The sequence below is a fragment of the Streptomyces sp. NPDC001508 genome (assembly GCF_040298665.1).
In the GTDB taxonomy this organism is placed as follows: Bacteria; Actinomycetota; Actinomycetes; order Streptomycetales; family Streptomycetaceae; genus Streptomyces.
The window spans coordinates 1-40,537 of record NZ_JBEPAP010000079.1; the positions used below are offsets into that span (position 1 = coordinate 1).

General features: G+C 71.3%; 36 protein-coding genes and 2 pseudogenes. 18 read left to right on the forward strand and 20 right to left on the reverse strand.

Going from position 1 to position 40,537, the window contains the following annotated elements; translation table 11 throughout:
- The 3 genes from ABT245_RS40615 to glgB all read left to right on the forward strand — a co-directional run.
- The coding region (locus ABT245_RS40615; protein WP_351744554.1) for an alpha-glucosidase C-terminal domain-containing protein at positions 1-240 on the forward strand (240 nt) is incomplete at its 5' end.
- 123 nt (positions 241-363) lie between these two features.
- Positions 364-1,761, forward strand: a complete 1,398-nt coding sequence (locus tag ABT245_RS40620; protein ID WP_351744557.1) for a maltokinase N-terminal cap-like domain-containing protein — start codon at positions 364-366, stop codon at positions 1,759-1,761.
- A 127-nt stretch (positions 1,762-1,888) separates the two neighbouring features.
- Complete coding sequence (gene glgB / locus ABT245_RS40625; protein WP_351744645.1) at positions 1,889-4,069, forward strand: 1,4-alpha-glucan branching enzyme; 2,181 nt, start codon at positions 1,889-1,891, stop codon at positions 4,067-4,069.
- Here glgB and ABT245_RS40630 read toward each other — a convergent pair.
- From ABT245_RS40630 to ABT245_RS40650, 5 genes and pseudogenes are all read right to left on the reverse strand, one after another.
- On the reverse strand, positions 4,044-6,314 hold the full coding sequence (locus ABT245_RS40630) for a HelD family protein (protein WP_351744560.1): 2,271 nt from the start codon (positions 6,312-6,314) through the stop codon (positions 4,044-4,046). The genes glgB and ABT245_RS40630 overlap by 26 nt on opposite strands.
- A gap of 137 nt (positions 6,315-6,451) precedes the next feature.
- On the reverse strand, positions 6,452-6,784 hold the full coding sequence (locus tag ABT245_RS40635) for a thioredoxin family protein (RefSeq protein WP_351744563.1): 333 nt from the start codon (positions 6,782-6,784) through the stop codon (positions 6,452-6,454).
- A 2-nt stretch (positions 6,785-6,786) separates the two neighbouring features.
- Positions 6,787-7,209, reverse strand: coding sequence for a MerR family transcriptional regulator (locus tag ABT245_RS40640; protein ID WP_351744565.1), 423 nt, complete (start codon positions 7,207-7,209; stop codon positions 6,787-6,789).
- Between the two features lie 46 nt (positions 7,210-7,255).
- A complete protein-coding gene (locus ABT245_RS40645; RefSeq protein ID WP_351744568.1) occupies positions 7,256-8,020 on the reverse strand; it encodes a DUF2127 domain-containing protein in 765 nt (254 codons plus the stop codon).
- A 110-nt stretch (positions 8,021-8,130) separates the two neighbouring features.
- Positions 8,131-8,337 (reverse strand): annotated as a pseudogene (locus ABT245_RS40650) (MFS transporter); the annotation flags it as partial.
- Positions 8,338-8,364: 27 nt separating this feature from the next.
- On the opposite strand from ABT245_RS40650, the pseudogene ABT245_RS40655 reads away from it, so the two are divergent.
- A pseudogene (locus ABT245_RS40655) lies at positions 8,365-8,682 on the forward strand (nucleosidase); the annotation flags it as partial.
- A gap of 414 nt (positions 8,683-9,096) precedes the next feature.
- Here ABT245_RS40655 and ABT245_RS40660 read toward each other — a convergent pair.
- Positions 9,097-10,122, reverse strand: coding sequence for an ATP-dependent 6-phosphofructokinase (locus tag ABT245_RS40660; protein WP_351744571.1), 1,026 nt, complete (start codon positions 10,120-10,122; stop codon positions 9,097-9,099).
- Positions 10,123-10,313: 191 nt separating this feature from the next.
- On the opposite strand from ABT245_RS40660, the gene pta reads away from it, so the two are divergent.
- From pta to pyk, 3 genes are all read left to right on the forward strand, one after another.
- On the forward strand, positions 10,314-12,416 hold the full coding sequence (gene pta / locus ABT245_RS40665) for a phosphate acetyltransferase (RefSeq protein ID WP_351744574.1): 2,103 nt from the start codon (positions 10,314-10,316) through the stop codon (positions 12,414-12,416).
- Positions 12,416-13,675, forward strand: coding sequence for an acetate kinase (locus ABT245_RS40670; protein ID WP_351744647.1), 1,260 nt, complete (start codon positions 12,416-12,418; stop codon positions 13,673-13,675). Before pta ends, ABT245_RS40670 begins: the two co-directional genes overlap by 1 nt.
- Positions 13,676-13,783: 108 nt before the next feature.
- The gene (gene pyk / locus ABT245_RS40675) at positions 13,784-15,214 is read left to right on the forward strand and encodes a pyruvate kinase (RefSeq protein WP_351744577.1); all 1,431 of its coding nucleotides are present in this window, start codon (positions 13,784-13,786) and stop codon (positions 15,212-15,214) included.
- A gap of 308 nt (positions 15,215-15,522) precedes the next feature.
- On the opposite strand, the gene ABT245_RS40680 is transcribed toward pyk, so the two are convergent.
- The 4 genes from ABT245_RS40680 to ABT245_RS40695 all read right to left on the reverse strand — a co-directional run bounded on the left by ABT245_RS40680 (position 15,523) and on the right by ABT245_RS40695 (position 19,842).
- The gene (locus ABT245_RS40680) at positions 15,523-16,905 is read right to left on the reverse strand and encodes a hypothetical protein (protein WP_351744580.1); all 1,383 of its coding nucleotides are present in this window, start codon (positions 16,903-16,905) and stop codon (positions 15,523-15,525) included.
- Complete coding sequence (locus ABT245_RS40685; RefSeq protein WP_351744583.1) at positions 16,895-17,443, reverse strand: DUF6114 domain-containing protein; 549 nt, start codon at positions 17,441-17,443, stop codon at positions 16,895-16,897. The genes ABT245_RS40680 and ABT245_RS40685 overlap by 11 nt, the downstream gene beginning before the upstream one ends.
- Before the next feature lie 118 nt (positions 17,444-17,561).
- A complete protein-coding gene (locus ABT245_RS40690; RefSeq protein WP_351744586.1) occupies positions 17,562-18,194 on the reverse strand; it encodes a DUF6230 family protein in 633 nt (210 codons plus the stop codon).
- A gap of 658 nt (positions 18,195-18,852) precedes the next feature.
- Positions 18,853-19,842, reverse strand: coding sequence for a tetratricopeptide repeat protein (locus ABT245_RS40695; RefSeq protein ID WP_351744589.1), 990 nt, complete (start codon positions 19,840-19,842; stop codon positions 18,853-18,855).
- 225 nt (positions 19,843-20,067) lie between these two features.
- On the opposite strand from ABT245_RS40695, the gene ABT245_RS40700 reads away from it, so the two are divergent.
- Positions 20,068-20,727, forward strand: coding sequence for a TetR/AcrR family transcriptional regulator (locus ABT245_RS40700; RefSeq protein WP_351744592.1), 660 nt, complete (start codon positions 20,068-20,070; stop codon positions 20,725-20,727).
- On the opposite strand, the gene icmA is transcribed toward ABT245_RS40700, so the two are convergent.
- From icmA to ABT245_RS40740, 8 genes are all read right to left on the reverse strand, one after another.
- On the reverse strand, positions 20,724-22,424 hold the full coding sequence (gene icmA / locus ABT245_RS40705) for a coenzyme B12-dependent isobutyryl-CoA mutase large subunit (RefSeq protein ID WP_351744595.1): 1,701 nt from the start codon (positions 22,422-22,424) through the stop codon (positions 20,724-20,726). The genes ABT245_RS40700 and icmA overlap by 4 nt on opposite strands.
- Positions 22,425-22,499: 75 nt before the next feature.
- Positions 22,500-22,838: a DUF3817 domain-containing protein gene (locus tag ABT245_RS40710; RefSeq protein ID WP_351744598.1), complete on the reverse strand. Its 339-nt coding sequence runs from the start codon at positions 22,836-22,838 to the stop codon at positions 22,500-22,502.
- A gap of 43 nt (positions 22,839-22,881) precedes the next feature.
- Complete coding sequence (locus ABT245_RS40715; RefSeq protein ID WP_351744601.1) at positions 22,882-23,388, reverse strand: MarR family winged helix-turn-helix transcriptional regulator; 507 nt, start codon at positions 23,386-23,388, stop codon at positions 22,882-22,884.
- A 10-nt stretch (positions 23,389-23,398) separates the two neighbouring features.
- Positions 23,399-23,800, reverse strand: coding sequence for a hypothetical protein (locus ABT245_RS40720; protein WP_351744604.1), 402 nt, complete (start codon positions 23,798-23,800; stop codon positions 23,399-23,401).
- Positions 23,801-23,929: 129 nt separating this feature from the next.
- Positions 23,930-24,607: a TetR/AcrR family transcriptional regulator gene (locus ABT245_RS40725; protein ID WP_351744607.1), complete on the reverse strand. Its 678-nt coding sequence runs from the start codon at positions 24,605-24,607 to the stop codon at positions 23,930-23,932.
- Entirely contained in the window at positions 24,604-25,356 is a 753-nt protein-coding gene (locus ABT245_RS40730) for an SRPBCC family protein (protein WP_351744610.1), read from the reverse strand. The genes ABT245_RS40725 and ABT245_RS40730 overlap by 4 nt, the downstream gene beginning before the upstream one ends.
- A 189-nt stretch (positions 25,357-25,545) precedes the next feature.
- Complete coding sequence (locus tag ABT245_RS40735) at positions 25,546-25,839, reverse strand: MTH1187 family thiamine-binding protein (protein ID WP_351744613.1); 294 nt, start codon at positions 25,837-25,839, stop codon at positions 25,546-25,548.
- Positions 25,836-26,180, reverse strand: coding sequence for a DUF3817 domain-containing protein (locus tag ABT245_RS40740; RefSeq protein WP_351744616.1), 345 nt, complete (start codon positions 26,178-26,180; stop codon positions 25,836-25,838). The genes ABT245_RS40735 and ABT245_RS40740 overlap by 4 nt, the downstream gene beginning before the upstream one ends.
- Positions 26,181-26,334: 154 nt before the next feature.
- Here ABT245_RS40740 and ABT245_RS40745 point away from each other — a divergent pair, with 154 nt between their 5' ends.
- The 4 genes from ABT245_RS40745 to ABT245_RS40760 all read left to right on the forward strand — a co-directional run bounded on the left by ABT245_RS40745 (position 26,335) and on the right by ABT245_RS40760 (position 28,987).
- Positions 26,335-26,967, forward strand: coding sequence for an AIM24 family protein (locus ABT245_RS40745; RefSeq protein ID WP_351744650.1), 633 nt, complete (start codon positions 26,335-26,337; stop codon positions 26,965-26,967).
- A gap of 1 nt (position 26,968) precedes the next feature.
- The gene (locus ABT245_RS40750; protein ID WP_351744652.1) at positions 26,969-27,619 is read left to right on the forward strand and encodes an AIM24 family protein; all 651 of its coding nucleotides are present in this window, start codon (positions 26,969-26,971) and stop codon (positions 27,617-27,619) included.
- A complete protein-coding gene (locus tag ABT245_RS40755; protein ID WP_351744619.1) occupies positions 27,616-28,416 on the forward strand; it encodes an AIM24 family protein in 801 nt (266 codons plus the stop codon). The genes ABT245_RS40750 and ABT245_RS40755 overlap by 4 nt, the downstream gene beginning before the upstream one ends.
- Before the next feature lie 94 nt (positions 28,417-28,510).
- Positions 28,511-28,987 (forward strand): MarR family winged helix-turn-helix transcriptional regulator, encoded by a 477-nt coding sequence (locus tag ABT245_RS40760; RefSeq protein ID WP_351744622.1) that lies wholly within the window; start codon positions 28,511-28,513, stop codon positions 28,985-28,987.
- 511 nt (positions 28,988-29,498) lie between these two features.
- Here ABT245_RS40760 and meaB read toward each other — a convergent pair.
- Both meaB and ABT245_RS40770 read right to left on the reverse strand, forming a co-directional pair.
- On the reverse strand, positions 29,499-30,455 hold the full coding sequence (meaB, locus tag ABT245_RS40765) for a methylmalonyl Co-A mutase-associated GTPase MeaB (protein WP_351744625.1): 957 nt from the start codon (positions 30,453-30,455) through the stop codon (positions 29,499-29,501).
- 65 nt (positions 30,456-30,520) lie between these two features.
- A complete protein-coding gene (locus tag ABT245_RS40770) occupies positions 30,521-31,723 on the reverse strand; it encodes an acetyl-CoA C-acetyltransferase (protein WP_351744627.1) in 1,203 nt (400 codons plus the stop codon).
- 150 nt (positions 31,724-31,873) lie between these two features.
- On the opposite strand from ABT245_RS40770, the gene mce reads away from it, so the two are divergent.
- The 6 genes from mce to ABT245_RS40800 all read left to right on the forward strand — a co-directional run.
- Positions 31,874-32,314, forward strand: coding sequence for a methylmalonyl-CoA epimerase (gene mce, locus ABT245_RS40775; RefSeq protein WP_351744630.1), 441 nt, complete (start codon positions 31,874-31,876; stop codon positions 32,312-32,314).
- Positions 32,315-32,527: 213 nt separating this feature from the next.
- Positions 32,528-36,475, forward strand: a complete 3,948-nt coding sequence (gene scy / locus ABT245_RS40780; RefSeq protein WP_351744632.1) for a polarized growth protein Scy — start codon at positions 32,528-32,530, stop codon at positions 36,473-36,475.
- A gap of 183 nt (positions 36,476-36,658) precedes the next feature.
- Positions 36,659-37,594: a coiled-coil domain-containing protein gene (locus tag ABT245_RS40785; RefSeq protein WP_351744635.1), complete on the forward strand. Its 936-nt coding sequence runs from the start codon at positions 36,659-36,661 to the stop codon at positions 37,592-37,594.
- Between the two features lie 94 nt (positions 37,595-37,688).
- The gene (locus ABT245_RS40790; RefSeq protein WP_351744637.1) at positions 37,689-38,642 is read left to right on the forward strand and encodes a DUF8746 domain-containing protein; all 954 of its coding nucleotides are present in this window, start codon (positions 37,689-37,691) and stop codon (positions 38,640-38,642) included.
- Between the two features lie 3 nt (positions 38,643-38,645).
- The gene (locus tag ABT245_RS40795) at positions 38,646-39,416 is read left to right on the forward strand and encodes an ABC transporter permease (protein ID WP_351744640.1); all 771 of its coding nucleotides are present in this window, start codon (positions 38,646-38,648) and stop codon (positions 39,414-39,416) included.
- A gap of 127 nt (positions 39,417-39,543) precedes the next feature.
- A partial coding sequence (locus tag ABT245_RS40800) for an ABC transporter ATP-binding protein (RefSeq protein WP_351744642.1) occupies positions 39,544-40,537 on the forward strand: 994 nt, incomplete at its 3' end.

Sequence of the window (40,537 nt, forward strand, 5' to 3'; positions counted from 1 at the left end):
TCCACCAACCCCGCGGTCATCGCCTTCCTGCGCGAACACGAGGACGACCTCGTCCTGTGCGTCCACAACTTCTCCCGCTTCGCCCAGCCCACCGAGCTGGATCTGGGGCGGTTCGGCGGCCGGCATCCGGTCGAGCTGTTCGGCGGGGTGCGCTTCCCGGCGATCGGCAAGCTGCCGTATCTGCTGACCCTCGCGGGCCACGGCTTCTACTGGTTCCGACTGCGCGGGGACACCGTGTAGCGGCCCCGTGGAAGACGCCGGCGGGACGGTTTCCACCGCCCCGCCCGGGGCACGCATCAGTAACACCCCACCGGCTCGGGCGCCCAGGAGGCGTACCGAAGAATGGGGAAAGGACATGACGCCATGGCGGAAACGGTCACCCCGTCCGGCACGACGAGTCCGGCTCATATCCTCGCGTCCCTCGATCCCCTGCTGCGCGAGTGGCTGCCCAGGCAGCGCTGGTTCGCGGGGAAGGGCCGCCCGGTCACCGGGTTCTCACCGGTGGCGGTCACCGAGTTGCTGCCCGTCGGCCGCCTCGGCCTGTACCACCTGCTGGTCCGCGCCCACCAGCCGCCCGCACCGGGCGCCCGGCCGCAGCCCGGCGACTGCTACCAGCTGCTCGTGGGCGCGCGCGAGGCGCTGCCGCCCCGGCTGGCGCCCGCGCTGATCGGACACGTGGACCAGGGGCCGCTCACCGGACGCACGGTGTACGACGCCCTGTACGACCCCCGGCCCGCCGAGGTGCTGCTGGAGGCGCTGCGCACCCGGGCCCGTATCGGGGTGCTGCGCTTCGAGGGGGACCCGGGGCAGAAGATACGCGACGGGCTGGTGGCCCGGCTGCTGACCGCCGAGCAGTCCAACTCCTCGGTCGTCTACGGAGACACGTTCATTCTGAAGCTGTTGCGCCGGGTCGTGCCCGGCGTCAACCCCGATCTGGAGATACCGCTGGCGCTGGCCGGCGAGGGCTGCGCCCGGGTGCCCGCGCCGACCGCCTGGCTGCGGGCGGAGATCACGGAGGCGGCCGGCGAGCCCGCTGTGCTGGCCGTGCTCCAGCCCTTTGTGCGGGGCGCCACGGACGGCTGGGAGCTGGCGCTGCGCCAGCTGGCCAAGGGCGAGGACTTCGGCGCGGAGGCGCGGGCGCTGGGCCGGGCCACCGCCGAGGTGCACACCGCGCTCGCGCACGCGCTGCCCACGGTCACCCTGGGCCGCGGCCGGCTGGAGCCGCTGGTCGACGGCATGATCGAGCGACTGGAGGCGGCCGTCCTCGCGGTGCCGGCCCTGCGCCCCTACGCGCCCGGACTGCGGTCCGCCTTCACCGCGCTGGCCGACCTGGCCGGCGAGGGGCGCACCTGGACCGCGCAGCGCATCCATGGCGATCTGCACCTCGGGCAGTGCCTGCGCGCGCCGTCCGGGCCGTGGTCGCTGATCGACTTCGAGGGCGAGCCGGCCCGGCCGCTGGCCGAGCGGCGCATGCCGCAGCCCGCGCTGCGGGACATCGCGGGCATGCTGCGCTCCTTCGACTACGCGGCGCGGTCGGCGAGCCCGCCGGCGCCCGGCTGGGCCGCGGTGTGCCGGGCGGCGTACTGCACCGGGTACGCCGAGGTCACCGGGTGTGATCCGCGCACCGATCCCGTGCTGCTGCGGGCGTACGAGACGGACAAGGCGGTCTACGAGGTCCTCTACGAGGCCCGCCACCGCCCCGACTGGCTGCCCGTGCCCCTGGCGGCGGTCCACCGCCTCGCCTCGTCCGACCACACCTGACCCGCCCCGCGCCGAGGAGGCCCCACCCGTGACCCCGCGCCCCCCGTCCAGCGCCCCGGACCCTGACGACCGGCACCCGCACGCTCCCACCGCCGGAGACCCGCCGAGGGCCGGGGAGGTCGAGGGCATGGCCGTCCTGGCTCTCGGCGCGGGGGATCGGGAGCGGTTGCTGGCGGGGACGCACCATGATCCGCACTCCGTGCTCGGGGCGCATCCGGTGGCCGGCGGTGTGGTGTTCCGGGCCTTCAGGCCGTACGCCCTGTCGGTCGCCGTCGTCACCGACGGTCTGCGGGCCGAACTGCACGACGACGGCGGTGGCTTCTTCTCGGCCCTGTTGCCCCTGCGGGACGTCCCCGCGTACCGGCTGCGTGTGACGTACGAGGGCGCCGTCCACGAGACCGAGGACGCCTACCGGTTCCTGCCCACGCTCGGCGAGCTGGATCTGCATCTGATCGGCGAGGGCCGGCACGAGCGGCTGTGGCGGGCGCTGGGCGCCGAGCCCATGACGCACCAGGGCGTGGCGGGCACCCGCTTCTCGGTGTGGGCGCCGAACGCCCGGGGCGTGCGGCTGGCCGGCGGGTTCAACTTCTGGGACGGCACCGGGTATCCGCTGCGTTCGCTCGGCTCCTCGGGCGTCTGGGAACTGTTCGTGCCCGGCATCGGCGAGGGCGAGCTGTACAAGTTCGAGATCACCCGGCCCGACGGCTCCCGCAGCCTGCGCGCCGACCCGCTGGCCCGGCGCACCGAGGTTCCGCCCGCCACCTCCTCGATCGTGCACGCCTCGCACCATGTGTGGGGCGACGACGCGTGGCTGGCGCACCGCGCGGACATCCCGGTGCACCAGGCGCCGTTCTCCGTGTACGAGGTGCATCTGCCGTCCTGGCGACCAGGGCTGACCTATCGTCAGCTTGCCGATGAACTTCCCGCGTACGTGAACGAGTTGGGCTTCACCCATGTGGAGCTGATGCCGGTCGCCGAGCACCCCTTCGGCGGCTCCTGGGGCTACCAGGTCACCGGCTTCTACGCACCGACCGCCCGCCTCGGCACCCCCGACGACTTCAAGTACCTGGTCGACGCCCTGCACCGGGCGGGCATCGGCGTCCTCATGGACTGGGTACCAGCCCACTTCCCGCGCGACGACTGGGCGTTGGCCCGGTTCGACGGCCGCCCGCTGTACGAGCACGCGGACCCGCTGCGGGCCGCGCACCCCGACTGGGGCACCCTGGAGTTCGACCTCGGGCGCCGCGAGGTGCGCAACTTCCTGGTCGCCAACGCCGTGTACTGGTGCGAGGAGTTCCACATCGACGGCCTGCGCGTGGACGCCGTCGCCTCCATGCTCTACCTCGACTACTCACGCGAGCCGGGCCAGTGGACACCGAATGTGTTCGGCGGACGCGAGGACCTGGACGCGGTGGCGTTCCTGCAGGAGATGAACGCCACCGTCTACCGCCGCTGCCCGGGCGTGGTCACCATCGCCGAGGAGTCGACCGCCTGGGACGGGGTGACCCGGCCCACGGACAGCGGCGGCCTCGGCTTCGGCCTGAAGTGGAACATGGGCTGGATGCACGACTCGCTCCAGTACATGCGGCACGAGCCGGTGCACCGCACGTACCACCACCACGAGATGACCTTCTCCATGGTGTACGCCTACAGCGAGAACTACATCCTGCCGATCTCCCACGACGAGGTCGTGCACGGCAAGCGCTCACTGGTCTCGAAGATGCCCGGCGACTGGTGGCGGCAACGCGCCGACCACCGCGCCTACCTCGCCTTCATGTGGGCCCACCCCGGCAAACAACTCCTCTTCATGGGCCAGGAGTTCGCCCAGGGCGCCGAATGGTCCGAAACACACGGCCCCGACTGGCGGCTGCTCGACCCCGGCTACCCGGCCGAACCCGACCACCGCGGCGTCCGCGACCTCGTACGCGACCTCAACACCGTCTACCGCGCCACCCCCGCCCTGTGGCAACGCGACACCGACCCCACCGGCTTCCAGTGGATCACCGCCGACAGCGCCGACGCCGCCGACGACAACGTGTTCGCGTTCCTGAGGTACGACGCCGACGGGACACCCCTGCTGTCGGTGTCCCACTTCTCCCCCGTCGTCCGCCACGACTACCGGCTCGGCGTACCGGACGACGTGCCCGCGTGGCGGGAGGCCGTCAACACGGACGCGGCCCGCTACGGCGGCGGCGACGTGGTGCACCCGCACCCGGTCAAGCCGGAGCCGCGGGGCCGGCACGGGCGCCCCGCGAGCATCCGGCTGACCCTGCCCCCGCTGGCTACGGTGTGGCTGCGGCCTGCCTGAGCCCGTCGGGCAGGGCGCCCGTGTACAGCACGCCCAGCCGCTGGGTGGCCCGGGTCAGGGCCACATACAGGTCGCTGGTGCCGTACCGGCCCGGCTCCACCACCAGTACCGAGTCGAACTCGAGCCCCTTGGCCTGGCGCGGATCCAGCAGGACGACGGTCCGCGTCAGATCGGGCTCGGTACCGGCCGTCACCCCGTCAAGACGGGCGGCGAGCGCCCGGTGCAGGCTGCGCGGCGCGATCACCGCGAGGCGGCCCTCGCCGGGGGTCAGTTCGGCGACCGCCTTCGCCACCGCGCCCGGCAGATCGTCGGCCGCCTGCGCCGCCCAGGGCCGTACCCCCGTCGAGCGGACCGAACTGGGCGGTTCGAAGCCGGGCTGTTCGGCGCGGACCACGGCCGCGGCCAGGTCCATGATCTCCGACGGGGTGCGGTAGTTGACGCCGAGGCGTGTGTGCTCCCAGCGGTCCTCGACGTACGGGGCGAGGATCCGGGACCAGGAGCCCACGCCCGCCGGCTCCGCGGTCTGGGCCGGGTCGCCGACCAGGGTCATCGAACGGGTCGGGCTGCGCCGCATCAGCAGCCGCCAGGCCATCGGCGACAGCTCCTGCGCCTCGTCCACGATGATGTGCCCGAACGCCCAGGTCCGGTCGGCTGCGGCCCGCTCGGCGGCGCTGCGGAAGTCGTCCTCCTCGTGCCGCTCGGCGAACCGTTCGGCGTCGATGATGTCGTGCGCGGACAGCACCTCGGAGCCGTCGGGATCGCTGTCCTCCTTGTCCTCGAACTCGTAGGTGCGGGACGCGTACGACACATCGAGGACGCCCTGCGCGAAGGCGATCTGCGTCTCGCGTTCCCGTTCGGCGAGCGTCCGCCTGACGCGGTCGTCCTCGCCGAGCAGTTCGGCCGCCTCGTCGAGCAGCGGCACATCCGCCACGGTCCACGCCCGGGTCACCGGACGGCGGATCGCGGCGGCGTCCTCGTCGCTCAGATACCCGTCGGGGTCGGCGAGGAAGTCCGCGAGCAGCCGCCGCGGGGTCAGCCTCGGCCACAGCTGGTCGATGGCGGACCAGACGTCCGGGTTCTCGGCGAGTTCGTCGCGGATCTGGGTGAGGTCGGCGGCGTCCAGCAGATTGCCGCCGTCGTACGGGTCGGTCCCGATGCGCTCGGCCACCATGTCGGTGAGCGTGTTGAGGATGTGGCCCTCGAAGTGCTCGCGGGCCACGTTGTGCGGCAGCCCGGCGGCGCGGGTGCGCTCGCGGGCGACCTTCACCAGGCCGTCGTCGAGCATCAGGACCTCGCGGTCGTGCTCGATCGCGATCACCGGGTCGGGCAGCGCCTGCCGGTCGCGTACGACGGCGGCCAGCACATCGGCCATGTCGGCGCGGCCCTTCACGGCCGCGGCCCGCGGGGTGTCCTCGGCGGTGGCCCGCACCCCGGGGAACAGCTCACCGACCGTGGCGAGCAGCACCCCTGTCTCACCCAGGGACGGCAGCACCTCGCCGATGTAGCCGAGGAAGGCCGGGTTCGGGCCGACGATCAGGACGGCCCGCCGGGCCAGCAGGTCCCGGTGCTCGTACAGCAGATAGGCCGCCCGGTGCAGCGCCACCGCGGTCTTGCCGGTGCCGGGGCCGCCCTCGACCACCAGCACCCCGCGGTGGGGCGCCCGGATGATCTCGTCCTGTTCGGCCTGGATGGTCTGCACGATGTCGCTCATGCGTCCGGTGCGCGCGGAGTTGAGCGCGGCCAGGAGCACGGCGTCCCCGGTCGGGTCCTCGTGGCCGGTGCGGGTGGCGTCGCCGAGGTCGAGGATCTCGTCGTGCAGCGAGGTGACCCTGCGGCCGTCGGTGGAGATGTGCCGGCGCCGGCGCAGACCCATCGGGGTGTGGCCGGTGGCCAGATAGAAGGGGCGGGCGACGTCGGCGCGCCAGTCGATAAGAATCGGGCTGCGCTCGGCGTCGTCGGCGCGCAGCCCGATACGGCCGATGTGGTGGCTGGTGCCCGAGGTCAGATCGATGCGGCCGAAGCAGAGCGAGCCGTCCACGGCGTTCAGCGCGGCGAGCAGCCCGGACCGTTCGGCGACCAGGATGTCCCGCTCCAGGCGGGCCTGCATGGGCTTGTCGCCCTGCGCGAGGGCGTCCGCGACGGAGGTCTCGGTGTCGCCGCGCAGCGCGTCCACCCGCACGTACAGTCCGTCGATGAATTCCTGCTCGCGACGCAATTCATCGTCCGGAAATTCGGTGTTTGACAATTCCGCTCCCGCCCGGATATACTGTGCTCACTGAACTTCTTTGCGACCGCATTTCTTGAAGTCGCGAATCACCGAATATACGCAGGGAAATCCCCCGAGCGCAATTGCTCGGGGGATTTTTTTGCCGGTTCACCGTCCTACAGCACGTCGGACAGCTCCTCCAGGAGCCTGCGCCGGGGCCGCGCCCCGACCATCGCCTTCACCGGCTCACCGTCCCGGAACACCATGAACGTCGGCATCGACAGCACCTTGTACGCGTTGGTGGTCAGCGGATTGGCGTCCACGTCCAGCTGCACGACCTTGAGCCGGTCACTCGTCTCGGCGGCGAGCGCGCCGAGCACCGGCACCATCTGCCGGCACGGCGGACACCAGTCGGCGGTGAACTCCACCAGCACCGGCAGATCGGATTCGAGCACCTGCGCCGTGAAGTCCCCGTCCGTCACCTCGGCCACGCCGACCGTCCTGGTCATCCTCAGTGTCCTCCCAGTTCGCACTCCGGCTCCGGACCGCCCGGAACCAGCGCCTCGGCGGCCAGCGCGTCCCTGGCCCGCTCCGCCCGCCCCAGCTGCCCGGCGACCTGTGCCCGCACCGCCCGCAGCTCCCCGATGAGCGCGTCCAGCTCGTCCAGCTTGCGCCGGTAGATCGCGAGCGAGGCGGGGCAGGAGTCGCCCTCCGGGTGCCCGGCCCGCAGACACTCCACGAACGGCCGGGTCTCCTCCAGGTCGAACCCGAAGTCCCGCAGCGTCCGGATCTGGGTGAGCAGCCGCAGATCCCGCTCGTCGTAGACGCGGTGGCCCTTGCCGTCGCGACGCGCGGACAGCAGCCCCCGCGCCTCGTAGTACCGCAGTGTCCGCGTGGTGGTCCCGGCCCGTGCGGCCAGCTCGCCGATACGCATGTCCTCGACGGTAGGCGTTGACGTCGGCGTCAGGGCAACCCGCCGGTCAGCCGGGCGTCCCCGCGGACCGGGTCACCTCCAGCAGGGAGGCGCTGTGCCGCTCCGCGTCATAAGCCCGGCGTCCGCCGCGCAGGCCGAACAGACGCTTGGCGAGCGCGATGTAGAGAACGGCGAGGATGTTGACGACGAGAGTGGCGATCTTCACCCAGCTGATGTGTTCGCCGAGTTCGTAGATCTCCAGCGGCAGGAAGACCGATGTGGAAACGACCGTCAGGTACTCGGCCCAGCGTTTGGCGTACCACAGGCCGACGGCCTCCACCAGCTCGATCAGCGCGTACGCCAGCAGCAGCGCCGCCACCAGCAGCAGCGTGGAGTGCCGGTAGCCGAAGGCCCGCTGGAGGGAGCCCACCACCGGGGAGTGGTCGAGGTCGTAGTGGAAGTGCCTGAAGACCGGGCGGAAGACGTCGAGGTACTCGTCGAACAGCCGCCGTACCGCGTTCTCGCTGTTGCTGAACCTCCACACGGCCACCGCGACCAGCACGACGAACACCCCGCGCGCGGCCCGCTCGACGGCCAGGCAGCGCAGGATGAACAGGTCCCGCAGCACCTTGCCGCGCGGCACCAGCGGGGCGTCGGCGGCGGGCCCCGAGCCGTGCGGCTCGCCGAGCACGAAGTCGCCGCAGCGCAGGCACCGCCAGACCTCGCCGAGCGCGGTCCCGGCGTGCAGCCGAACCCGCAGCCGGGGATCGTCCGGGGCGTAGGTCACATGGCCCTTGCGCGCACATGTGCGCCGGTTCCAGTCGATCGCCATCCCCCGTGTCCTCCGTAGGTGCCCGCGGCCGTGCCGCGCCGGTCGTCCGGCACGGCACGCTAGTTCATCCGGGTAAGAACGGTGAGAAAGGCGGCGCCGGCCGGGGCCGTTCAGTCGGACCTGCTGCCCGTCAGCTCCCGCTCCTCCCAGGCCGGCTCCGGTGCGGCGGCCGGGCGGCCCGGCAGCAGCAGCGCCACCAGGACCGTGCCGGCTCCCAGGATCACCGCGCCGACCAGGCTGGTGCGGGCCACCGCGTCCGCGAAGGAGGATCCGACGGCATCGGTCATCTGTCGGGCGCCCTCGGCGAGCCGGCCGCCCGGGGCGGTGCCCGGACGTCCGGCCCGGGGCCGGGAGCGGTGCACGCGGCCCATCTGAGCGGGCGGGTCGACGCGTTGGTGATCCGTGGCATCAGCGACCGCGCCGACGCGGACAAGCAGCGGGCCGACGCCGCCGGTTCCCAGGAGCGGGCCGCGGCGCGGGCGGCGGCCGTCGCCGTGGCGGTGCTGCGCACCCACGCCCCGGACGGCGACGCTCCCGCCGTGCCCGAGGAGGACGCCCAAGTCACCTACGGCGGCGACCACATCGACTTCCGGGGCGGCACCTTCCACGCCCCCGTCACCGGCAAGACGGCGGACACCGACCGTACCGACGACCGCCACTGACGGCTCCCCCGGTTCACCCGAAGGCGCCGCTGCCCGATCCGCCGCAACTGCATCGACCTGACGGGCCCACTCCCCCTACCGTCCCGGAACCATCAGGCCACACCGCCGCGCACCCGCACAAGGTCATGCCTCTGCGCCCCGGCACCGCGCTCACCGCGTGCGGCAACGCATCCGGCGGCAGTCCCGACACCTCCACCATCGACTCCGGCACACCCGCGAGGGCGCGCAGGCACGGCCTTCACCTCGCCCTGACGGCGGGCTGGATCGCGCACGCCTGGAGGAGAACGGCGAACCCCCGCGCCGTCGGCGACAACGCCCTCACCACGCCCCGGCCACCCCGCGGTACCTCGACGTCGAACGCCCGCGCCGTCGGCGGCTATCCGTACCACCCGGACGCTCACCAGGCCAGGGGGATCAGAAGACCGACTCGGCCTCGTCCATCCGGTCCTTCGGTACCGTCTTCAACTCGGTGACCGCCTCCGCGAGCGGCACCATCACGATGTCGGTGCCGCGCAGCGCGGTCATCCTGCCGAACTCGCCCCGGTGCGCGGCCTCCACCGCGTGCCAGCCGAAGCGGGTGGCGAGCACCCTGTCGTACGCGGTCGGCGTGCCGCCGCGCTGGACATGGCCCAGGATGACCGGCTTGGCCTCCTTGCCGAGCCGCCGCTCCAGCTCGTACGCGAGGGCCGTGCCGATGCCCTGGAAGCGCTCGTGCCCGTACTGGTCGATCGCGCCCTTGCCGTAGTCCATGGTGCCCTCGGCGGGGTGCGCGCCCTCGGCGACGCAGATGACGGCGAACTTCTTGCCGCGGTCGAACCGTTCTTCGACCATCTTGGCCAGGTCGCCCGGGTCGAACGGCCGCTCGGGCAGGCAAATGCCGTGGGCGCCGCCGGCCATGCCGGACTCCAGGGCGATCCAGCCGGCGTGCCGGCCCATGACCTCGACGACCATCACGCGCTGGTGGGACTCCGCGGTGGTCTTGAGGCGGTCCATCGCGTCGGTGGCGACGCCGACCGCGGTGTCGAAGCCGAAGGTGCGGTCCGTGGAGGAGATGTCGTTGTCGATCGTCTTCGGGACGCCCACGACCGGCAGGCCCGCGTCGAAAAGCATCCGGGCCGCGGTCAGTGTGCCCTCGCCGCCGATCGGGATCAGCGCGTCGATCCCGAACTCGTCGACCATGTCGGTGGCCCGCTCACAGGCCTCGCGCAGCCGGTCGCGTTCCAGGCGCGAGGAGCCGAGGATGGTCCCGCCGAGGGAGAGGATGCCGCTGACCGCGTCGAGATCGAGGGCGCGGTAGTGGCCGTCGAGCAGCCCCCGGTAGCCGTCCTCGAAGCCGATCATCTCGTCGCCGTAGTGCGTGACCGCCCGGTGCACGATCGACCGGATCACGGCGTTCAGGCCGGGACAGTCGCCGCCTGCGGTGAGGACTCCGATGCGCATCCTGCTGTGTCTCCTGCTCGCTGTCGACGCGGGTGAGCCAGTCCGATTGTTTCATGTCCGGGAGGCGGACCAGGCCCCCGGTCCTGACGGGCGCTTTATCCGCGGGCGAAGGTATTGTCAAGAGGGCTCCGCTCACCCCGGCGGGCGTTTTTTGTACGTGCCGGAACATTCCGACGAAACGGAGAGCACGCGTGACCCGCAGTGTGTACGTCACCGGGATCGACCGCGGCGACGGCCGCCAGGTCGTCGAGCTGGGAGTCATGGAACTCCTGACCCGGCAGGTCGACCGGGTGGGTGTGTTCAGTCCGCTCGCGCACCACCACCCCGACCGCCTCTTCGAACTGCTGCGGGCCCGCTACCGGCTCTCCCAGGACCCGGCCACCGTCTACGGCATGGACTACCACGAGGCGTCCACGCTCCAGGCCGAGCAGGGCACCGATGAACTGGTGTCCACGCTCGTCGACCGCTTCCACCTGGTGGCCCGCGACTACGACGTCGTCCTGGTGCTCGGCACCGACTTCGCCGACACCCAGCTCCCCGACGAACTCGCCCTCAACGCCCGGCTCGCCAACGAGTTCGGCGCCTCCGTCATCCCGGTGGTGGGCGGCCGCAGGCAGAGCACCGAGTCCGTGCTCGCCGAGACCCGCAACGCCTTTCGGGCCTACCAGGGCCTGGGCTGCGACGTGCTGGCGATGGTCGCCAACCGGGTGGCCCGCGACGACCGTGAGAAGCTGGCCGAGCAACTCGTGGACCGGCTGCCGGTGCCCTGTTACGTGCTGCCCGACGAGCCGGCCCTGGCGGCGCCGACCGTCGCGCAGATCGGCCGGGCCCTGGGCGCCGAGGTGCTGCTCGGCGACGACTCGGGGCTCGCCCGGGACGCGCTCGACCTCGTCTTCGGCGGCGCCATGCTGCCCAATCTGCTGGCCGCGCTGACCCCGGGCTGCCTCGTGGTGACCCCGGGCGACCGCGCCGACCTGGTCGTCGGCTCGCTGGCCGCGCACAGCGCCGGCACCCCGCCGATAGCGGGCGTCCTGCTGACCCTGAACGAGCGCCCAAGCGACGAGGTCCTCACCCTGGCCGCCCGGCTCGCCCCCGGCACCCCGGTGCTGTCCGTGGCAGGCAACAGCTTCCCCACCGCCGAGCGGCTGTTCGCCCTGGAGGGCAAGCTGAACGCGGCCACCCCGCGCAAGGCGGAGACCGCGCTCGGCCTGTTCGAGCGGTACGTCGACACCGGTGACCTGCTGGGCCGGGTCTCCGCGCCGAGCAGCGATCGCGTCACCCCGATGATGTTCGAGCACAAGCTGCTGGAGCAGGCCCGCGCCGACCGGCGCCGGGTGGTGCTGCCGGAGGGCGCCGAGGAACGTGTGCTGCGCGCCGCCGAGGTGCTGCTGCGCCGGGACGTGTGCGATCTGACCCTGCTCGGGCCGGTCGGCCGGATCCGCAAGCAGGCCGCCGACCTCGGCATCGACCTCGGCGAGGCACAGCTGATCGACCCGGCCGTCTCCGAGCTGCGCGAGGCGTTCGCCGAGCGGTACGCCCGGCTGCGCGCCCACAAGGGCGTCACGGCGGAGCTGGCCCACGATGTCGTCGCCGATGTGAACTACTTCGGCACCCTGATGGTCGAGGAGGGCCTGGCGGACGGCATGGTCTCCGGTTCCGTGCACTCCACCGCGGCCACCATCCGGCCCGCGTTCGAGATCATCAAGACCCGGCCGGAGTCCTCGATCGTCTCGTCGGTCTTCTTCATGTGTCTCGCCGACAAGGTGCTGGTCTACGGTGACTGCGCGGTCAACCCGGACCCGGACGCCGCGCAGCTCGCCGACATCGCCGTCCAGTCGGCGGCCACCGCGCGGCAGTTCGGCGTGCAGCCGCGGATCGCGATGCTGTCGTACTCCACCGGTACGTCCGGTTCGGGCGCCGATGTCGACAAGGTGCGCGAGGCCACGAAGCTGGCCCGCGCGCGGCGGCCCGATCTGAAGATCGAGGGCCCGATCCAGTACGACGCCGCGGTGGAACCCACGGTCGCCGCGACCAAGCTGCCGGACTCCGAGGTGGCGGGGCAGGCCAGCGTGCTGATCTTCCCCGATCTGAACACCGGCAACAACACCTACAAGGCCGTGCAGCGCTCGGCCGGCGCGATCGCCGTCGGACCGGTGCTGCAGGGCCTGCGCAAGCCGGTCAACGACCTGTCACGGGGCGCGCTCGTCCAGGACATCGTCAACACCGTCGCCATCACGGCCGTCCAGGCGCAGAGCCCCGCCCCGGCCCCGTACGAGAAGGCAGCCGCCCAGTGATCTCCCGCCCGTCGCCCGCCACGACGCCGTCCGGCGAGCCGCGCCGGGCCGCCGTCGCGTCGCGTGTCCTCGTCCTGAACTCCGGCTCGTCGTCGCTGAAGTACCAGCTGCTGGACATGCGCGACGGCGGCCGGCTCGCCGTCGGTCTGGTGGAGCGGATCGGCGAGCAGACGTCCCGGCTCAGGCACACCTGCCGCGCCACGGGCGACAGTCGTGAGCAGAACGGGCCGATCGCGGATCACGACGCCGCCCTGAAGGCCGTCGCCGGGGAGCTGTCCCGGGACGGCATCGGCCTGGACTCGCCGGAGCTGGCCGCGATCGGGCATCGCGTGGTGCACGGCGGCATGTTCTTCACGGAACCCACCGTCATCGACGACGCCGTGCTCACCGAGATCGAGCGGCTGATCCCGGTCGCGCCGCTGCACAACCCGGCGAATCTGACCGGCATCCGCACGGCCCGGGCGCTGCGCCCGGACCTGCCGCAGGTCGCGGTCTTCGACACCGCGTTCCACACGACGATGCCGGAGTACGCGGCCCGCTACGCGATCGACACCAAGCTGGCGGACCGCTACCGGGTGCGGCGCTACGGCTTCCACGGCACCTCGCACGCGTATGTCTCCCGGGCGACCGCGCGGCTGCTCGGCAGGGCGCCGCAGGAGGTGAACGTGATCGTGCTGCACCTGGGCAACGGGGCGTCGGCCTCGGCGGTCCGCGGCGGCCGGTGCGTGGACACCTCGATGGGGCTGACGCCCTTGGAGGGGCTGGTGATGGGAACCCGCTCCGGTGACCTGGATCCCGCCGTCATCTTCCATTTGCGGCGCGTTGGCGGAATGTCCATGGACGAGATCGACACTCTCCTCAACAAGGGGAGCGGTCTGTTCGGCCTGTGCGGCGACAATGACATGCGGGAGATTCAGCGCAGGATCGAGGAGGGCGACGCCGGGGCGCGGCTCGCCTTCGACATTTACGTGCACCGACTGAAGAAGTACATCGGCGCCTACTACGCGGTACTCGGCACGGTGGACGCGGTCGTCTTCACCGCCGGGGTCGGCGAGAACGCCGCCGCGGTGCGGGCGGCGGCGATCGAGGGCCTGGCGGGGCTGGGCCTCGCCGTCGACCCGGAGCTGAACGCCGCGCGGGGCGACGGGGCCCGGCTGATCTCGCCGCCTCACGCGCGGGCCGCCGTGGCCGTGGTTCCGACGGACGAGGAATGGGAGATCGCCGAACAGACCTACGCACTGGTCGGAAAGGGCGTCTGAGGAATTCGACCGGCACCCTCCTGGCACTCGCCTGAGCGTGAACCCGCCCATTTGTGTCTTCCATCAGACGGAATATTCCGTAGCGAAACAAACCGATAGGATCGCCCCATGCGCCGTTCGAAAATCGTCTGTACTCTCGGCCCCGCGGTCGACTCCCACGAGATGCTCGTCGCCATGATCGAGGCGGGCATGAACGTGGCCCGGTTCAACTTCAGCCACGGCAGCCACGCCGAGCACCAGGGGCGGTACGACCGCGTCCGCGCCGCGTCCAAGGAGACCAACCGCGCCGTCGGCGTGCTCGCCGACCTCCAGGGACCCAAGATCCGCCTGGAGACCTTCGCCGAGGGTCCGGTGGAACTGGAGCGCGGCGACGAGTTCGTCATCACCACCGAGGACGTCCCCGGCGACAAGAGCATCTGCGGCACGACGTACAAGGGCCTGCCGGCCGATGTCTCGCGCGGCGACCAGATCCTGATCAACGACGGCAATGTCGAGTTGAAGGTCCTGGACGTCGAGGGCCCCCGGGTGCGGACGATCGTCATCGAGGGCGGCGTCGTGTCCGACCACAAGGGCATCAATCTGCCCGGCGCGGCCGTCAACGTGCCCGCGCTCAGCGAGAAGGACATCGAGGACCTGCGGTTCGCGCTGCGCATGGGCTGCGACCTGGTCGCGCTGTCCTTCGTCCGGGACGCCCGGGACGTGGCCGACGTCCACAAGGTGATGGACGAGGAGGGCCGCCGCGTCCCGGTGATCGCCAAGGTGGAGAAGCCGCAGGCGGTCGAGAACATGGAGGACGTCGTGATGGCGTTCGACGGCGTGATGGTCGCCCGTGGCGACCTGGCCGTCGAATACCCGCTGGAGAAGGTCCCCATGGTGCAGAAGCGCCTGATCGAACTGTGCCGGCGCAACGCCAAGCCGGTGATCGTGGCGACCCAGATGATGGAGTCGATGATCACCAACTCCCGTCCGACCCGCGCCGAGGCGTCCGACGTCGCCAACGCGATCCTGGACGGCGCCGACGCGGTCATGCTGTCCGCCGAGTCGAGCGTGGGCGCCTACCCGGTCGAGACCGTCAAGACGATGTCGAAGATCGTCCGGGCGGCCGAGCAGGAACTGCTCTCCAAGGGCCTGCAACCGCTGGTGCCGGGCAAGAAGCCGCGCACGCAGGGCGGTTCGGTCGCCCGGGCCGCGTGCGAGATCGCGGACTTCCTCGGCGGCAAGGGCCTGATCGCCTTCACCAAGTCCGGTGACACCGCCCGCCGGCTGTGCCGCTATCGCGCCGCCCAGCCGATCATCGCCTTCACCACGGACGAGTCCACCCGCAACCAACTGACGCTCAGCTGGGGCGTGGAATCCCACATCGTGCCGTTCGTGAACAGCACCGACGAGATGGTCGACCTGGTCGACCTGGAGATCACCAAGCTGGGCCGCTTCGACGCGGGCGACACCGTGATCATCACGGCCGGCTCACCCCCCGGCGTGGCCGGCACCACCAACATGGTCCGCGTCCACCACTTGGGCGGCGGCGAAAGGGACTGAGCGCTCCGCTGGATGCGCCGCGATGTGCCGTCGGTCGTGTGCGGCACCGTCGTAGCTGGTCGCTCCCCCAAGTTCTCGGCTTCGCTCGAACAGGGGGCACCCCCATCGCGGCGGAGCCGCATGTCGATACAGCCCCGCGCCCCTTCGGGGCGCTGTCGAACCGCCGCGTACTTCACCAGACCTGCTTGGCCGCTCCCCGAGGTCGGGGCCATCGGCCCACCAAGCCCGCACGACACCGAGGGCGCCCCCTGCGAACGAGCAGGGGGCGCCCTCGCTTCTGCGGCTCCCGAACGGGCTTGTGGGGGTTGTCAGTCAGTGGTGTATACGTGCATGCCCGGTATGTGCAGGGTGCCGCCGAACTGGGCGGCCTGGGTCACCTTCACATGGGTGAAGTAGATCAGCGGGATGTTCAGCGGCGGCGGGCTGTCGGGGCTGAAGGTCACGGGGATCAGGCCGAAGAGGTTCCCGGAGATGCTCTCCGTGTACATCACCGTGTCGCCGTCGCGGATCGTGGACGTCGAGCCGGCCGCCGCCTGCACATGGTAGGTCTTGCCTGCCTGCTTGTCCTTGACCGTCTGGTGCAGATCACCGATGTCGGTGCCGCCGGAGATGACGTACTTCAGCACCTTCTTGGTGGTCCCGTTGGCGCGCTTCACCTCGACGATGCCCTGGTAGTCGGCGTTCTTGAGGAGCAGTGAGCTGGCGTTCAGGTACCAGGGGTCGTCCGCCACCGGCACCGCGTTGTCGACGCCGCCCGTCTCGTCCGTGGCGACCGGGCAGTCGTCGGCGGAGACGGAGGCGCTCGCCGAGGGACTGGGCGAGGAGGTCGCCGACTCGGCCACCTGCTGCGCGGCGTCGGTGGTGTCCCCGGCCGCCTCGGACACCTTGCCGGTGGTGTCCCCGACGGTGTCCTCCACCGTCTTGGTGACCTTGCCTGCGGTGTCCTTGACGGTGTCGGCGGCGCTGCCGCCCGCGTCCTCGCCGTCTTCGGAGTCCTTCCCGTCGGAGTCCTTGCTCCCGGAGTCCGCCGCGGACGCCGACGCGGAGGGCGTGGGGCTCGCGCTCGCCGAGGAGCCGGAGCCCGCGCCGCCGGTGAGGATGCCGGTGATCGCGTCGCCGATGGTGTCGAGCAGGTTCCCGCCGCCGGTGGACGCCGACGGGCTGGGCGTGGCCTTGTCGTCAGAGGCGGAGCCGGAGCCGGAGGCGTCCGAACCGCCCGCCGAGGACGCCGACTTGGACGCGGACGGGCTCGGTGTGGCCTTGTCGTCGGAACCTGAATCCGACGAAGAGGTCTTGCCCGACGTGTCGTTGGCGCCGTCGGCCGTGCCGTCCGTCGCCGACGGGGTCGGCGACGCCTGGTCCGCGGACTCGCTCGCGCTCGGCGAACCGGAGGGCGACGGCGAGGCCGAGGCGTTCTTCGAGTCGTCCAGCGCGGTGAGACAGCCCTTGTACTCGTCGGCCGTCAGGCTCTTCGACGGCGCCGGTGTGTCGTTGTTGTCGGCGAGGGCGAGCGTGGACGTGAACCCCATGCCCATGAGGACCGCCGTCGGCATCGCCACGGTGGCGATGGCTTTGCCGGCCGGCATGTGGAACCTGGTGAACAGCGGCTTCTTGGGTGCCGCGTGGCGCGGCCCGGTTCTCACACGGGACGTCTCCACATGAGTCCCGTGGGTCACCTCGTCAGCCGGCACTGTGCCTCCCGTTCGCCCCGTTGCCCGGGCTCGTTCCTGACAGGTCGTTCGCCTCGTACCCCGGGCCCGTGGCACTGCCGGGCGCGGCCTGCGGGGAGTCCCCCGCGCCCGCGCCGTTGGCCTGTGCCGGCTGCGGCACCGGCGGCACCCCCGGAGCCCATGCCACGGCCATCGCCCCGCCGATCAACGCGAACAGGAAGCCGATGACGAAGCCGCCGAAGTTGGACACGGGGATGGACACCAGCGCCAGCAGGATCGCGGCGACGCCCGCGAAGGTCCGCACATGCTGCTGGAACCAGAGGCTGATGCCGAGGACGACGAGCAGCACACCGATGATCAGGGACCCGGCCCCCGCGGTGGTGGCCATCGCGATCGTCAGATGACCGAACTGGAGATGCGCGTACGGGAAATACATGATCGGAAAGCCGGCGAGCAGGACGAACAGGCCGGCCCAGAACGGACGGGTGCCCCGCCAGGCGCGGAACTGCAGCCTCCTGCGGGTGAACTGACCCGGTGCGGCAGGAGTCTCGGCGCTCATGGAATACAGCTCCCTGGTACGGCATTGCTGTGGTGGTGATGTGTGCCGCGCGTGAAGACGCGGCCGGTAAGGGGACGGGCGGGGGCGCCCTTCGGCTCCCCCGCCCGTCATCGAGTGCTTAGTAGCACTCCTTGGCATCCGTCGACAGCGACATCTTCAGGCCGCTGAGCTTGAAGGTTCCGGCGGTGGTGGCCCACGCCGTCTGCTTCACGCCGACCAGCGTGGCCTTGTCCGACTGCTGGGAGAACCCGAAGGGGTTCGTGGTGTCGCCCTGCTTGATGCCCGGACCCTTGTCGGCGTCCTTGGCGGCCACACCGATGTCGATGTTCTTGAACGTCGCGTCGGCCTGGAGGTCGGCAATGTCGATGTAGATGTTGTCGGCCCGGACGGGGGTGTCGCCGCCGCCCGCCTTCAGGATCAGGCTGACCGAACCGAACACCGGGACGTTCGGGGTGACCACGGACTGGCACAGGTTCGTGATCTTTGCGGTCCTGAACGCCGAAACAGCGACGGGGTGAACCGTCTTCTTGCCGTCGAGCGTGTAACCCTCGTCGATGGCCCCGTACTGCTCGAAGCCGGTGCCCACCAGTTTGTCGGCCGTCACCTTGAACGACTGGCCGGAGACGCTGAACGACGCCGCGAGGGCGCCCTGCGCGAGTGCGACGCCTATACAAGCCGTGGCGGCGACGCTGGGCACCATGACCACAGCGAACCGCTTCCATCTGGTCCCGCCACGCACCTGGGACTCCATATTTCCTCCTTCTCGGACGTACATCTCCTGGCCCGGACTCGCACCAGTCGGCAGCTCAACCGGGCAGGGATGGGAGAAGTGCTACGTCCTCGGGAAGGAGAACGCCCGCGCCCGGGGACACGAACCGCGCCCGAAATCACCGGCGATCACCCCCGAGCGACAACCACTGGTCGCGCCTGACACGCATCACGCACAACCTTGCCGGACAGGCTTCACCGGTACGGCGAAGACCCCCCTGTCCGAGAGCCGGCCCCACTGCCGCCGGCTCTGCCCGGTGGGGACCCAGATGGACCGCGCGCCCGATTGGCTGTCGGGGTACGGGAATGGACCGAGCGTCGCCGATCGTGGTGCATTCTCGCCGCCCGCACAAGGGGGTTCGTTACTGACTAGTAACGGCCGGATAACCGAAGCACGACCCAGCGGTCTCGGAGTGCGACGCTCGGTGGCATCGAAGGGCAGAACAAAGCGGTTGGTCCCCGGGCGGAACCAGACAGATCAACGACCTCGATTTACTGCGAGTAACAGCGGCCGCGATTACCAAGATTTGGTAAAGCGCGGCCGCCTGGCGTCTCGTCGGCAAATCTTTCACTCGGGCATCACATGCCCGTGTGTTTAGCAACTGGTCACAGCGGGGCCCTCACCCCGCTCGGGACCCCGGTCAGAACAGTGCCCGGGCGAGCGCCCTGCGCGCCCCGACGACCCGCGGGTCGTCGGCCCCGACCACCTCGAACAGCTCCAGCAGCCGGCGCCGCACGGCGTCCCGGTCGTCACCCGCCGTGCGCCGCACGGTCTCGATGAGCCGCCCGAAGGCGTCCTCGACGTGCCCGCCGACCAGATCCAGGTCGGCCGCGGCGATCTGCGCCTGTACGTCACCCGGTTTCTCGGCGGCCTCCTTGCGCACCTGCTGGGGGTCGACGCCCTGCACCCGCTGAAGCAACTCGGCCTGGGCGAGCCCCAGTTTCGCCTCGCTGTTGCCCGGGTCGTCGCTCAGCACGTTCTGGTACGCGCGGATCGCCCCGCCGAAGTCGCCGGCGTCCAGCGCCTGCACGGCGGCCTCCAGCAACGCGTCGTACGGGCCGGCCGGCGCCGGGGCCTGGGCGGTGCCGGCACCGGTGCCGGCACCGGCCGGTTCGGCGTCCGGATCGACGGTGAGGCCGGTCAGCCCGAAGCGCTCCTCGGCGACCTGCACCAGCTGATCGAGGGTCTGCCGGATCTGCTGTTCCCCGGCGGCTCCCTGGAAGAGGGGCAGCGCCTGCCCCGCGACGACGGCGAAGACGGCCGGGATCCCCTGGACCCCGAACTGCTGCATCAGCATCTGGTTCGCGTCGACATCGATCTTGGCGAGCAGGAAGCGCCCGTTGTACTCGACGGCCAGCCGCTCAAGGACCGGGCTCAACTGCTTGCAGGGCTGACACCACTCGGCCCAGAAGTCGATGACGACCGGTACCTCGGCGGAGCGTTGCAGGACATCGCGTTCGAAGCCCGCCTCATCGACGTCGATGACGAGATCGGCCGGGGAGACGGCCCCCGTTCCGCCCTGCCGGGCGGCTTCGGCGCGCGCCTGCTCCGCCTTGGCCTTGGCCTCCTGGGCCGCCTTCACCGCGGCGAGGTCGACGACGCCGCTCATGGACATGTTCCGTGGCTGCATGCGTCTATCCTCCCCCGTATCCGCGCCTGTGTGAAAAGCGGTGTGCCAGTGCGCCGGGTCCCCACCCGCGCATTACGGGCACACCCCGCGTGCGCGTTCGCCCGCGCACGTCCCGCACGAGCTTTCGCTACGGCTCGTAGCGTAATGCCAGAGGGGGTGCGGGCGACACCGCACCCCGGTGATCTCCCTCACGGCCGCACGGCATCCGCCGGTTATGGTCGGGGGATGCAGAGCCGCACCCCCGCCCCCCGCACGGGCCGTCCGCGCAGTGCCGCCGCGGACACCGCGATCCTGGCCGCGACCCGGCAGGCGCTGGTCGAGCTGGGCTGGTCGAAGCTCACGCTGTCGGACGTGGCGACGCGGGCCGGGGTCGCCAAGACGACGCTCTACCGGCGCTGGTCGGGCAAGAACGAACTCGTCGTGGACGCGGTGGCCGAACTCTTCGACGAGCTGGAACTGCCCGACCGGGGCAGCCTCGCCGCCGACATCGAGGGCGTCGTCCTCCAGTTCGCGGCGATCCTGGCCCGCCCCGAGGCGCGCAGCGGCCTGATGGCGGTACTGGCGGAGTCGACCCGGGACGAGGCGCTGCGCGAGCGTATCCGCGCCTCGATCGTCGACCGGCAGAAGCGGCTGGTGCTCCAGGGCCGGGCCCGGGCACAGGGGCGCGGGGAGCTGCCCCCGCAGCCGGATGCCGCGCAGGCCGCCCGCACGGTCGACCTGATCTTCGACGTGGTCGCGGGCGCGGTCGTGCACCGCACCCTGGTCAGTGCGGAACCCGCCGATCCCGACTGGGTACGCGGCTTCACCCGTGTCCTCCTGCACGGTCTGCCGGCGGCCGAGACACCCCGGCCACAGCCGCCTCCCCGGGCGGCCCGTACTGCCTAGAACCCAGCCGGCTCTGTGTACACCCCCCACTCGTCGCGCAGCGCGCCGCAGATCTCGCCGAGGGTCGCCTCCGCGCGCACCGCGTCCAGCATCGGTTCGATCATGTTGGCCCCGGACCGTGCGGCACCGATCATGGCGTCCAGCGCGGAGCGCACCGCCGTCTCGTCCCGCGCGGCCCTGCGGGCGCCGAGCAGCCGGACCTGCTCCCGCTCCACCTCGTGGCTGACCCGCAGGATCTCCAGGTCGCCGGTCACCGATCCGGTGTGGACATTGACGCCCACGACCTTCTTGTCGCCCTTCTCCAGGGACTGCTGGTAGCGGAACGCGGACTCCGCGATCTCCCCGGTGAACCAGCCGTCCTCGATCCCGCGCAGGATCCCGGAGGTGACCGGACCGATCGGGTGGCGCCCGTCGGAGTGCGCCCTGAGCCCCCGCTCCTTGATCCGGTCGAAGATCTTCTCCGCGTCCGCCTCGATCCGGTCCGTCAGCTGCTCGACGTACCAGGAACCGCCCAGCGGGTCGGCCACGTTGGCGACGCCGGTCTCCTCCATGAGCACCTGCTGGGTGCGCAGCGCGATCTCGGCCGCCTGCTCGCTCGGCAGCGCCAGCGTCTCGTCCAGCGCGTTGGTGTGCAGCGAGTTGGTGCCGCCGAGCACGGCGGCCAGCGCCTCCACGGCCGTGCGCACCACGTTGTTGTAGGGCTGCTGGGCGGTCAGCGACACCCCGGCGGTCTGTGTGTGGAACCGCAGCCACTGCGCCTTCTCGCTCTTCGCCCCGTACACGTCGCGCAGCCACCTGGCCCAGATCCGGCGGGCCGCACGGAACTTGGCGATCTCCTCGAAGAAGTCGACGTGCGCGTCGAAGAAGAAGGACAGGCCGGGCGCGAAGACGTCCACGTCGAGCCCGCGCGACAGCCCCAGCTCCACGTACCCGAACCCGTCCGCCAGCGTGTACGCCAACTCCTGGGCGGCCGTCGCCCCGGCTTCGCGGATGTGGTAGCCGGAGACGGACAGCGGCTTGTAGGCGGGGATGCCGGCCGCGCAGTACTCCATCAGGTCGCCGATCAGCCGCAGATGGGGCTCCGGCTGGAACAGCCACTCCTTCTGCGCGATGTACTCCTTGAAGATGTCGGTCTGCAGCGTGCCGTTGAGGACGCCCGGGTCCAGCCCCTGCCGCTCCGCCGCGACCAGGTACATGCAGAAGACGGGGACGGCGGGTCCGCTGATCGTCATCGAGGTCGTGACGTCGCCGAGCGGGATGTCCTTGAACAGGACCTCCATGTCGACGGCCGAGTCGATGGCCACCCCGCAGTGGCCGACCTCGCCCAGTGAACGCGGGTCGTCGGAGTCGCGCCCCATCAGCGTGGGCATGTCGAAGGCGACCGAGAGCCCGCCGCCGCCCGCGGCGAGGATCATCTTGTACCGCTCGTTGGTCTGTTCCGCGTTCCCGAACCCGGCGAACTGGCGGATCGTCCAGGTGCGCCCCCGGTAGCCGGTCGGATACAGACCGCGGGTGAAGGGGTACTCCCCCGGCCAGCCGATCCGCTCGAATCCCTCGTACGTGTCGCCGGGTCGTGGCCCGTACACCGGCTCCACGGGATCGCCGGAGAGCGTGGTGAAGTCGGCGTCGCGCTTGCGCGCGGCGTCATAGCGGGCCTGCCAGCGGCTGCGGCCGTCCTCGATGGCGTGAGCGTCCATACCCTCGAATTTACTAGGACGTCCAAGTAAATGTCGATGGCAGACCGCCGCGCATCGCCCGCACGGCGGTGTGATCTACGCCTTGGCGGCGGCGGGGGCCTGGTCGGCGACCTTGGCCTCCAGCTCGTGGCTGATCTTCCGTTCGACGAAGAAGGCGGCCGTCGGGATCGTCCCGGCGAGCAGCACCCACAGCTGCCGGCCGACCGGCCACTTCGCCTTGGAGCCCAGGTCGAAGGCGACGACGAGGTAGACGACGTAGAGCCAACCGTGGGCGATGGCGACGACCCGGGTGAAGTCCGCGGCGCCGTCGATGCTCAGCAGGTACTTCGCGATCATGCCGAGACACAGCAGGACCAGGAGCACACCGGTGACATAGGCCATGACGCGGTAGCGGGTCAGCACGCTTCGTTTCATGGACACGAGCGTAACGACCCGTTCCGGGCGGTCTTGCCCCGGGTCACTCCTCGAAATCGTGCGCGGCAACCCGCAGTGGACGCAGCATCGCGAAGATCTCCGCGCACTCCTCCGCGTCGTACACGCCGAGCCCGAAGTCCATGGCCATCAGGTCCCGGGTGGCGGCCTCGACGACCTCCCGGCCCTTGTCGGTGATCACGGCGAGCGTGCCGCGCCCGTCGTTCGGATTGGGCCGCTTGGCCACCAGCCCCGACCGCACCAGACGGTCGACGGTGTTCGTCACCGACGTGGGATGCACCATCAGCCGCTCGCCGATCTTCGACATCGGCAGCTCGCCCGCCTTGGAGAAGGTGAGCAGCACCAGCGCCTCATAGCGGGCGAACGTCAGCCCGTACGGCTTCACCACCGCGTCGACCTCGCCGAGCAGGATCTGGTGCGCCCGCATGATCGAGGTGATCGCGGGCATCGACGGCACGTTCCCCCAGCGCTGCTTCCACAGATCGTCGGCGCGGGCGATGGGATCGAACGGGAGACTGAGTGGCTTGGACACGCCCTTGACCTTACCGGCCGGTCATATGCCGGTCAGCCCCGTCTCGGCTTTCGGCCGCCCGGTACGCCACGGCCGGCCCGCGGCAGCACACCGCCCCCGGCGCACCGGCCCCGGCGACGGTCGCCCGCACCCCGGCCGCCACGCCCGCCGGTGCCGTGCCCGCGCCCTGGACGGTCATCGGTCCCGCGCTCAGCACGGTCATGCCCCGCCCGCGCGGTGCCTCGGGCACCGCCCGGGCGAACCGCCGGCCGAGGCCGAGCGTGCATGCGCACCCGACGCCCGCGACCAGCGGGAGCAGGAGCGCGACCAGCAGCCCAGGAGGTCGGTCCCACCGGATCCGGGACGGGGCGCGCGGGCGGGTCTCGGGCGCGCGGCGAACCCTGCGACCACCACCGCACCGGCCCACCGCCACGCGCCGCCCCTTCTCCGTGTCCGCGCACCTGACCACACTGCGCGACAGCGGCCCGCTGACCGGCCGCGAACCGTCATCGGTCCTGACGGATCCGGGGCGGGGCCGGGGGCCGGCGGGGCGGGGTCCGGGTCAGCGGGGGCTGGTGCGGCGCAGGTGGTGGCGGAGCGCGCGCTGGGCCATCGGGCCCAGTTCGTCCAGGGCGGCCACCAGGGCGCCGAGCTGTTCCAGCGCGTCCAGGGCCGCCTGGGCGCCCCGCTCGTCCACCCCCTCGTACAGCTCGATCCCGACGAAGGACGCGGCGACCGCACGGGCCAGCCCCGCCGGGTCGGTGAACTCGGCGAACGGGGTGGCCGTGAGGACCCGGGTGAGGACCCTCTCGATCTCGGTGATCCACAGGTCGAGGCCGGCCGCCGCGGCCGGGCCGAGGGACGCGTGGGTCTGGGCGCCGGCCAGCAGCTGGCCGAGCAGCGCGACCTGCCCGTCGGCCCGCTCCTGTTCATGGATCTCGCGGCCGACGGCCAGCAGCTCGGTGAGCGAGGTGACGGCGGCTAGGCGGGCGCGGTACCGGGAGACCGCTTGTTCCGCGCCGTAGCGGCAGGCGGCGGCGAGGAGTTCGTCCACCGTACCGAAGTGGTAGAAGACGAGCGCCTGGTTGACCCCGGCCGCCGCCGCGACCGTACGGGCCGACGTCTTCGCGATGCCCTGTTCGGTGAGGGTGCGCAGCGCACCCTCCAGCAGCTTGGTCTTCGTCTCCATGGTCTTCGTCTGCGCGGTCTTCGCCTGCGCGGTCTTCGCCTGCGCGGTCATGACGGGTTCGCCAGGGAGCGCAGCAGGCGCGGGGCACGCGCGCGTGCGGGCGCGGTGCGCAGGCAGCGCCGGGCGGCCGGGGTGCCGGGCAGCGGCGCCTTGAACAGGGCTAGGGCCATGGCCACGAGGAGGAGCAGCGGGCACAGGAACGCCACGGCGGGGGCGAACGAGCCGAAGCGCGGGACGAAGGAGCCGAGGCCAAGGCCGGCACAGCCCGCGGTGAGCACCAGCGCCCGCATCAGCAGTTCGGCCAGCCAGTTCAGCAGCGCACGCTCCGGTGTGATGCCGCGCTCCAGCCACAGCCGCAGCCGGTCGAAGGACCAGGCGGTCGCCCAGCCCATCAGCGGGCGCAGCAGCAGCCGGTCGGCGAGCGCGCCGAGGGTGCCGCCGCGGGGGCGGTAGTCGTAGCCGGTGAGGAAGCGGACGCCGTCGCCGTCGGGAACGTAGCGGAAGTAGCCGCAGCCTTCGGCGATCGGGGAGAGCGGGTGCGGGGACGTGAAGCGCAGCGCGGAGGTGCGGGTGCCGTCGGGGCGCTCCTTCTCGCCGGCCGAGATCCCGGTGCCGCAGACCCTGAGGAAGGGCAGCACACGGGTGGCGTACCGGAACCTCCGCGGCTCGCCCTCCGCGCCCGGCAGCCGGGTGATCTCGGTGAACCTGAGGTCCCAGCGCGGACGCTGGGCGGGGTCCTGTGTGCGGTCCCAGAGCACGTCGAGATCGGCACGCACGCGTGCCTCCACATAGAGGTCCACGGTGAACTCCCCAATTCCCCCAAGCCGACCGGTGTTTGAGCGACCGCTCAACTGCCCGGCAGGCAACGTACACCCGTTTGAGCGACCGCTCAAACCCCCGAACGGACGGACGTACGGCGGGACATGGGAAACCCCGGCCCTGGGACACGCGTGGACCGGGGTTTCGGACGGCGGGCGGTGCGCCGGGGCTCAGCCCGCCAGATGACGTTCGACCGTCTCCACCTTGGAGGTGAGGCCGTCGGTGACTCCGGGCCGGAGGTCGGCCTTGAGCACCAGGGAGACGCGCGGGGCGCGCTGCTCCACGGCGGCGACGGCGCGCTTGACGACGTCCATGACCTCGTCCCACTCCCCTTCGACGGAGGTGAACATGGCGTCGGTGCGGTTCGGCAGGCCCGACTCGCGGACCACGCGGACGGCGTCGGCGACGTACTCCCCCACGTCCTCGCCGACACCGAGGGGCGTCACGGAGAAGGCGACGATCATGCGTTGACGACCCCTTCCCTGCGGGCGCGGGCGGCGATGACCGCGTCCTCGGCCTCCCGGCGCAGCTTGCGCTCGGCGAAGAAGCCGCCGGTGGGCAGGACCGAGAGGACGAAGTAGAAGGCCGCGGTCCTCGGGCCCCACTTGGTGCGGTTCCAGGCGTCGGCCCAGAAGATCACGTACAGGATGAACAGCAGACCGTGGATCCCGCCCATCACGGGCACCGCGTTGAAGTCCGTGGTCCGCTTCAGCACGGAGCAGACGAGCAGGAGGAGGAAGGACACGGCCTCCGGGGCGGAGACCAGGCGGAGACGGCGGAGGGCGGTGGCGGTCTTGATGTCCACGGGTCACCTTCGGTGGGAGCGGGGCGGCAGTGCGTCTGGCGCCGGTTTGTGAACGCGAACACAAACTCCCGCCCATTGTGGCAAACCGCCGAGGGCGGCTCGGGAGGCCCCCCTCCCCTCGGCACGGCGGGACCGCTACCGTCGCCGGGTGGCGATGTTTCGACTTCAAGGCAGCAGGGTGCTCGCCGTCGACATGACCGGGGACGCCGTGAAGGCGAAGAACGGCTCGATGGTCGCGTACGACGGGCAGATGAGCTTCAAGAAGCTGACCGGTGGCGGTGAGGGGCTGCGCGGCATGGTGACCCGCCGGCTCACCGGCGAGCAGATGACCGTGATGGAGGTGAAGGGGCACGGCACGTGCTGGTTCGCGGACCGCGCCTCGGAAATCAACCTCGTCGATCTCCAGGGGGACAAGCTGTACGTGGAGTCGAGCAATCTGCTCGCGACCGACGCCGGGCTGCGCACCGGGACGACGTTCACCGGGCTGCGCGGCGCCTCCCAGGGCAACGGGCTGTTCACGACCACCGTCGAGGGCCGCGGGCAGGCCGCGATCATGTCGGACGGCCCGGCCGTGGTGCTGCGGGTCAGCCGGCAGTACCCGCTGACCGTCGATCCCGGTGCCTACATCGCCCATCAGGGCGAGGTACGCCAGTCCTTCCAGACCGGTGTGACCTTCCGCACCTTCCTGGGCGAGGGCGGGGGCGAGGCGTTCCAGATCCGGTTCGAGGGCGAGGGGCTGGTGTACGTGCAGCCGAGCGAGCGCAACACCATCGCGGGGGATGTGTGACATGGGGCTGCGGGAGATCAATTCGAAGATGGTGGAGGCCACCGTGGTCCCCGGCACACGGCTGTTCAGCCAGCGCGGCGCCATGCTCGCCTACCGGGGCGATGTCTCCTTCACCCCCAACATCCAGGGCGGGCAGGGCGGTGTGATGTCGATGATCGGCCGCCGGGTCACGGGTGAGGCCACCCCGCTGATGACCGTCGAGGGCAGCGGCACCGTCTTCTTCGGGCACGGCGGCCACCATGTGCAGGTGATCAACCTGTCCGGCGACACCCTGTACGTGGAGGCGGACCGGCTGCTCGCCTTCGAGGGCACGCTCCAGCAGGGGACGATGTTCATGGGCTCGCAGGGCGGTGTCATGGGGATGGTGCGCGGGCAGGTCAGCGGGCAGGGGCTGTTCACCACCACGCTCAAGGGACACGGGGCGGTCGCCGTGATGGCGCACGGCGGGGTGTTGGAGCTGCCGATCACCCCGCAGCATCCCGTCCACGTCGACCCGCAGGCGTATGTCGCCCACCACGGTGACGTCCGCAACAAGCTCTCCACCGCGCTCGGCTGGCGCGACATGGTGGGCCGTGGCTCCGGTGAGGCGTTCCAGCTGGAGCTGAGCGGGAGCGGCACGGTGTACGTCCAGGCCTCGGAGGAGAAGCTGTGAGCAGGTACGCAGGTCCGGGCGCCGGGCCCGTGGTGTACGACCCGATGACCCTGCCCGCCGACGACAATGTGAACAGCTACACCTTCTGCGTGGAGCTGACGGGCGGGCAGTGGTTCCTGCAGAAGGGGAAGATGATCGCCTACTACGGGGCGATCGAGTTCAACGGGATCGGGCACGGGCGGCTCGACCGGCTCGTCCGTACGTCGTTCCATTCGCCTCTGCACGCGAGCGACTGGGTGGTGGCGGAGGGGTCGGGCAAGATGCTCCTCGCCGACCGGGCCTTCGACGTCAACTCGTACGACCTGGACGAGGGCAATCTGACCATTCGCTCGGGCAACCTGCTCGCATTTCAGCCAAGTCTTGCGCTCAAACAGTCCATCGTCCCGGGATTTCTCACGCTCATCGGAACGGGGAAGTTCGTGGCCGCGTCCAACGGCCCCGTGGTGTTCATGGAGCCCCCGGTCCGGGTGGACCCGCAGGCGCTGGTCGGATGGGCCGACTGCCCCTCCCCGTGCCACCACTACGACCACGGGTATCTGACCGGTGTCCTGGGCGGTCTACGTGGGATGACGGGCCTCGGCGGGGCCTCCGGGGAGGAGCACCAGTTCGAGTTCGTGGGGGCCGGCACGGTGCTGCTCCAGTCGACCGAGAAGCTGATGGAGGAGCAGGCCACGGGGGCCGTTCCGGGCGAGCCCGGGGTGCCCGGCGGCGGGATGTCCGGAGGTCATGCAGCGGGCCAGAGCGGACCGCGTCTTCCCGGACAGCTCGGCGACCTCCAGCGTCGCTTCGGGCTGTGAGCGGTAGTCTGCGGAGTGTGACGTCGAACGCGTGCGCACGGTCACACACCACCCTCGCTAGTTCGCCTTTCAACTTCTTAGGTAGACTTCATTCATGGAGACCGAGACGGCCACGCGCTGGCTGACCGAAGCGGAGCAGTGCGCCTGGCGCACCCACCTGGAGGTCAACAGGCTGTTGACGTACCAGCTCGAAAAGGATCTGCAGCCGTTCGGCCTGACGATGAACGACTACGAGATCCTGGTGAACCTGTCCGAGTCCGAGGACGTACGGATGCGGATGAGCGACCTCGCGTCCGCCACCCTCCAGTCCAAGAGCCGCCTCTCGCACCAGATCACCCGCATGGAGAACGCGAACCTGGTGCGGCGCGAGAACTGCGAGTCCGACCGCCGGGGGCTGTACGCGGTGCTGACCGAGCACGGCATGGAGACCATGCAGAAGGTCGCGCCCCATCATGTGGCGTCCGTACGCAGGCACTTCATCGATCTGCTGGCACCGGAGGCCCTGACGGAACTGGAAAAGGGCCTGAAGCCGATCGCGGAACACCTCAGAGGCCAACGAGGCCGCCCCTGACCGACGCGGCACCGGCTCACCGCACCGACCGACAGAAGACCCAGCCGACCGACGACACGGACACCAGACATCCCACGCCGAACGGCAACCGGCCGACGCACGTCCCGGCGACCAGAACACCCCCGCCCGGCGTGCGGTGGCTGTGGCGGGCCTCCCTGCGACCAGGCCGGCGCCCCCGCAGCAAGCCACACAACCCACCACGACGGATGGGTCGTCGCACGAGCAGACCACGACGGACGGCTCCACGACGGTCCGGGGCCTCCGCCCCCGGCACGCCCCGCAACGCGCCACAACAGGCGCCCCCGCACCGCTGCCCACCGATCGACCACACCCCGCAGCAGCACACCGAGCGCGCGGCCACCATCCGGGGCGCCAAAGGGCCGTCGTGCCGGGCTTGAACGGGCGTCCGGTGTGGTGCCGGTGACGGTGTGCGGCTCCGTCGCAGGGGGCACGGAGGTAGGGCCGGTGGCACAACCGTGCAGGGGCGCCGCAGGTGCGTGGGGCGGGGCGTTCAGCTCTGGGTGAGGCCCGCCACCAGTTCGTCCGCGGCGCTGTACGGGTCCAGCTCACCGGAGGTGACGCGTTCCGCGAGGGCGCTCAGATGGCGGTCGCCGTGCAGGTCTCCGATGCGTTCCCGCAGGGCGGTGACCGCGATCGTCTCCACCTCGCGGGCCGCGCGGGCCAGCCGGCGCTCCGCCAGCATCCCCCGCTCCTCCATCCACGCGCGGTGCTTCTCCAGCGCCTCCACGACCTCGTCGACGCCCTCCGCGCGGGACGCGACCGTCTTCACGATGGGCGGCCGCCAGTCGCCGGGTCCGCGCGCCTCGCCCAGGCCGAGCATGTGGTTCAGCTCGCGGGCCGTGGCGTCGGCGCCGTCCCGGTCGGCCTTGTTGACGACGTACACGTCGCCGATCTCCAGGATGCCCGCCTTGGCCGCCTGGATGCCGTCGCCCATCCCCGGGGCCAGCAGGACGACGGACGTGTCGGCCTGGGAGGCGATCTCCACCTCCGACTGGCCGACCCCGACCGTCTCGACGAGGATCACCTCGCAGCCCGCCGCGTCCAGCACACGGATCGCCTGCGGCGCGGCCCAGGCGAGCCCGCCCAGATGCCCGCGGGTCGCCATGGAGCGGATGTAGACGCCGGGGTCGGAGGCGTGCTCCGACATCCGCACCCGGTCGCCGAGCAGGGCCCCGCCGGAGAAGGGGGACGAGGGGTCGACGGCCAGGACGCCGACCCGCCGGCCCTGCTTGCGGTACGCCGTCACCAGCGCCGAGGTCGACGTCGACTTGCCGACGCCCGGGGAGCCGGTGAGCCCGACGACGTACGCGCCGCCGGTCAGCGGCGCGAGCGCCGCCATCACCTCCCTCAGCTGCGGGGACGCCCCCTCCACCAGGGAGATCAGCCGGGCCACGGCCCGCGGCCGGCCGTCCCTGGCCTGGGCCACCAGAGAGGAGACGTCCTGCATCACTGCTCCGTTCGCTCGCTACGACGTGCTCGGCGTGCCCGCGGCCATCCGCCGTACGGGCCCTCTCACGCCTTCGGTACCCGAACGATCAGCGCGTCACCCTGACCGCCGCCCCCGCACAGGGCCGCCGCGCCGATCCCGCCGCCGCGCCGCTTCAGCTCCAGCGCCAGATGCAGGACGAGCCGTGCGCCGGACATACCGATCGGATGGCCCAGCGCGATGGCACCGCCGTTGACGTTCACCTTTTCGGTGGATACTCCCAGATCCTTCATCGACTGCACGGCGACGGCCGCGAACGCCTCGTTGATCTCGATCAGATCGAGGTCGGCGACCTCCAGGCCCTCCTTCTTCAGGGCGTGCCGGATCGCGTTCGACGGCTGCGACTGGAGGCTGTTGTCCGGACCCGCCACGTTCCCGTGCGCGCCGATCTCCGCGAGCCACTGAAGACCAAGCTCCTGCGCCTTGGCCTTGCTCATCACCACGACGGCCGCGGCGCCGTCCGAGATCTGCGAGGAGCTGCCCGCGGTGATGGTGCCGTCCTTGGTGAACGCCGGGCGCAGCCGGGCCAGCGACTGAACGGTGGTGTCGCCGCGGATGCCCTCGTCCTGGCTGAACAGCACCGGGTCGCCCTTGCGCTGCGGGATCTCCACCGGGGTGATCTCGGCCTCGAAGACGCCGTTCTTCCGGGCCGCCGCGGCGCGCTGGTGGGAGAGGGCGGCGATCTCGTCCTGCTCCGGGCGGCCGATGCCCAGGCGGGTGTTGTGCTTCTCGGTGGACTCGCCCATGGGGACGTTCTCCCACGGGTCGGTCAGGCCGTCGTACGCCATCGCGTCGAGCAGTTCGACCGCGCCGTACTTGTAGCCCTCACGGGACTTCGGGAGCAGGTGCGGGGCGTTGGTCATGGACTCCTGGCCGCCGGCCACCACGATGTCGAACTCACCCGCGCGGATCAGCTGGTCGGCGAGGGCGATGGCGTCGAGCCCGGACAGACACACCTTGTTGACGGTGAGCGCCGGCACGCTCATGGGGATGCCGGCCTTGACCGCGGCCTGGCGGGCCGGGATCTGGCCCGTCCCGGCCTGGAGCACCTGGCCCATGATCACGTACTGCACCTGGTCGCCGCCGATCCCCGCGCGGTCGAGGGCGGCCTTGATCGCGAAGCCGCCGAGGTCGGCTCCCGAGAGGGACTTGAGCGAGCCGAGCAACCGCCCCATCGGTGTACGGGCACCCGCGACGATGACGGAGGTCGTGCTGTTCGTTGCTGACATGAGGTGCGATCCCCTTCCAGCTGCACAGAAGCTGAGGAGTGAACGAGGGTTTACGTCGAATGTACTGAGGGGTAGTCGCGGCCGTCATCGGCCTTTCGGTGTGATCGCGCGCACGTTGCGTAACCACCTCCCAAGCGCTGCACTGAACTCATGCTGACGCGAATCGACCACATCGGGATCGCCTGCCACGACCTCGACGCGACCGTCGAGTTCTACCGGGCGACCTACGGCTTCGAGGTCTTCCACACCGAGATCAACGAGGAGCAGGGCGTACGCGAGGCCATGCTCAAGATCAACGATACGTCGGACGGCGGCGCTTCGTACCTCCAGCTCCTGGAACCGGTCCGGGAGGACTCCACGGTCGCGAAGTGGCTGGCGAAGAACGGCGAGGGGGTCCACCACATCGCCTTCGGTACGCCGGATGTGGACGGGGACGCCGCCGGCATCCGCGGCAAGGGCGTACGCGTCCTGTACGACGAGCCCCGGCGCGGCTCCATGGGGTCCCGGATCACCTTCCTGCATCCGAAGGACTGCCATGGCGTACTCACAGAACTGGTCACTTCGGCGCCTGTTGAGTCACCTGAGCACTGACCCGCGTACATAGGGGCCGGTAGGGTTGGGGGCGGTCGCCCCCGAAGGCCGGGCGGCGGCCGCATGCCGGGGTCCGGGTTTCGGGGGACGAGCATCGGGGCAGCAGCCCGTGCTCCGCCGTTGATCTGACACCATTCCCCGGGGGCCCCGTTCGGCGGACGGACGGTGCTCGTTCGGAGAAACTTGCGACCAGGGGACGGATGGGACCGCGCAGTGCGGGGCTACGAGAGCCAGGAGCGAGAGCCGGCGGCTGACGTCGACCACCTCTCTCGGTTCGAGGCCGAGATGAAGCGGCTGAAGACCGAGCGGGAAAAGGCGATCCAGCACGCCGAGGACCTCGGCTACCAGGTCGAGGTGCTGCGCGCCAAGCTGCACGAGGCGCGGCGCACCATCATGTCCCGGCCGGCGTTCGACGGCGGTGACCTCGGCTACCAGGCCGAGCAGCTGCTGCGCAACGCCCAGGTGCAGGCCGACCAGCTGCGCCAGGACGCCGAGCGGGAGCTGAGCCAGGCCCGGGCCCAGACCCAGCGCATCCTCCAGGAGCACGCCGAGCAGGCCGCCCGGCTCCAGGCGGAGCTGCACCAGGAGGCGGTCACCCGGCGCCAGCAGCTGGACCGGGAGCTGGCCGAGCGCCGGCAGACCGTCGAATCGCACGTCAACGAGAACGTGGCGTGGGCGGAGCAGCTGCGCGCCCGTTCCGAGGCCCAGGCCCGCCGTCTGCTCGACGAGTCCCGCGCCGAGGTGGAGCAGGCTATGGCCGCGGCCCGTGCCGAGGCCGAGCGGCTGACCGCGCAGGCCCGGCAGCGGCTCCAGGCCGAGGCCGAGGCCGCGCGCACGGAGGCGGAACAGCTGCTGCGCCGGGCCCGCGCCGATGCCGAGCGGCTGCTGAACGCCGCGTCCACGCAGGCCCAGGAGGCCACCGACCACGCCGAGCAGCTGCGCTCCTCCACCGCCTCCGAGTCGGACGCGGCGCGCCGGCAGGCGAGCGAGCTGAGCCGGGCCGCCGAGCAGCGCATGGCGGAGGCCGAGACCTCGCTGCGCGAGGCGCGCAGCGAGGCGGAGAAGCTCCTCGCCGAGGCGAAGGAGGCCGCCACCAAGGCCCTCGCCACCGCGGAGGCGACCAACGAGCAGCGCACGCGCACCGCAAAGGAGCAGGTCGCGCGGCTGGTCAGCGAGGCCACGAAGGACGCGGAGAGCACCCGGGCCGAGGCCGAGCAGATCGTCGCGGACGCCCGCGCCGAGGCCGAGAAGATCGTCGCCGAGGCCGGCGAGAAGGCCCGTACCGTCACCGCCGAGGAGGCGGCCTCCCAGCTGTCGAAGGCGGCGAAAACCGCCGAGGACGTCCTCGACAAGGCGGCCGAGGAGGCCAAGCGGACCACCAGGGCCGCGGCCGAGGAGGCCGAGCGGATCCGCACCGAGGCGGAGAGCGAGGCGGACCGGCTGCGCGCCGAGGCGCATGACATCGCCGAGCAGCTCAAGGGCGCGGCGAAGGACGACACCAAGGAGTACCGGGCCAAGACGGTCGAGCTGCAGGAGGAGGCGCGCCGGCTGCGCGGCGAGGCCGAGCAGCTGCGGGCCGACGCGGTCGCCGAGGGCGAGAGCATCCGCGCCGAGGCCCGGCGCGAGGCGGTCCAGCAGATCGAGGAGGCGGCGAGGTCCGCCGAGGAGCTGCTGGCCAAGGCCAAGGCGGACGCGGACGAGCTGCGCCAGACTGCCACCACGGACAGCGAGAAGGTCCGTACGGAGGCCATCGAGCGGGCGACGACACTGCGCCGGCAGGCCGAGGAGACCCTGGAGCGCACCCGCAAGGAGGCCGAGCGGCATCGCTCGGAGGCCGCCGAGCGGGCCGAGGCGGTCACGGCGGACGCCGAGCGGGCCGCGCGCGAGCTGCGCGAGGAGACCGAGCGGGCCGTCGAGGCGCGGCGCGAGGAGGCGGCCGGGGAGCTGACCCGGCTGCACACGGAGGTCGAGGAACGGCTCGCCGCCGCCGAGCAGGCGCTGGACGACGCCCGTGATGAGGCGGCCCGGCTGCGCCGCGAGGCCGCCGAGGAGACGGAGCGGCTGCGTTCCGAGGCCGCCGAGCGGATCCGCGCGCTCCAGCAGCAGGCCGCGGCGGAGGCGGAGCGGCTGCGCACCGAGGCCGCCGCCGACGCCTCCGCGTCCCGCGCGGAGGGCGAGGCCGTCGCGGTGCGGCTGCGCTCGGAGGCCGCGGCCGAGGCCGAACGGCTCAAGGCGGAGGCGCAGGACACCGCCGACCGGGTACGGGCCGAGGCGCAGGCCGCCGCCGAGCGGCTGGGCACGGAGGCGTCGGAGACGCTGGCCGCCGCGCAGGAGGAGGCCGCCCGGCGCCGCCGCGAGGCCGATGAACTGCTCGGCGCCGCCCGCCAGGAGGCCGGCCAGGAGCGGGAGCGGGCCCGCGAGCAGAGCGAGGAGCTGCTGGCGTCGGCCCGCAAGCGGGTCGAGGACGCGCAGGCCGAGGCGGTCCGGCTGGTCGAGGAGGCCGACCGGCGCGCCACCGAGATGGTCTCCGCGGCCGAGCAGCACGCCCAGCAGGTACGGGACTCCGTTGCGGGGCTGCACGAGCAGGCGCAGGAGGAGATCAGCGGCCTGCGCTCGGCGGCCGAGCACGCGGCGGAGCGGACGCGGCGGGAGGCCGAGGAGGAGTCGGACCGGGTCCGCGCCGACGCCTACGCCGAGCGAGAGCGGGCCGGCGAGGACGCGAGCCGGCTGCGGCGGGCGGCCCAGGAGGAGTCGGAGGCGGCCCGGGCTCTCGCCGAGCGGACGACGACGGAGGCGATCACCGAGGCGGAGCGGCTGCGTTCGGAGGCGTCGGCGCACGCCCAGCGGGTGCGCACCGAGGCGTCGGACACCATCGCCGAGGCCGAGCAGGCCGCCGCCCGCACCCGTGCGGAGGCCCGCGAGGACGCCAACCGCATCCGGTCGGACGCGGCGACCCAGGCGGACACGCTGATCTCCGAGGCGCGCAGCGAGGCCGAGCGGCTCCAGGCGGAGACCGTCGTCGAGGCCGACCGGCTGCGCGCGGACACGGCCGCGGAGGCCGAGCGGGTGCGGGCCGAGTCGGTCGCCACCGCGGAGAAGCTGGTCGCGGACGCGAGCGGGGACGCGGAGCGGCTGCGCGCCGAGTCTGTCGCCAAGGCGGAGAAACTGATCGCCGACGCGAGCGGGGACGCGGAGCGGCTGCGCGCCGAGGCCGCCGAGACCGTCGCCTCCGCGCAGCAGCACGCCGAGCGGATCCGCTCCGAGTCCGACCGGGTCAGGACGCGGGCGGAGGCGGAGGCCGAGCGACTGGTGTCCACGGCGCGCGAGAAGGCCGACCGGACGCTGGACGAGGCCCGCAGGGACGCCAACAAGCGGCGGTCCGAGGCGGCCGAGCAGGTCGACACGCTCATCACGGAGACCACGGCGGAGGCCGACAAGCTGCTCACCGAGGCACAGCAGCAGGCCCACAAGACCACCGCGGACGCCGAGGGGCAGGCCGACAGGATGGTGGGCGCGGCCCGTCAGGAGGCCGACCGACTGATGTCGGAGGCGACGGTCGAGGGCAACTCGATGGTGGAGAAGGCCCGTACGGACGCGGACGAGCTGCTGGTCGGCGCCCGCCGGGACGCCACCGCGATCCGGGAGCGCGCGGAGGAGCTGCGCGAGCGCCTGACCAACGAGATCGAGGAACTGCACGAGCGGGCCCGCCGCGAGGCCACCGAGACGATGAAGTCGACCGGGGACCGCTGCGACGCGCTCATCCAGGCCTCCGAGGAGCAGCTGGCCAAGGCGCAGGCGAAGGCCAAGGAGATCGTCTCGGAGGCCAACTCCGAGGCGGGCAAGGTCCGTATCGCCGCCGTCAAGAAGGCCGAGGGGCTGCTCAAGGAGGCCGAGCAGAAGAAGGCCACACTCGTCAGGGAGGCCGAGGAACTGAAGGCCGAGGCGATCCGCGAGGCCCGGCGCACGGTCGAGGAGGGCAAGCGCGAACTGGAGATCCTGGTGCGCCGCCGCGAGGACATCAATGCGGAGATCTCCCGTGTCCAGGACGTCCTGGAGGCGTTGGAGTCCTTCGAGGCCCCGTCGTCCGGCAAGGACTCAGGGGTCAAGGCGGGCGCGACGGTCGGCGCTCCCCGATCGGGTGGCAGGTCGTCAGAAGGCTAGCGGGCCGGGAGCGTTCCGGTATGTTGTGGGCTCTTTGCCCGAGTCTGTGGCAAGCCGTCTGACGGTTCGCCACCCAAAAGGGGTGTCATTCTCCAGATCAAACACGCATCCGCTCGATGACACACCGCTTCGGCCCCTAGGATTCCCCCTATCACCTCACCGGTCTCTTTCGACAGGAACCCCATGAGCGACACTTCCCCCTACGGCTTCGAGCTTGTGCGGCGTGGGTACGACCGCGCTCAGGTGGACGAACGGATCTCCAAACTCGTCTCCGACCGTGACAGCGCGCTCGCCCGCATCACCGCTCTGGAAAAGCGCATCGAGGAACTCCACCTCGAAACGCAGAACGCCCAGGCACAGGTAAGCGACGCCGAGCCGTCGTACGCAGGTCTCGGCGCGCGGGTCGAGAAGATCCTCCGTCTCGCCGAGGAGGAGGCCAAGGACCTGCGCGAGGAGGCCCGCCGGGCGGCCGAGCAGCACCGCGAGCTGGCCGAGTCGGCGGCCCAGCAGGTCCGTAACGACGCGGAGTCGTTCGCGGCCGAGCGCAAGGCCAAGGCCGAGGACGAGGGCGTCCGGATCGTCGAGAAGGCCAAGAGTGACGCCTCGCAGCTGCGCTCCGAGGCACAGAAGGACGCGCAGTCCAAGCGCGAGGAGGCGGACGCCCTCTTCGAGGAGACCCGTGCGAAGGCCGCGCAGGCCGCCGCCGATTTCGAGACGAATCTCGCCAAGCGCCGCGAGCAGTCCGAGCGCGATCTGGCCTCGCGTCAGCAGAAGGCCGAGAAGCGCCTTGCGGAGATCGAGCACCGGGCGGAGCAGCTGCGCCTGGAGGCCGAGAAGCTGCGCACGGACGCCGAGCGCCGCGCCCGCCAGACGGTGGAGACGGCCCAGCGCCAGGCCGAGGACATCGTGGCCGACGCCAACGCCAAGGCCGACCGCATCCGCTCGGAATCCGAGCGCGAGCTGGCGGCGCTCACCAACCGCCGCGACAGCATCAACGCCCAGCTGACGAACGTCCGCGAGATGCTCGCCACGCTCACGGGCGCCGCGGTGGCCGCGGCCGGCTCCCCCACCGAGGACGAGCCGATCTCCCGTGGTGTGCCGGCCCAGCAGTCCCGGTAACGCCCGGAGTACGCCGACCCAACAGTTCTGAAAAGTGTCGAAGCCCTCTGCCGCTCGGGTGGCAGAGGGCTTCGTCCCGTCTTAACGTGTCCGCATGATCGAGCTGGAGGGGCTGACCAAACGGTACGGCGACAAGGCCGCGGTGCGGGATCTCACCTTCGCCGTGCAGCCGGGGACGGTCACGGGCTTCCTGGGGCCCAACGGCGCCGGCAAGTCCACGACGATGCGGATGATCCTCGGTCTCGACCGCCCCACCGCGGGCGACGTCCGGATCGACGGCAAGCACTACGACCAGTTGAAGGACCCGCTGACGTACATCGGGGCGCTGCTGGACGCGAAGGCCGTGCACGGCGGACGGAGCGCCTATCACCATCTGCTGTGTCTGGCGCAGAGCAACGGGATCCCCACCCGCCGGGTGACCGAGGTGCTGGACACGGTGGGGCTCACGGCGGTGGCGCGGAAGAAGGCCAAGGGGTTCTCGCTCGGCATGGGGCAGCGGCTCGGCATCGCGGGCGCGCTGCTCGGCGACCCGCGGATCCTGATGTTCGACGAGCCGGTCAACGGGCTCGACCCCGAGGGCATCCACTGGATCCGGAACCTGATGAAGACCCTGGCCGAGCAGGGCAGGACGGTGTTCGTCTCCAGCCATCTGATGAGCGAGATGGCGCTGACGGCCGATCACCTCGTCGTCATCGGACAGGGCCGGCTGCTCGCCGACACCTCCATGGCGGGCTTCATCCAGCAGAACTCGCGGTCGTACGTCCGGATCCGCACCCCGCAGCGCGAACGGCTGCTGGATGTGCTGCACGAGGCCGGGATCACGGTCGTGCAGGCCGGTGACGGGGTGCTGGAGGTGGAGGGCGGCAAGGCCGAGCGGATCGGTGAACTGGCCGCCCAGCACGGGGTCGTGCTGCACGAGCTGAGCCCGCAGCAGGCCTCTCTCGAGGAGGCGTTCATGCAGCTGACGGCGGAGTCGGTGGAGTACCACGCGCACTCCGACGCCACCCCGGTCCCGCGGGACTGGGGTGCCGACTGGAAGGGAGCCTGAGCCATGACGGCCGTCCAGGTCATCCGGTCCGAGTGGACGAAGATCCGGTCCGTGGCGTCGACGGTGTGGACGCTGTCCCTCGCCGTGGTCGTCACGATCGCCCTCGGCATGCTGATCTCCGCCCTGTCGCGGAGTCAGTTCGACGACATGCCCGCCCGGGAGCGGCTGTCCTTCGACCCGACGTATGTGAGTTTCGCGGGCATGAGCCTCGGGCAGCTCGCGATGATCGTGTTCGGGGTGCTGGTGGTGTCCAACGAGTACAGCACCGGCATGATCCGCACCTCGCTGGCCGCGGTGCCGCGGCGCGGCACATTCCTGTTCAGCAAGATCGCGGTGGCCGGCGGGCTGGCGCTCGTGGTGGGCATGGCGACCGGCTTCGCCGCGTTCTTCCTCGGGCAGGCGATGCTCGGCTCCCACCGGACGCAGCTCGGCGATCCCGGAGTGCTGCGGGCCGTCGTCGGCGGCGGGCTCTATATGACCCTCATCGCGGTGTTCTCGATGGGCGTCGCCGCGATGCTGCGCTCGCCGATGCTCTCGCTCGGCATCCTGATGCCGTTCTTCTTCCTGATCTCGAACATCCTCGGCAACGTCGACGCGACGAAGAAGATCGGCCGGTTCCTGCCCGACCAGGCCGGCAGCCGGATCATGCAGGTGGTCCCCCGCATCGACGACAACCCCCCGTACGGGCCCTGGGGCGGCCTCGGCATCATGGCGCTGTGGGTGCTCGCGGTCCTGATCGGTGGTTACGTCCTGCTGAAGAAGCGGGACGCGTAGTGACGACGGGCCTTTGCTGTGTCTTGGGCGGAACCGTCAGCGCCCGGATAAGGTCCTAACCCTTACGGGGGCGTGTGCCCCGCCGTCCTGAAGTTTTCGAGGCATACCTTCCGATGAGGACCGGAGCATGATCGAGGCTGTCGGCCTGACCAAGCGCTACGGCGACAAGACCGCCGTCCACAATCTTTCCTTCCAGGTGCGGCCGGGAGCCGTCACCGGCTTCCTCGGGCCGAACGGCTCGGGCAAGTCGACGACCATGCGGATGATCCTGGGTCTGGACAACCCCACCGCGGGCTCCGTGACGATCGGCGGCTACCCCTACCGCAAGCTGCCCAACGCCGCCCGTCAGGTGGGCGCGCTGCTCGACGCCAAGGCGGTGCACGGCGGCCGGCACGCCCGCAACCATCTGCTGTGCCTGGCCCAGCTGTCCGGTATCCCGGCCCGCCGCGTGGACGAGGTGCTCGGTGTCGTCGGCCTCCAGGACGTGGCCAAAAAGCGCTCCAAGGGCTTCTCGCTCGGCATGGGGCAGCGGCTCGGCATCGCGGGCGCGCTGCTCGGCGACCCGCAGGTGCTGCTGTTCGACGAGCCGGTCAACGGGCTCGACCCCGAGGGCATCCTGTGGGTGCGCAATCTGATGAAGGCGCTCGCCGCGGAGGGGCGGACGGTGTTCGTCTCCAGCCACCTCATGAGCGAGATGGCGCTGACCGCCGACCATCTGATCGTCATCGGGCGCGGGCAGCTGCTCGCCGACATGAGTGTGACGGACTTCATCTCGGCCAACTCCGCCGACTTCGCGCGCGTCAGGACCCCGGACACCGAACCCCAGCTGCGCGAGAAGCTGACCTCGGCGCTCACCGAGGCGGGCGGGCACGTACTGCCGGAGCAGGACGGCGCGCTGCGCGTGACGGGGCTGCCGCTGCCCCGCATCAGCGACCTGGCGCACGAGACCGATGTGCGGCTGTGGGAGCTGTCGCCGCACCAGGCGTCGCTGGAGGAGGCGTACATGCGGATGACGCAGGGCGCCGTGAGGACGCCCGCCACCTCTATCAGGACGCCGTCCGCCTTTACTCACCCATCGGCCGACCCGACCGCACCCGCGTCCTGGAACGCCTCGGCGAACT

Coding starts and splice junctions, on each gene's coding strand:
- ABT245_RS40620 (WP_351744557.1), top strand. CDS start 364: ATGGCGGAAACGGTCACCCCGTCCGGCACGACGAGTCCGGCTCATATC.
- glgB (WP_351744645.1), top strand. CDS start 1,889: ATGGCCGTCCTGGCTCTCGGCGCGGGGGATCGGGAGCGGTTGCTGGCG.
- ABT245_RS40635 (WP_351744563.1), bottom strand. CDS start 6,784: ATGACCAGGACGGTCGGCGTGGCCGAGGTGACGGACGGGGACTTCACG.
- ABT245_RS40640 (WP_351744565.1), bottom strand. CDS start 7,209: ATGCGTATCGGCGAGCTGGCCGCACGGGCCGGGACCACCACGCGGACA.
- ABT245_RS40645 (WP_351744568.1), bottom strand. CDS start 8,020: ATGGCGATCGACTGGAACCGGCGCACATGTGCGCGCAAGGGCCATGTG.
- ABT245_RS40660 (WP_351744571.1), bottom strand. CDS start 10,122: ATGCGCATCGGAGTCCTCACCGCAGGCGGCGACTGTCCCGGCCTGAAC.
- pyk (WP_351744577.1), top strand. CDS start 13,784: ATGCGCCGTTCGAAAATCGTCTGTACTCTCGGCCCCGCGGTCGACTCC.
- ABT245_RS40685 (WP_351744583.1), bottom strand. CDS start 17,443: ATGAGCGCCGAGACTCCTGCCGCACCGGGTCAGTTCACCCGCAGGAGG.
- ABT245_RS40690 (WP_351744586.1), bottom strand. CDS start 18,194: ATGGAGTCCCAGGTGCGTGGCGGGACCAGATGGAAGCGGTTCGCTGTG.
- ABT245_RS40695 (WP_351744589.1), bottom strand. CDS start 19,842: ATGCAGCCACGGAACATGTCCATGAGCGGCGTCGTCGACCTCGCCGCG.
- ABT245_RS40700 (WP_351744592.1), top strand. CDS start 20,068: ATGCAGAGCCGCACCCCCGCCCCCCGCACGGGCCGTCCGCGCAGTGCC.
- icmA (WP_351744595.1), bottom strand. CDS start 22,424: ATGGACGCTCACGCCATCGAGGACGGCCGCAGCCGCTGGCAGGCCCGC.
- ABT245_RS40710 (WP_351744598.1), bottom strand. CDS start 22,838: ATGAAACGAAGCGTGCTGACCCGCTACCGCGTCATGGCCTATGTCACC.
- ABT245_RS40725 (WP_351744607.1), bottom strand. CDS start 24,607: ATGACCGCGCAGGCGAAGACCGCGCAGGCGAAGACCGCGCAGACGAAG.
- ABT245_RS40735 (WP_351744613.1), bottom strand. CDS start 25,839: ATGATCGTCGCCTTCTCCGTGACGCCCCTCGGTGTCGGCGAGGACGTG.
- ABT245_RS40745 (WP_351744650.1), top strand. CDS start 26,335: ATGTTTCGACTTCAAGGCAGCAGGGTGCTCGCCGTCGACATGACCGGG.
- ABT245_RS40750 (WP_351744652.1), top strand. CDS start 26,969: ATGGGGCTGCGGGAGATCAATTCGAAGATGGTGGAGGCCACCGTGGTC.
- ABT245_RS40760 (WP_351744622.1), top strand. CDS start 28,511: ATGGAGACCGAGACGGCCACGCGCTGGCTGACCGAAGCGGAGCAGTGC.
- meaB (WP_351744625.1), bottom strand. CDS start 30,455: ATGCAGGACGTCTCCTCTCTGGTGGCCCAGGCCAGGGACGGCCGGCCG.
- ABT245_RS40770 (WP_351744627.1), bottom strand. CDS start 31,723: ATGTCAGCAACGAACAGCACGACCTCCGTCATCGTCGCGGGTGCCCGT.
- mce (WP_351744630.1), top strand. CDS start 31,874: ATGCTGACGCGAATCGACCACATCGGGATCGCCTGCCACGACCTCGAC.
- ABT245_RS40785 (WP_351744635.1), top strand. CDS start 36,659: ATGAGCGACACTTCCCCCTACGGCTTCGAGCTTGTGCGGCGTGGGTAC.
- ABT245_RS40790 (WP_351744637.1), top strand. CDS start 37,689: ATGATCGAGCTGGAGGGGCTGACCAAACGGTACGGCGACAAGGCCGCG.
- ABT245_RS40795 (WP_351744640.1), top strand. CDS start 38,646: ATGACGGCCGTCCAGGTCATCCGGTCCGAGTGGACGAAGATCCGGTCC.